The organism is Clostridiales bacterium FE2011 (genome assembly GCA_017569305.1).
Lineage (GTDB): Bacteria > Bacillota > Clostridia > Christensenellales > Aristaeellaceae > Aristaeella.
The window spans coordinates 980415-1038085 of record CP069418.1 but is presented as its reverse complement, the minus strand read 5'-3'; the positions used below and the strand labels follow the sequence as shown (position 1 = coordinate 1038085).

Annotated in this window: 49 protein-coding genes (1 of these 49 only partly in view); 36 read left to right on the top strand and 13 right to left on the bottom strand. The window is 55.8% G+C overall.

All coding sequences use genetic code 11. The features are described 5' to 3' along the window. Positions 1–90 precede the first annotated feature (90 nt). The 3 genes from JRC49_04900 to JRC49_04890 are packed head-to-tail and all read right to left on the bottom strand — an operon-like array spanning position 91 to position 1850. On the bottom strand, positions 91–426 hold the full coding sequence (locus tag JRC49_04900; protein ID QTE72161.1) for a cupin domain-containing protein: 336 nt from the start codon (positions 424–426) through the stop codon (positions 91–93). 23 nt (positions 427–449) lie between these two features. Beyond that, a complete protein-coding gene (locus tag JRC49_04895) occupies positions 450–986 on the bottom strand; it encodes a YcxB family protein (GenBank protein ID QTE72160.1) in 537 nt (178 codons plus the stop codon). Positions 987–989: 3 nt separating this feature from the next. Then, a complete protein-coding gene (locus tag JRC49_04890) occupies positions 990–1850 on the bottom strand; it encodes a helix-turn-helix domain-containing protein (protein ID QTE72159.1) in 861 nt (286 codons plus the stop codon). A gap of 205 nt (positions 1851–2055) precedes the next feature. Between JRC49_04890 and JRC49_04885 the strand changes: the two genes are divergently transcribed. From JRC49_04885 to JRC49_04825, 13 genes are all read left to right on the top strand, one after another. Next, a complete protein-coding gene (locus tag JRC49_04885) occupies positions 2056–3069 on the top strand; it encodes a TRAP transporter substrate-binding protein (protein QTE72158.1) in 1014 nt (337 codons plus the stop codon). Between the two features lie 125 nt (positions 3070–3194). Then, positions 3195–3743 carry a TRAP transporter small permease gene (locus JRC49_04880; GenBank protein QTE72157.1) on the top strand — a complete coding sequence of 183 codons (549 nt, stop codon included), beginning with the start codon at positions 3195–3197 and terminating at the stop codon, positions 3741–3743. Beyond that, positions 3743–5044 carry a TRAP transporter large permease gene (locus JRC49_04875; protein QTE72156.1) on the top strand — a complete coding sequence of 434 codons (1302 nt, stop codon included), beginning with the start codon at positions 3743–3745 and terminating at the stop codon, positions 5042–5044. The genes JRC49_04880 and JRC49_04875 overlap by 1 nt, the downstream gene beginning before the upstream one ends. Positions 5045–5105: 61 nt before the next feature. Beyond that, on the top strand, positions 5106–6320 hold the full coding sequence (locus tag JRC49_04870) for an MFS transporter (protein ID QTE72155.1): 1215 nt from the start codon (positions 5106–5108) through the stop codon (positions 6318–6320). Beyond that, positions 6317–7390, top strand: coding sequence for a mannonate dehydratase (uxuA, locus tag JRC49_04865; protein QTE72154.1), 1074 nt, complete (start codon positions 6317–6319; stop codon positions 7388–7390). The genes JRC49_04870 and uxuA overlap by 4 nt, the downstream gene beginning before the upstream one ends. Positions 7391–7442: 52 nt before the next feature. Beyond that, positions 7443–9056 (top strand): mannitol dehydrogenase family protein, encoded by a 1614-nt coding sequence (locus tag JRC49_04860; protein ID QTE72153.1) that lies wholly within the window; start codon positions 7443–7445, stop codon positions 9054–9056. 30 nt (positions 9057–9086) lie between these two features. Then, on the top strand, positions 9087–10577 hold the full coding sequence (locus JRC49_04855) for a tagaturonate reductase (GenBank protein ID QTE72152.1): 1491 nt from the start codon (positions 9087–9089) through the stop codon (positions 10575–10577). A gap of 91 nt (positions 10578–10668) precedes the next feature. Continuing rightward, positions 10669–12150: an altronate dehydratase gene (locus JRC49_04850; protein QTE72797.1), complete on the top strand. Its 1482-nt coding sequence runs from the start codon at positions 10669–10671 to the stop codon at positions 12148–12150. Between the two features lie 112 nt (positions 12151–12262). Beyond that, positions 12263–12901: a bifunctional 4-hydroxy-2-oxoglutarate aldolase/2-dehydro-3-deoxy-phosphogluconate aldolase gene (locus tag JRC49_04845; protein ID QTE72151.1), complete on the top strand. Its 639-nt coding sequence runs from the start codon at positions 12263–12265 to the stop codon at positions 12899–12901. Between the two features lie 5 nt (positions 12902–12906). Then, positions 12907–14004, top strand: coding sequence for a sugar kinase (locus tag JRC49_04840; protein QTE72150.1), 1098 nt, complete (start codon positions 12907–12909; stop codon positions 14002–14004). 74 nt (positions 14005–14078) lie between these two features. After that, entirely contained in the window at positions 14079–15491 is a 1413-nt protein-coding gene (gene uxaC, locus JRC49_04835) for a glucuronate isomerase (GenBank protein ID QTE72149.1), read from the top strand. Positions 15492–15663: 172 nt separating this feature from the next. Next, a complete protein-coding gene (locus JRC49_04830) occupies positions 15664–16350 on the top strand; it encodes a hypothetical protein (protein ID QTE72148.1) in 687 nt (228 codons plus the stop codon). Then, positions 16343–16708 carry a hypothetical protein gene (locus tag JRC49_04825; GenBank protein QTE72147.1) on the top strand — a complete coding sequence of 122 codons (366 nt, stop codon included), beginning with the start codon at positions 16343–16345 and terminating at the stop codon, positions 16706–16708. Before JRC49_04830 ends, JRC49_04825 begins: the two co-directional genes overlap by 8 nt. 158 nt (positions 16709–16866) lie before the next feature. Here the strand turns inward: JRC49_04825 and JRC49_04820 are convergent, their stop codons facing one another. Both JRC49_04820 and JRC49_04815 read right to left on the bottom strand, forming a co-directional pair. Then, a complete protein-coding gene (locus tag JRC49_04820; protein QTE72146.1) occupies positions 16867–17643 on the bottom strand; it encodes a carbohydrate-binding protein in 777 nt (258 codons plus the stop codon). A gap of 20 nt (positions 17644–17663) precedes the next feature. Further along, positions 17664–18710 (bottom strand): LacI family DNA-binding transcriptional regulator, encoded by a 1047-nt coding sequence (locus JRC49_04815; GenBank protein QTE72145.1) that lies wholly within the window; start codon positions 18708–18710, stop codon positions 17664–17666. A 264-nt stretch (positions 18711–18974) separates the two neighbouring features. Between JRC49_04815 and JRC49_04810 the strand changes: the two genes are divergently transcribed. The 12 genes from JRC49_04810 (at position 18975) to rhaD (ending at position 33818) form a co-directional block, all read left to right on the top strand. Next, a complete protein-coding gene (locus JRC49_04810; GenBank protein ID QTE72144.1) occupies positions 18975–20210 on the top strand; it encodes a sugar ABC transporter substrate-binding protein in 1236 nt (411 codons plus the stop codon). A gap of 86 nt (positions 20211–20296) precedes the next feature. Further along, a complete protein-coding gene (locus tag JRC49_04805) occupies positions 20297–21253 on the top strand; it encodes a sugar ABC transporter permease (protein QTE72143.1) in 957 nt (318 codons plus the stop codon). Between the two features lie 18 nt (positions 21254–21271). Continuing rightward, positions 21272–22138: a carbohydrate ABC transporter permease gene (locus JRC49_04800; protein QTE72142.1), complete on the top strand. Its 867-nt coding sequence runs from the start codon at positions 21272–21274 to the stop codon at positions 22136–22138. Positions 22139–22152: 14 nt separating this feature from the next. Then, positions 22153–23982, top strand: a complete 1830-nt coding sequence (locus JRC49_04795) for a heparinase II/III family protein (GenBank protein QTE72141.1) — start codon at positions 22153–22155, stop codon at positions 23980–23982. Further along, positions 23979–25781, top strand: coding sequence for a DUF2264 domain-containing protein (locus JRC49_04790; GenBank protein ID QTE72140.1), 1803 nt, complete (start codon positions 23979–23981; stop codon positions 25779–25781). The genes JRC49_04795 and JRC49_04790 overlap by 4 nt, the downstream gene beginning before the upstream one ends. Continuing rightward, positions 25765–26874, top strand: coding sequence for a glycoside hydrolase family 88 protein (locus JRC49_04785; GenBank protein ID QTE72139.1), 1110 nt, complete (start codon positions 25765–25767; stop codon positions 26872–26874). The genes JRC49_04790 and JRC49_04785 overlap by 17 nt, the downstream gene beginning before the upstream one ends. A 22-nt stretch (positions 26875–26896) precedes the next feature. Beyond that, on the top strand, positions 26897–28636 hold the full coding sequence (uidA, locus tag JRC49_04780; protein ID QTE72138.1) for a beta-glucuronidase: 1740 nt from the start codon (positions 26897–26899) through the stop codon (positions 28634–28636). 65 nt (positions 28637–28701) lie between these two features. Next, positions 28702–29544, top strand: coding sequence for a 5-dehydro-4-deoxy-D-glucuronate isomerase (gene kduI / locus JRC49_04775; protein ID QTE72137.1), 843 nt, complete (start codon positions 28702–28704; stop codon positions 29542–29544). A gap of 22 nt (positions 29545–29566) precedes the next feature. Beyond that, positions 29567–30358, top strand: coding sequence for a gluconate 5-dehydrogenase (locus JRC49_04770; protein ID QTE72796.1), 792 nt, complete (start codon positions 29567–29569; stop codon positions 30356–30358). A 114-nt stretch (positions 30359–30472) separates the two neighbouring features. After that, the gene (locus tag JRC49_04765; GenBank protein QTE72136.1) at positions 30473–31756 is read left to right on the top strand and encodes a rhamnulokinase; all 1284 of its coding nucleotides are present in this window, start codon (positions 30473–30475) and stop codon (positions 31754–31756) included. Beyond that, positions 31753–33009: an L-rhamnose isomerase gene (locus JRC49_04760; protein QTE72135.1), complete on the top strand. Its 1257-nt coding sequence runs from the start codon at positions 31753–31755 to the stop codon at positions 33007–33009. Before JRC49_04765 ends, JRC49_04760 begins: the two co-directional genes overlap by 4 nt. Further along, positions 33006–33818 (top strand): rhamnulose-1-phosphate aldolase, encoded by an 813-nt coding sequence (gene rhaD / locus JRC49_04755; GenBank protein QTE72134.1) that lies wholly within the window; start codon positions 33006–33008, stop codon positions 33816–33818. The genes JRC49_04760 and rhaD overlap by 4 nt, the downstream gene beginning before the upstream one ends. A gap of 10 nt (positions 33819–33828) precedes the next feature. Here the strand turns inward: rhaD and JRC49_04750 are convergent, their stop codons facing one another. Then, positions 33829–37074, bottom strand: a complete 3246-nt coding sequence (locus JRC49_04750; GenBank protein QTE72133.1) for a DUF5107 domain-containing protein — start codon at positions 37072–37074, stop codon at positions 33829–33831. Positions 37075–37278: 204 nt separating this feature from the next. Here JRC49_04750 and gnpA point away from each other — a divergent pair, with 204 nt between their 5' ends. Both gnpA and JRC49_04740 read left to right on the top strand, forming a co-directional pair. Beyond that, positions 37279–39432 (top strand): 1,3-beta-galactosyl-N-acetylhexosamine phosphorylase, encoded by a 2154-nt coding sequence (gene gnpA / locus JRC49_04745; GenBank protein QTE72132.1) that lies wholly within the window; start codon positions 37279–37281, stop codon positions 39430–39432. 72 nt (positions 39433–39504) lie between these two features. Beyond that, a complete protein-coding gene (locus tag JRC49_04740; GenBank protein QTE72131.1) occupies positions 39505–40491 on the top strand; it encodes an aldo/keto reductase in 987 nt (328 codons plus the stop codon). 97 nt (positions 40492–40588) lie between these two features. Here JRC49_04740 and JRC49_04735 read toward each other — a convergent pair whose 3' ends face one another. The 6 genes from JRC49_04735 to JRC49_04710 all read right to left on the bottom strand — a co-directional run bounded on the left by JRC49_04735 (position 40589) and on the right by JRC49_04710 (position 46814). Then, positions 40589–42205 (bottom strand): sugar ABC transporter substrate-binding protein, encoded by a 1617-nt coding sequence (locus tag JRC49_04735; GenBank protein QTE72130.1) that lies wholly within the window; start codon positions 42203–42205, stop codon positions 40589–40591. 173 nt (positions 42206–42378) lie between these two features. Beyond that, the gene (locus JRC49_04730) at positions 42379–43296 is read right to left on the bottom strand and encodes a carbohydrate ABC transporter permease (GenBank protein QTE72795.1); all 918 of its coding nucleotides are present in this window, start codon (positions 43294–43296) and stop codon (positions 42379–42381) included. A gap of 13 nt (positions 43297–43309) precedes the next feature. Then, a complete protein-coding gene (locus JRC49_04725; protein QTE72129.1) occupies positions 43310–44260 on the bottom strand; it encodes a sugar ABC transporter permease in 951 nt (316 codons plus the stop codon). Between the two features lie 217 nt (positions 44261–44477). After that, on the bottom strand, positions 44478–45425 hold the full coding sequence (locus JRC49_04720) for a helix-turn-helix transcriptional regulator (GenBank protein ID QTE72128.1): 948 nt from the start codon (positions 45423–45425) through the stop codon (positions 44478–44480). Between the two features lie 24 nt (positions 45426–45449). After that, positions 45450–45767 carry an L-rhamnose mutarotase gene (locus tag JRC49_04715; protein QTE72127.1) on the bottom strand — a complete coding sequence of 106 codons (318 nt, stop codon included), beginning with the start codon at positions 45765–45767 and terminating at the stop codon, positions 45450–45452. A gap of 21 nt (positions 45768–45788) precedes the next feature. After that, on the bottom strand, positions 45789–46814 hold the full coding sequence (locus JRC49_04710) for a LacI family DNA-binding transcriptional regulator (protein QTE72126.1): 1026 nt from the start codon (positions 46812–46814) through the stop codon (positions 45789–45791). 207 nt (positions 46815–47021) lie between these two features. Here JRC49_04710 and JRC49_04705 point away from each other — a divergent pair, with 207 nt between their 5' ends. The 9 genes from JRC49_04705 to JRC49_04665 all read left to right on the top strand — a co-directional run bounded on the left by JRC49_04705 (position 47022) and on the right by JRC49_04665 (position 55786). Further along, positions 47022–48083, top strand: coding sequence for a glycoside hydrolase family 88 protein (locus JRC49_04705; protein QTE72125.1), 1062 nt, complete (start codon positions 47022–47024; stop codon positions 48081–48083). Positions 48084–48104: 21 nt separating this feature from the next. Continuing rightward, on the top strand, positions 48105–49061 hold the full coding sequence (locus tag JRC49_04700) for a sugar ABC transporter permease (GenBank protein ID QTE72124.1): 957 nt from the start codon (positions 48105–48107) through the stop codon (positions 49059–49061). A 70-nt stretch (positions 49062–49131) separates the two neighbouring features. After that, positions 49132–50040: a carbohydrate ABC transporter permease gene (locus JRC49_04695; GenBank protein QTE72794.1), complete on the top strand. Its 909-nt coding sequence runs from the start codon at positions 49132–49134 to the stop codon at positions 50038–50040. A gap of 77 nt (positions 50041–50117) precedes the next feature. Further along, on the top strand, positions 50118–51626 hold the full coding sequence (locus tag JRC49_04690; GenBank protein ID QTE72123.1) for an extracellular solute-binding protein: 1509 nt from the start codon (positions 50118–50120) through the stop codon (positions 51624–51626). A 79-nt stretch (positions 51627–51705) separates the two neighbouring features. Continuing rightward, on the top strand, positions 51706–52506 hold the full coding sequence (locus tag JRC49_04685) for a polysaccharide deacetylase family protein (GenBank protein QTE72122.1): 801 nt from the start codon (positions 51706–51708) through the stop codon (positions 52504–52506). A 19-nt stretch (positions 52507–52525) separates the two neighbouring features. Further along, the gene (locus JRC49_04680) at positions 52526–53587 is read left to right on the top strand and encodes a hypothetical protein (GenBank protein ID QTE72121.1); all 1062 of its coding nucleotides are present in this window, start codon (positions 52526–52528) and stop codon (positions 53585–53587) included. A gap of 4 nt (positions 53588–53591) precedes the next feature. Further along, positions 53592–54248, top strand: a complete 657-nt coding sequence (locus tag JRC49_04675; GenBank protein ID QTE72120.1) for a rhamnogalacturonan acetylesterase — start codon at positions 53592–53594, stop codon at positions 54246–54248. Positions 54249–54269: 21 nt separating this feature from the next. Next, positions 54270–55109, top strand: coding sequence for a sugar phosphate isomerase/epimerase (locus JRC49_04670; protein QTE72119.1), 840 nt, complete (start codon positions 54270–54272; stop codon positions 55107–55109). Positions 55110–55123: 14 nt separating this feature from the next. Next, the gene (locus tag JRC49_04665; protein ID QTE72118.1) at positions 55124–55786 is read left to right on the top strand and encodes a rhamnogalacturonan acetylesterase; all 663 of its coding nucleotides are present in this window, start codon (positions 55124–55126) and stop codon (positions 55784–55786) included. On the opposite strand, the gene JRC49_04660 is transcribed toward JRC49_04665, so the two are convergent. Continuing rightward, a protein-coding gene (locus JRC49_04660) for a hypothetical protein (GenBank protein ID QTE72117.1) crosses the window boundary here: on the bottom strand, positions 55787–57671 show its 3' portion. Its footprint extends 794 nt past the window's final position; only the last 1885 of its 2679 coding nucleotides appear in the window; the start codon falls outside the window, past its right edge — the gene reads right to left on this strand; the stop codon is at positions 55787–55789.

The window sequence follows — 57671 nt, the reverse complement described above, 5'->3', positions numbered from 1 at the left end:
CCGATGCCTCCGGTTTCTTTGTTCGGGAGTATCATATATCGAAAATGATCGAAAGTCAACAATAAATTATCGCAACACGATAAAAACGAATCAGGCTTTCAGAAAATCATCCCGCTTGGGCGTGAATACATCCAGCAGCACACCTTTTTCCAGACAGACGGTTCCATGGATCAGTCCGGAAGGAACCACAATGGAATCTCCGGGATTCAGGACCACGGATTCATCCTCCACGCTGTAGCGGAAGGAGCCGGAAAGGACGTAGCTCAGCTGCGTATGGGGATGGGTATGCGGAGCTCCCTCCGAGCCGGTTTCGAAACTGACCTCCACGGCCATCAGCGGATCATCATATGCCAGGACGCTTCGTTCCACTCCGCCTCCCAGGGGATTCATTGTGATATCACTGCGATGCTGGACGATGCCTTTCATTTCCTTTTCACTCCTTTTTTGATTTATCCTTTGCATTTTTCCCTGCCCAGGTGATCACGGATGAACTCCCAGACGTCATAATCCGGAGCATCCGCCTGCTTTGACGGCAGGAGGAAAGCTTTGGCGGGCGTCACATACAGGTAGATGCAGCCTTTTTTCCGGAAAGCTTTGTATATGGAATCCCAGGAGACTTCCTGCGGCTCCTCCGCTTTCTGGTCGTTCACGATCCGGATACCTTCATCCCGCATGGTTACGGTGTAGACGGGCCGGGCGGGTTTCAGCTTTGCCCTGGCGGCCTGCATATTGACCTGGCTGAGGAAGGTGCCGATATAGACAAGGGGGAGTCCGATGCCGACAACCAGCAGTACGGCAGCGATCAGCCCGGACTGTTCCTTCCGGGTAAGGAGGGCGATGACAGCAAATGCAATCAGGATCAGGGAGAATACGGCGGGCCGGATCCATTTTTTCCGCAGGGCAAACATATCAAAACGCGCAAAGCGCTTGAAGGTTTTTTCATCCAGCTTTACCGCGACCGTAATATCCGTAAACTTCAGTTCCATTCTTTATTCCTCGCTTTCCTGTTCTGACTGCTGCCTGCGGCTGGCTTTGGAACGACCGACCAGATCACCGGGAGACATACCGTAATACTGACGAAACGCACGGAAAAAGGCGCTGTAATCCGAAAAACCGCTTGAGTATCCCGCATGCTGAATGCTGTAGCCCTGACGGATCAGTTCCCGGGCATTTTCCAGGCGCTTCCGGCGGATGTAGTCTCCAGGCGTCATGCCGATGATCCGCTTGAACTGACGGGTCATGGTGTTTTTATCCAGGAAGAAACGCTGCGCCAGATCACTGACGCTCAGGGATTCCCGGTAGTGGGCGTTGATGTATTCATGCACCTTCATGATTTCCCCGTACCGCGTTCCCGGATCCTCCTGCGGTTTTGTCCGCTGATTCAGCACACGGCTGATATGGATCAGCAGCTGGGAGAGGATCAGGTGGCACAGATACTGGCTGTCCGCGTCCGCACGGTTTTTTTCGTACAGCAGGGAATACAACAGGTTCAGAATGACGTGATAGGTCTTTTCCTCCGGTACGATGAGATGCTCGTCCTGGAGGTTGGAACCCATGGCGCCCAGGGTCTTGGGCAGGAAGATGGACAGGGAAGAGATGAACTCCGGATTGAGCCAGAGAACGATCCGTTCAATATCCCGGGGAGGCCCCTGCAGCTCCGGCCAGTGCGTTTCTCCCGGAGGAACAAGGATCAGGGTTCCGGGATGGAGTTCATACTGATTGTCTTCCACATGGTAAGTATAGCTGTCTGACAGCAGACAGTAAAGCTCGTAAAAATCATGCCGGTGCGGCGGCACACCAAAGGTGGCGGCATCGCAGTAATGATAAACCTCGATGTCGTTTCTGCTCATATCTTGCAATATATTGAAGGCGGAGATATAGGCACCATCCATGATTGCCACTTCTTTCAACAATGTTTCTACCAGCATTATACATAAAATGATGTTTTTTGCAATATAATGTGTATTTTCCACCATGTACAATATGGAGACAATATGATTAAATATTGCCATCAGAAGGATGAGATCATCCGAAATTGAATAAGGAGGCATTCCCATGAAGAAACTGCTTGGTATCCTGCTGGCCCTGGCTCTGCTGCTGGGCTGCACCGCCGCTTTTGCGGATCCGATTACCCTGACCTATGCTGAAGTGAACCCCGTTCCCGCTACTCTGGAAGAGAACGCTGAGAAGGGCTCTGTCGTCAGCGACGTGGCCTGGGCTTTCAAGACGAAGCTGGAAGAGCTTTCCGCCGGTGAAATCGTTGTTGATCTCCAGGGCGGCGGCGTTCTGGGCAGCGAAAAAGACGTCCTGGCCAACATCCTGGGCGGCGACACTTCCGCTGACATCGTCCGTATCTCCGCTTTCGCACTGAATCAGTATGGCGCAAAGAAGAGCGTGTTCCTGACCCTGCCCTACGTCTTCGGCAGCGAAGAGCACTACTGGAAGTTCGTTAAGAGCGACCTGGCCAAGGAAATGCTGGCTGAAGCCAAAGAAGTTGGTCAGCCCTGGACCGGCCTGGCCTATGGTGAAGAAGGCTATCGTCACTTCTTCTCCAAGGTTGACATCAAGACCATTGAAGACCTGAAGGGCCTGAAGATCCGCGTGTCTGACGACCCGATCATGACCGGCCTGCTGCAGGGCCTGGGCGCCGCTTTCACTCCCGTTTCCTTCGGTGAACTGTACAGCGCGCTTCAGACCGGTGTTGTGGACTGCGCTGAACAGCCCATCACCAACTACCTGTCCAACTCCTTCCAGGAAGTTGCTCCCTACATGCTCCGTGACGGCCACACCCTGGGCACCATCGAACTGATCGCTACCGATTCCTGCTTCGACAAGCTGAGCGATGAGCAGAAGGCTATGGTTCAGGAAGCTGCCGATTACGCGATGGCTGAATGCGAGAAGTCCGTTATGGCCCGTCAGGAAGATGCTTACAACAAGCTGATCGAAATGGGCTGCACTGTCAACGAAGTGGAAGACAAGAGCGTCTGGCAGGAAGCTACCAAGGCTGTTCTGGAAGCGAATATCGCTGGCATGGAAGAAATCTATGAAGCGATCATGGCGCTGCAGTAATGATCTGAAAAAGACGATTAAACAATGAACCCGTTGGGGGTGCAGGGCCCAACTCCTGCGCCCCCGATTCGTATTTTTGCTGAGAGACACTGTCCGTTCACACATGATACCAAGGAGGCTTCTGAATGCCAACCATTTTTAAGAAGCTGGAAAAGATCAAGCCCGTCTATGACTGGACTTACAAGATCATGCTGTTTATCTGCAAGCTTCTCCTGATCGGAGATATCATCATTACCTCTGTTACTGTAGCCGGCCGCTATTTCCCCTTCTTTACAGCTCCGCACTGGGGTGAAGAAATGGTCCTGACTCTGATGGTCTACATGGCGGTCCTTTCCGCTACGCTGGCAATCCGCAAGCGCAGCCACATCCGCATGACGGCTTTTGATAAGTACCTGCCAAAGAAAGTGCTGCTCACGCTGGACCTGCTGGCAGACATTGCGGTGATGGCGCTTGGCGTGGTACTGCTGATCGAAGGGCTGGATGTGATCAAACCCACCGGCAATATTGCAAGATTTGCCAAGTACTCCTCCCTGCCGAACCTGAGCCAGATCTGGATGTACCTGCCCGTGGCTGTAGCCGGTGTGAGTATGGTTATTTTTGAACTTGAACAGGTATTCCTGCATATAGAAGAATTCTTTGTGCCCCAGACTGAGAAGAAGGAGGTGCAGGCATAATGGATGCTGAAACCTTATCCACGATTATTCTGCTCGGCAGTTTCCTGCTGATGGTTTTCCTGCGCTTCCCCATTGCGTACTCTGTTGGTATTTCCACGGTACTGTGCCTGATTTCCATGGGCCAGAAACTGAGCGTCCTGCCCATGCAGATGGTGCGCGGCGTATGGTCCTTCAGCCTGATGGCTGTGCCGTTCTTTATCACAATGGGCGTGCTGATGGGCTCCGGAGGCATTTCGGAGAAGCTGATTGCGCTGGCCAACTCCATTGTCGGATGGATGCGCGGCGGCCTGGCAATGGTGAACATCGTTGCGTCCTACTTTTTCGGCGGCATTTCCGGATCTGCTTCCGCAGATACGGCATCCCTGGGCTCCATCCTGATCCCCATGATGGTGGATGAAGGCTATGACGTGGACTTTTCAACTGCTGTGACCATCACTTCCTCCTGCGAGGGACTGCTGGTTCCGCCCAGCCACAATATGGTTATTTACGCCACTACAGCCGGCGGTATCTCGGTCGGCGCGCTGTTTATGGCAGGCTATCTGCCCGGCGCCCTGCTGGCTATAGCCCTGATGGTGGGATCCTATATTATTTCTGTGAAGCGGAATTATCCCAAGGGGGAGAAATTCTCCATCAAAAACTTCGTCAAACAGCTGGGCAAGAGCATCTGGGCCCTGCTGGCGGTGCTGATCGTGGTTGTCGGCGTTGTGGGCGGCGTGTTTACCGCTACTGAATCCGCTGCTATCGCGGTCATCTACTCATTGTTTGTATCTGTGTTCATTTACAAGGGACTGACCTGGAAAGGCGTCTGGAAGAGCTTTGAGAGCTGTATCGATACGCTGGCCATTGTGCTAATCCTGATTGCCATGTCCGGCGCTTTCGGATACTGCCTGACCAACCTGCATGTTCCCGCAAAAGCTGCTGCGCTGATTACCGGCATTTCCAACAGCCCCATTATCACTGCACTGCTGCTGAACGTGATCCTGCTGGTACTGGGCATGATCATGGATATGGCGCCGATCATCCTGATTGCAACACCAATCCTGCTGCCTGTGGCTACGTCTATCGGCCTCAGCCCGATCCAGTTTGGTATCATGGTTGTGCTTAACTGCGGTATCGGCTTGCTGACTCCGCCGGTCGGAGCTGTGCTGTTTATCGGTTCCGCCGTGGCAAAACGTCCTATGGAAAAGGTGGTCCGGGCGACCATGCCGTTCTATCTCTGCATGGTTGCCGCGTTGATCCTGATTACCTTCATTCCGCAGATCAGCCTCTGGCTGCCGCAACTGTTCGGATACAGTGTGTGATCCGGAAACTGAATGATGAATGATCCCGGGCCTGAAAAGGCCCGGGATGTATTCAGGGAGTATGCCGATGTTTTCTTTCCTCCGCCGAATGGATCCTTCCCGCCGCCGGTTGCTGCTGACGTGCTTTTACGCGTTTTTCTGCAGCGGTATGGTTTCCCTGATGCTTGGATCTGCCATGCCGGATCTCAAACGCAGCTGGGGACTGTCAGATTCCTTCAGCGGGGTGCTGCTGTCCGCTCATTCGATCGGCAACATGGTTGCCGGATTTGTTTCGGGTATTGTGCCCTTCTGGCTGGGACGCCGCCGGTCCATTGCTCTTCTGGCCTCCCTGGCTTTCCTGGGGATGACCCTGATGGCCGTTACCGGTGCTCCGGGCCTTCTTTTCGCAGCTTTTGTACTTACGGGTGTTGGACGTGGCTCCGTTACGAATTTCAACAACCACACGGTGAACGTCCTGACTGACGGCAGCCCCGCGGCAGCCAATATTCTGCATGCGTGCTTTGCCGTTGGTGCCATTACCGCACCGATGGCCTTTCTTCTGCTGAGCCGCATTGCAGCCTGGCAGGCCGGACTCTTTTTTGTGGTGCTGTGCGGCGTGGCGGCAGTATTCCTGTTTTCCCGTTCGCAGGTGCCGGATGACCGTCCGGACAGGAAGCAGAAAGAGGCACGGACAATGGCGTTCCTGAAAGAGCCGGCTTTTCTGGTTTTCGCCGGAATGATGTTCTGCTATATCTGCAGCGAATATGCCATTAACGGATGGCTGGTTACCTACCTGCAGCATAAGCAGTCGCTCTTCACTGCCATGGGTGAGGGAGGCATTGCCGCTTACAGCCAGTCCATGGCGACCCTTCTGTGGGCGGTGATCCTGGCGGGACGGTTGACATGTGCCTGGCTTTCCCGGAAAGTATCCCAGAAGATCCTGATGTTTGTCGCGTCGATCGGAATGGCCGCCTGTTTCGCCGGAATGCTGTTGGCGTCAGCTGTTCCGGTGGTGACGGGGTGTATTGCGGGCATGGGATTCTGCATGGCCGGGATCTGCCCCATGATCTATTCCGACGCCGTGCACTATACCAACACCTATCCGCTGGCGACGGGAACCCTGCTGGCCTTTGGAGCGACAGGCGGTATCCTGATGCCTGCCTTGGTTGGATTCCTTGCGCAAAGCGGCGGATTTGAGATGAGCATGACCGCTATCCTGGTGTCGATTGTTCTTCTGACGGTGTTTTCCGCCGTCAATATCCGAATGAAAACAAGAAAGGGAGTATCCGAAACATGAAAATGACATTTCGCTGGTATGGAAGCCAGTCTGATCCGATTCCGCTGAAGTACATCAAACAGATTCCCGGCATGACTGGTCTGATGGGTCTGCTGGAGAAACCCGCCGGTGTGGACTGGCCGGAAGAAGAGTTTATTGCTCTGAAAAAGGAAGTAAACGAAGCGGGACTCGAGATCGAAGTCATTGAATCAGTGAATGTTCATGAGGACATCAAGACCGGCCTGGGACGGCGGGATGAGTATATCGCCAACTACATTTCCACGATCCGGATGCTGGCAAAACATGGTGTGAAAGTGATCATCTACAACTTCATGCCTGTTTTCGACTGGCTGCGTACGGACCTGGCCCGGGTGATTCCGGAAGATGGAAGCAACAGCCTGTATTTTGACGAGAAGGACCTGGGTGAGATGGGCCCGCTGGAAATCGTCCGCAGAACTGCTTCCGGAAGCAAAGGATTCTCCCTGCCCGGCTGGGAACCGGAACGGCTGGCCCTGCTGGAGACAACCCTGAAGCAGTATGAAGGGATGACTCCGGACGGACTGAGGAAGAACTTCAAGTATTTCCTGGATGCTGTGATTCCGGTGTGCGAGGAAGTGGGCGTGCGGATGGCCTGCCATCCGGATGATCCGGCCTGGCCGATCTTCGGACTGCCGCGGATTACCCACAGCCAGGAGGATTTCGACAAGATGGTGAAGCTGCATGACAGCCCCGCCAATACCCTGTGCCTGTGCACCGGTTCTCTCGGATCCAATCCTGACAACGATATTCCGGCAGCGATCCGTCACTTCGGAAAGATGGACCGCATCGGCGCCATGCATGTGCGCAACGTCAAATACCTGGGCTACCATCACTTCCGGGAAGCTTCCCATCTGTCCTCTACCGGCGACCTGGATGTGTATGAAATCATGAAAGCCATCCATGAGACCTGCCCGGATACCTACATCCGGCCGGACCACGGACGTATGATCTGGGATGAGCAGGGCCGCCCCGGCTACGGCCTGTATGACCGTGCCCTCGGTGTGGCCTACTTGAACGGCCTGTGGGAAGCAATAGAAAAGAATGAAAAATGAACAATGAAAAGTGAAGAATGATAATTGAAAGCAGAAGGAATGGAGAATTGATATGAGGGTAAGTCTGGAGAATCTGAAGGATCGGGCCGGCTGGGAGAAAGCCGGTGTGCGCCTGCCGGCGTTTGATATCAGCGCTATGAAGCAGAAGACGGAAGAGGCGCCTATGTGGGTGCACTTCGGCGCGGGAAACATTTTCCGGGCGTTCATTGCCGTGCTGCAGCAGCGGCTGCTGGATGCCGGTCTTTCAGACCGGGGTATTATCGCCGCGGATACCTTTGACGTGGACAACATCCGGATGATTTACGGCGGATATGATAACCTGACACTGAGCGTGACCCTGAACGCGGACGCGACCATCGACAAGGAAATCGTGGCATCCGTTTCGGAAGCGGTGGTTGCCCAGCCCGGGGAACAGGCGGATTATGCCCGGCTGCTGCGGGCCTTTGCCGCCCCTTCTCTCCAGATGATCAGCTTTACGATTACTGAAAAGGGCTATGCCCTGCGACAGATTGACGGAAACTACCAGAAGGTGGTGGAAGAAGACCTGAAGAACGGACCGGAAAAGGCCCGCCATGCCATGACGATTGTAACAGCGCTGCTGTATCACCGGTACCAGAACGGGAAGCTTCCGCTGGCAGTGGTGAGCATGGACAACTGCAGCCACAACGGGGAAAAACTGCAGAGCAGTATCCTGGAGGTGGCCAAGGCCTGGCAGGTGAACGGCTTTGTACCGAAGGACTTTGTGAAGTGGCTTTCGGACGAAAGCCAGGTATCCTTCCCCTGGAGCATGATCGACAAGATTACGCCCAGGCCTGCTCCTGAGGTTCAGCGGATGCTTGAGGAAGCAGGCATTGAAGCTGTGGCTCCGCTGGAAACGCCCCGGGGGACTTTTGTGGCGCCGTTTGTGAACGCGGAGAAAGCCCAGTACCTGGTGGTGGAAGACAAGTTCCCCAACGGCCGTCCGCCTCTGGAAAAAGCCGGTGTGTATTTTACAGACCGGGAGACAGTGAACAAGACGGAACGGATGAAGGTGACCACCTGCCTGAACCCGCTGCATACCGCCCTTGCGGTTTATGGCTGCCTGCTGGGCTATACCCTGATCCGGGAAGAGATGAAGGACGAGGACCTGGTGAAGCTGATCCGCCGGCTGGGATACCAGGAAGGACTGCCGGTTGTGACGGATCCGGGAATCCTCAGCCCCAAAGCTTTCATTGACGAAGTGGTGGAGGAACGGCTGCCCAATCCCTTCATGCCTGACGCCCCGCAGCGGATTGCGACAGACACCTCCCAGAAGGTGGGAATCCGCTTCGGTGAAACCATCAAGAGCTACCTGGCGGAGAACCGTTCCATGGATCAGCTGGTAGCCCTGCCGCTGGCAATTGCGGGCTGGCTCCGGTATCTGCTGGGTGTGGATGACGCAGGCAATGCCATGCCATTGTCCGGAGATCCGCTGCTGGAGGAGCTGCGGGCCATGCTGTCCGGAATCGAGCTCGGAAAGCCTGAAACCTGCGGCGACAAGCTGAAACCGATTCTGTCCAATCCCATGATTTTCGGCAGCGACCTGACCCGGTGCGAACTGGGAGAACGGATTACCGGATACTTCCTGGAAGAAATCCAGGGTCCCGGCGCTGTACGTGAAACCCTGAAGAAAACACTGACCGACTGACAATCTGATTTTATCCTGGAGGAAAAGAAGATGGCACAGTTGAATTATCAGGTGCTGAAAGAGTCCGGATACGACGGATTTGTGCTGGAACAGGCACCGGAAAAGGTGATGCAGTTCGGCGAGGGGAATTTCCTTCGCGCCTTTGTGGACAATTTCATCGATATCGCAAATGAGAAAGCCGGGTTTAACGGAAAAGTGGTGCTGGTTCAGCCCATCGCCCAGGGCCTGACGGAACTGATCAATCAGCAGGAAGGCCTGTATACCCTGTATCTCCGGGGCAGCGAAAAGGGCGAGAAGGTGGACCAGAAACGGGTCATCTCCGCGGTAAGCCGGTGCATCAATCCCTATGAGAACTGGGAGAAGGTGCTGGAAACGGCCCGGAGCGGGGAACTTGAGATCATCGTTTCAAACACCACGGAAGCGGGTATTGTCCACGATACGGAGAGTACCTTTGACCAGGTGCCGCCGGTTTCATTCCCGGCCAAGCTGACCAGGGTGTTGTATGAACGGTTTACCGCCGGGCGGAAGGGTATCATCATGCTCAGCTGTGAACTGATCGACAACAACGGAAAAGAGCTGCTCCGCTGCGTGAACCAGTATATTGACGACTGGAAGCTGAGCGAGGATTTCCGACGCTGGGTGAATGAGGAGAATATCTTCTGTTCCACGCTGGTGGACCGGATCGTTCCCGGGCGGATCCGCGATCCCAAAGAGGTGGAAAGCCTGAACGCAAAGAACGGATACGAGGATCCGCTGACGGACGTGGGTGAGGTTTTCGGAATCTGGGTGATTGAAGGACCGCAGGAACTGGAGGACCGACTCCCGTTCAGGAAGGCCGGTGTGCCGGTAATCGTGGTACCGGACGTGACTCCCTATAAGAAACGCAAGGTACGAATCCTGAACGGCGCCCATACCGGTTTCGTACCCGGAGCCTATCTGGCCGGGTTTGACATTGTACGGGACTGCATGCATGATGATACCGTGCGTGGATATATGAACCGGATGCTGTATGAGGAAGTGATTCCGACCCTGCCCCTGGACAAAAAGGACCTGGAAGAGTTTGCACAGGCTGTGCAGGACCGGTTCAACAATCCTTTTGTCAATCATGAGCTGATGAGCATCAGCCTGAATTCCACCAGCAAATGGCGGGCACGGAATATGCCGACATTCCTGGACTATGTAAAGGAAAAGGGAAGCCTGCCGATCTGCCTGACGACCAGTTTCGCAGCATATGCCGCGTTCTACTCCAACGACGTACAGGCGCTGACGGAGCAGGGCTTGATTTGCCGCCGGCCGAAGGGCAACGAGTACACAGTGAGCGACGACCGGTATGTGCTGGAGTTTTTCTACAGCCATCGGAACGATTCTCCGGAGGAACTGATCCATGCAGTCATGACCAACACGGAAATGTGGGGAATGGACCTGACCACGGTGGCAGGCTTCGAAGAAGCCGCGGGCAGGATCCTGAAAACGATCCGGGAAGAAGGCGCACTGAAAGCATTCGGGGAATGCCTGGAATAATGCACAATGTACAATGCATAATGCATAATGAAATTCAGAATTCAGGGCTGTTACTCCCTGATTTATGACGATGCTTTGCATGGAGAAAGACATGAACGAAATGGTGCGGATTACGCCCCGGGATATGGTGGCGGTGGCACTGAAACCGCTGAAAGCCGGCGAAACCGTTTCCTGGGGAACCGGTAAGCTCACCCTGAAGGATGACCTGCCGATGGGCCATAAAGCGGCCCTGCGGGATATCCGGAAAGGGGAGGCGGTCATCAAGTACGGTTATCCTATCGGAGAAGCCACAGAGGATATTCCGGCAGGTGGGCACGTACATGTCCATAACCTGCATACGCTGCTGTCCGGGGAAAAAGAATATGAGTGGCATCCCGTGTATCCCCGGCAAGAAAAAGAAGAGCCGGTTTCCTTCATGGGGTATCCCCGGAAGAACGGGAAACCGGGCATCCGGAATGAACTGTGGATCCTGCCGACAGTGGGCTGCGTAAATGACGTGGCGAAGGCGCTGGCCCGGGAGGCGCAGAAACTGGCCGGCGGCGCGGTGGAGGGCGTGTATGCCTTCTCCCATCCATACGGATGCAGTCAGCTGGGAGATGACCAGGACAATACACGGAAAGTGCTGGCGGCGCTGGCAACACATCCCAATGCCGGCGGCGTGCTGCTGTTGGGACTGGGCTGCGAAAACAGCGGGATTGAACAGATCAAACCTTTCATGAAGGATTATGATGAAAGCCGGATCCGCTTCCTGGTGAGCCAGGACTGTGAGGATGAGCAGGAAGCGGGCATGAAGCTGCTGGAAGAACTGGCGGAATGGATGCGCCGGGATGAGCGGGTTCCCTGTCCGGCAGATCAGCTGACGATCGGCCTCAAGTGCGGCGGATCGGACGGGCTGTCCGGTATCACAGCCAACCCGGCAATCGGCGTATTCAGCGACAGGCTGACCGCTATGGGCGGAGCCACGATCCTGACTGAAGTGCCGGAAATGTTTGGCGCTGAGACTATCCTGATGGACCGGTGCGAGAGCGAGGAACTGTTCCGGAAAACCGTGGGTCTGATCAATGATTTCAAGGCGTACTTTGAGAGCTATCATATGCCGGTATATGAGAATCCTTCTCCGGGCAACAAGGCCGGCGGTATCACTACCCTGGAGGACAAGGCGCTGGGCTGCACCCAGAAGAGCGGAAGCTCGCCGGTGAAAGGCGTGCTGGCTTACGGAGAACAGGCGGTAACGGCGGGCCTGAACCTGCTTTCTGCACCGGGAAACGACCTGGTGGCTTCCACCGCCCTGGCGGTTTCAGGGGCACAGATGGTGCTCTTTTCCACCGGCAGGGGAACGCCTTTCGGCTGCCCTGTGCCGACGCTGAAGATTGCATCCAATACTCCGTTGGCACAGAAGAAACGGAACTGGATCGACTTTGACGCGGGAAGGCTGCTGACAGGCATGACGCTGGAAGAACTGGGCGGAGAACTGCTGGACACCGTGATGCGGATTGCTTCCGGTGAAAAGACCAGGGGAGAAATCAACGGGTTCCATGACCTGGCGATCTTCAAACAGGGAATAACGCTTTGATTTGAAAATCCTCAGATTTTCAAATCAAAGCAATGAAGAATGAAGAATTGAGAAAGTAATTCCAGATTAATCATTCATTATACTGACGGATATGTTGAGGGGGAGAAATTCGATGACAGAAATGATGAAGAAACTGAAGGGAATCGGTATTGTGCCGGTTGTGGTGCTGGACAGTGCTGAAGATGCGCTGCCGCTGGCGGAACGGCTGATGGCCGGCGGACTGCCCTGCGCGGAAGTGACCTTCCGGACCGCAGCGGCGGAGGAATCCATCCGGAGAATGGCCAAAGCCTTCCCGGAAATGATTATCGGCGCGGGCACCGTGCTGACCACGGAACAGGCGGACCGGGCGATTGACGCAGGCGCTACGTTTATTGTCAGCCCCGGATTTAATCCGAAGGTTACGGAGCATGTGCTGAAAAAGGGTGTTCCGATGACTCCCGGCGTATGCACTCCTACGGAGATTGAAGCAGCGCTGCAGTTTGACCTGGACGTGCTGAAGTTCTTCCCGGCGGAACCGGCCGGCGGCCTGAAGATGATCAAGGCCCTGGCGGCACCGTATGTAGGCCTGAACTTTATGCCCACCGGCGGCATCAACGCGGAGAATGTGCGGGATTACCTGTCTTATGACCGGATTGTGGCCTGCGGCGGCAGCTGGATGGTCAGCGGCAAGCTGGTGAAAGCCGGACAGTTCGATGAGATTGAACGGCTGGTTCGTGAAGCGGCCGGCATTGTGAAAGAAATCAGGGGGTAATGAATATGAACCTTAATCTGAAACCTGCTGAAGAGTGCCGCTATGACGCGGTATCCCTGGGTGAAATCATGTTGCGCCTGGATCCCGGTGAGGGCCGGATCCGGACTGCCCGGGAGTTTAAAGCCTGGGAAGGCGGCGGTGAATACAATGTGGTCCGTGGCCTGCACAAGTGCTTTGGCCTGAAGACCGGTGTGATTACTGCATTTGCGGACAATGAAGTCGGCAAACTGCTCAGGGACCTGATTGAACAGGGCGGCGTGGATACAGACCTGATCTGCTGGAAAAAGACGGACGGTATCGGCCGCGTCTGCCGGAACGGCCTGAACTTCACAGAGCGCGGATTCGGTATCCGGGGCGCGGTGGGGTGTTCTGACCGTGCCAACACAGCCATTTCCAAAGCTACTCCCGAAGACTTTGACTTCGACTATATCTTCGGCAAGCTGGGCGTCCGGTGGCTGCATACGGGCGGCATCTACGCGGCACTGTCCGAACAGAGCTGTGAGACCGTTATCGCCGCGTGCAAGACTGCGAAGAAATACGGCACCCTGATCTCCTATGACCTGAATTACCGGCCTTCCATGTGGTCCGCTATCGGTGGCCTGGAAAAAGCCCGGGAGGTTAACCGGGAAGTTGCCAAATATGTGGACGTGATGATCGGCAATGAAGAAGACTTTACCGCCTGCCTGGGATTCGAAATCGAGGGGAACGACGCAAACCTGAAGGAACTGAACCTGGACGGGTATTACAAGATGATCGCGGAAGCGGCGAAGCAGTACCCCAACTTCAAAGCCATCGCCACCACGCTGCGCACTGTCAAAACCGCTACGGTAAACGACTGGAAGGCGATCTGCTGGGCGGATGGAAACGTCTATATGTCAAAGGCTTTTGACAACCTGGAAATCCTGGATCGCGTGGGCGGCGGTGATTCCTTCGCCTCCGGCCTGATCTACGGCCTGATGACCACCGGTGATCCTGAACTGGCTGTCAATTACGGCGCGGCTCACGGCGCGCTGGCGATGACCACCCCCGGCGACACCAGCATGGCCAGCAAGGAAGAGGTTGAATCCATTATCAAAAACGGCAGCGCAAGGGTTAAAAGATAACGAACAATTAACAATGAATAATGAACAATGAACAATTATGAATGGTGTGCGTATGTGCAGGAAAGGAAATGTGAATGAAAGCGTTTCTGGACAAGGAGTTTTTGCTGAATACGGAAGCGGCGAAGAAGCTGTATCATGAAGCGGCGGAGAAACAGCCGATTATTGACTATCACTGCCATCTGAACCCCAGGGAGATCTGGGAGGACGTCCGTTATGAAAACATTACCCAGGTATGGCTGGGCGGAGACCACTACAAGTGGCGCCTGATGCGCTCCGCGGGTGTGCCGGAGAAGTACGTCACCGGTGACGCCTCTGACCGGGAAAAGTTTGACAAGTACGCGGAAGTACTGGGAAAGTCGATCGGCAATCCCCTGTATCACTGGAGCCACCTGGAGCTGCGCCGTTTCTTCGGCTATGAGGGTATCCTGAACAAGGACACTGCGGGGGAAGTCTGGGAACTGGCCAACGCGAAACTGCAGAGCGAAGGCTATTCCGCCCGGGGCCTGATCATGATGAGCAATGTGGATACAATCTGCACGACGGATGATCCGGCAGATACGCTGGAGTGGCATGAGAAGCTGGCGGCGGACAAAACCTTCCCGGTGACGGTACTGCCGGCCTGGCGTCCGGACAAGGCCATGAACCTGGAAAAGACAACCTGGCCGGAATACATTGCGCAGCTGGAAAAGGCAGCCGGTATGAAGATCGCATCCTTTGCCGACCTGAAGAATGCCCTGCACAAACGGCTGGATTTCTTTGCTGCCCACGGGTGCAAACTGAGCGACCATGGACTGAATTACGTCATGTACGCACCTGCGGACGAGGCGGAGGTTGAAAAGATCTTCCGGGAGCGGGTGGAAGGAAAACTGCCGGACGCTGAGGCGGAAGCCAAATTCAAGTGCGCCTTTATGATGGCCATGGCGGCTGAATACCGTGAACGGGGATGGGTGATGCAGCTGCACTACGGCTGCCGCCGGGATAACAACCCGGTGACCTTCCGCACAATGGGACCGGATACCGGTTTTGACTGTGTGGATAATACCGCCCCCAGTACCCAGACGGCTGCTTTCCTCGGCGCACTGGAGGATAAGGGCAAGCTGCCGAAAACGATCCTTTACAGCCTGAACACCAATGACAACGCGGCGATCGATACCATCCTGGGCTGCTTCCAGAACGATGAGGCCGTAGGCAAGATCCAGCACGGTTCCGCCTGGTGGTTCAACGATCACTTTGACGGGATGGTCGAACAGCTGAAGAGCCTGGCTTCCCTGGGATACCTGGCCGGATTTGTGGGTATGCTGACGGACAGCCGGAGCTTCCTGAGTTATCCCCGGCATGAATATTTCCGCCGGATTCTTTGCCGGGTCTTCGGAGAATGGGTGGAGGCAGGCTTCTATCCGGAAGATTATGACACCCTGAAGGAGATCGTGGCGGATATCAGCTACCGCAACGCAAAGCAGTACTTCGGCTTTGAAAGCAAGAAATAATCATTCCCTTCGGAAGAGAATGAAGCCCCCGGAATTATGGCGATTCCGGGGGTTTCTTCTTTGCTCCGGGAAGCCCGAAATTTGCTTTTTCCGCAGACAGTATCATATAATTATGCTGTAAGACAGCTCAATTGCAGGACGTGACAATCTATGAACCGAGGGGGAAACGAACATGAAACGAATCCTTGCGGTATTGCTGGCAGCGGTTATGCTGTGCGGGATAACAGCCCTGGCGAGCGAGCCGGACGGCTATGTGGCGACAGGCGGATGGATTATTGACCAGCAGACGTATTCCGGTACGTGGCAGCAGGCCTATCTGCAGATCCTGAACAATCATTCCGCGGCAATACATGCTTACCAGAACCGGACGATTGAATACTACCTCAGCGATGTTGTGATACAGGTGCCCTGTAAGCCGGTTTCCCTGGCGGATATCACCGGGGACGGCATTCCTGAACTGATTTTCATGGAAAAGGCGAACGAGGAACGGGGCGATCTGTACATCTATTCCACAAACGGTGCAGTCGTCAGGTGCGTGCTTTACGTGCCGGGTATTACCCGTATCGGATATGACGACGCGGGAATGAACTTTGATGTCTACCTGTCCTCAGCAAACGGCGGAACACTGGTGCTTGAATATGATGAGTTTGAATGGCCCTGGACCCTGCAGCTGACGCGGAACGCCTTCGGACAGTATACACTGCTGAATTACCTGCGGGCGGAATACGATAATTCCAACGAGGATAATGACAGGTTCTGGCAAAACGGCGGACTGATCAGCTACAATGATTACGAAAACATGCTTCAGACGCTGCGCAGCGGCAGGACAATGACCCTGTCCACCTATAACAATGGATGACGTCAGCCGCTATGGTTTTTCCCTGGACTGGGAGGGAGCAGCTTCCATCCTGAGCGGCAGCACGGTCACGGCAGCGCCGCAGGGCGGCCCCAAAGCAGACGGCGTGATGGGGCTGACCATTGATAAGCTGGCGACCCGTAAAGGCCCCGGGACGCAGTATGACGGCGGCGGTACCTACAGCGTGAAGAATCAGTGGATTAAGGTGCTGGCCAAGGCCTGGGACAGCCGGAATAATATCTGGTGGGTGAAGTGCGAGATTCCGTATCACGGGGAAATCCGGGTGCTGTGGACCGGGTGGAAGCGGTTTGATCATACGACGATAACGTTAGACGATTTGATGGAAGAGGTATGGGAATAAGATTTCCAAACCTCTTCCACAATGAAGAATGAAGAATGAAAAATGTAGAATGTTGGAGAAAACTGCTTCCATAAGGAAGCAGTTTTTTTGAATGAAGTGAAAAGTGATGAGTGAAGAGTGATCAGTGAAGAGTGAAGAGTGTTGCGACAGTCCGAAGTTTACAGGTCGTGACCGTAAACTTCGAACTGTCGCAAAGCAGGAAAAGCAGACGGGTCGTTGCTTTTGATGAGGCGCTCAAGGCGGAGCCAGCGAACGGTGCGTCCGCCCAGGTCGATCCACTGGCGGTCACCGGTTTTTTCCAGGGGGAAGGAAATGTCACTTCCATCTGACAGGACGACATGGCCGGCAGTCCAGTATGCGTCATGGGGGAAATCTGCCCGGAGGGTCAGTGCCATCTTTTCAGCGATGACCGGACGGCCCAGATCCAGCAGGCACCAGGCATCCTCCCGGGCACCGATGCCCCAGCTCTGGAAAGGCCATTCGCCGTGGAATGTATTCAGGCGAAGACCGTCAATCACATTGCGGGCACAGAAGCAGGCTTCATTTCGGGTCTCCACGTTGGCGGTGCAGTGGGGAAAGAAATCTGTATCGCCGCGCAGGTCGGCAGGGTTGCAGGCGACGTTCCGGATCCGGCAGAGCGTGTTGGCAGAGACTGCTGACGCAGTGATGATGTGGCGGGGAGACTCAAAGAGCCCCGGCGCATAGGCCAGACGGTGCTCTCCGCAGGGAACGGGCCAGGTCATCTTTTCATCCGGCAGATAAACCTCCCCGGAGGGCAGCGCCTGATCCATCTGAATCCTGAGATGCCGGCCGCCGGATATGCGGATGACATCCCCGGGCTGGTAGACCCGATCCACGGAAAGGAAAGCTTCCTCCGGATGCTCCGAGGAAGCAAGGACTGTGCCGTCAGCGGCCTGAACAAGAATCGTAATCATTACTGTTTATTCCTCCGGGATTACAGTTTGCGGAAACCCAGCTGCGCGCCGCAGCTTTCGCGGACGACGAGGGTGGCTTCCCGGACCATGGCAAAGGAACGGGAAGAGGATTCCCGGGCCAGCAGCAGCTCCCGTATGGCACTGCGGGCCATTTCCTCCGGGTGAAGATCCACCGAGGTCAGGGAAGGATCTGTATAGGCACAGAAGAACTGATTGTCGCAGCCGATGATTGCCATGTCATCGGGGAGCTTCAGCCCCATTTTCTTCAGCTGTTTCATAACACCGAGGGCTACCAGATCATTGAAGGTCACGATGGCGCTGGGCCAGCGGCTGCGATCCAGGCCGGAAAGCATCCGGAGAACGGCACGTTCACCACTTTCCATATCATAACCGGCGTCCACGTGGTAGGCGGGATCATCCGGCAGATCCATCAGCCGAAGCTGCTCCAGGAAGCCGACGCCCCGGCGGGAGGTATCCCGGCTGTGCATGGAGCCGCCGAGGAAGGCGATGCGCCGGTGCCCCAGGGTGTGGAGATGACGGATGGGAAGCCGGGAACAATTGACCAGGTCGCTCTGGATGCAGATGCATTCCAGCGAAACATCATCCGGGCAGATGGTGGCAACCGGCATATACTTGCCGAGCCGCTCCAGCGCGACGTTCAGGTCATCCCGGTCAGCCGACCAGATGCTTCCCGCGAACAGCACGCCGTCCATACGGCAGCGGATCAGTTCGTTAACAATCTCGGGTGAGATGGCCTGGTTTTCCATGGTCTGGAAGAGACGGACGCTGCATCCGTTCTTTTCCGCTTCCCAATAGGCGGCATCGAAAATCCGGTTGAAATACAGGTTGGACACGACGGGGAGGACCAGGGCCAGGGTGCGGGTGCGCCCGCCTTCCAGGTTCTGTGCGGAAAGGCTGGGGGTATAGTCATGAGCGTCAATGATCTGCTGGACCTTTACCCGGGTGGCCTCGCTGACGTGAGGGTCATGCCGGAAGACACGCGTGACCGTGGCGGTGGAGACTCCGGCCTCCCGGGCAATATCGTAAATGGTCACTTTTTTGCTCATCATTCTCACCTGTTTCTGATCTTTGTCAGCATGATACCATGACGGAATCTGAAAAGCAAGAAAAATGTTACCGATAACATATATTTTGTATCAGAAAAAACGATCAATTATGGGAAATAACACTTGACAATAAGGGATAAAAACCATAATATTTAGACAAAGACAGGGAAACGGAAAGGTAAACGGCATAGAGAACAGGATTTCGTATGCTCCAGGTCGTGAAACCGATAACATTCCCTAACAATGATTGAGGAGGAACCTATCATGAAGAAAATGCTGTCAGTACTGCTTGCCGTGATGCTGATGATGTCGCTGCTGGCCGTACCCGCCCTGGCCGAGGACCAGGTGCTGACCGTGGTGACATGGGATGCCACCACAACCCCTTACCTGATTGCCCAGAAGGATGCTTTTGAAGCCTCCCATCCCGGCGTCACCATCGAGTATGTGGACGTCGCTTCCCAGGATTACGCTGTGAAGGCGACCACCATGCTCGAAGGCGGAGACACGAGCGACATTTTCATGATCAAGGAAATTGACAACCTGATCAACTGGCAGGCTCAGGGCTTCGCAGCTCCGCTGGATACGAACGGATATGATATGTCCGGATTCGTAGGCACTGAAGTAAACTATGCCGTGGACGGTGTGCAGTATGCCATTCCGTTCCGCAGCGACTTCTGGGTGCTGTTCTACAACAAGGATCTGTTCGACGCTGCCGGTGTGGAACTGCCCACCAATGACATGACCTGGGATCAGTACGCTGAGCTGGCCAAGAAGATGACCGACAAGGATAAGGGCATCTACGGAACCCATTATCACACCTGGCTGTCCGCCGTGGTGAACTGGGCTGTGTGCGACGGCGTGAATACACTGGCTGACAAAAACTATGACGACCTGCTTTACTTCTACAAGCTGTATCAGGATCTGGAAGATTCCGGCGCCTGCATGAGCTATGCGGATCTGAAGGCCGCCGGCCTGCACTACTCCGCTGCTTTTGCCAACGGCAACATCGCCATGCTGCCCATGGGCTACTGGTACGTGTCCACGCTGATTGGCTACAACAAGGACGGCACCTGCAACTTCAACTGGGGCATCACCGCTGTTCCGCACGCTGAGGGCGTGGCCGCAGGTTCTTCCTTCGGCAACCTGACCGGTGCGATGATCAACGCCAAGTCCGAGAAGAAGGATCTGGCCTGGGAGTACATCTCCTGGCTGGGCGGCGTGGAAGGCGCCAAGGCTACGGCTTCCGTCGGTGCCCGTCCCGCGTGGGTTTCCGAAGAAGTGGCCGCCAGCATGTCTTCTGTGGAAGGCTTCCCGGCTGACGAGACCAGCAAGGGCGCCCTGCTGCCCGCCGCTGTGGCAATGGAATGGCCGGTGGCTGAAAAGGTCGCTGACATCAAGACGATCGTGAATGAAGAACACAGCATGATCATGGCTCGTGAAATCACCCCCGAAGAGGGTATCGAAGAGATGAACGAGCGGGTGGCTGAACTGTTCGAATAATCCCTGATCAGGATATAACCCCCAGGCAGGGAAGGCTGCTTGCCTTCCCTGCTTTTTTCAGAACACGGGAAAGGAAACGATGACACATGAGCCAGTCGGAAGTAAGAAAAGTCCGGTACAGGATGGGCAAGCTGGAAAGAAAGAATACGCTGGTGGCATATTCTTTCCTGGCGCCTAACTTTATCGGGTTTGCGGTCTTTACACTGGTGCCGGTGATCTGCGCCATTGCCCTGTCACTGTTTGAGTGGAACGGCGGAGACATCTCCAAGCTGAAGTTTGTCGGACTGGACAACTACGCGACGATCTTTGCCACGAAAAAGGTGGCGGAGAAAGGCCTTGCTTACTTTTTTAACCGGGCGGACCTGGGCATCGCATTGAAAAACACGGTGTATTATACGGTGGTTACCGTACCGCTGACGATTATATGCGCACTGGCGCTGGCGCTGCTGCTGAACAAAATCAGGGGCGCGGTGTTCTTCCGGACCGTTTTCTTCTTTCCCTATGTTTCCTCGATGGTGGCGATCTGCGTCTGCTGGTCCTTCATGCTGATGAAGGACGGCCCGGTGAACCAGATCATCATGGCACTGGGAATCAACTTCAACAAAGGCTGGACGGCGGACAGCACGATGGCCATCTGGTCCATCATCCTGGTAAGCGTATGGCGGAACATGGGATACTACATGGTTCTTTACCTGGCCGCCTTGCAGGGGATTCCCCGTGAACTGATGGAAGCGGCTACAGTGGACGGCGCAAATAAGTGGCAGCAGTTCTGGCATGTGACACTGCCGCAGCTGAAACCCACCACCTTCTTTGTTTCCGTGATGATGGTGATTTCCTGCTTCAAAATCTACGACGTGGTGGCTATCATGACGGACGGAGGTCCCGGCCGGGCAACCAAGATGCTGGTGACCTACATCTATGACGAGGCCTTCATCAAGGTACGGTACGGCCAGGCCAGCGCCATTTCCATGGTGCTGCTTGTGATCGTGCTGCTTGTGACGATTATCCAGTTCGGCTCCGAGAAGAAGTTCTCGAATGACTGAGAAAGGAGGAGATGAATCATGGAAACGGCTGTTCACAGCAGGGAAATCCGGAAGGATAACCAGACACTGCATAAGATTCTGAGAAGCATCATCTGGATTCTGCTGATCCTGCTGACTGCCTTCACGCTGATTCCCTTTGTGTGGATGATCTCCTCCTCGCTGAAGCTGGACAGGGAAGTATTTGCTTTCCCGCTGCGCTGGATTCCGGAGACCTTTCACTGGGAGAACTACTCCCTGATCTGGCAGAAGGTGCCGCTGGTAACTTATTTTAAAAATACCGCGTTTATCGCGATTGTGGTCACGCTGCTCCAGACGCTGACCTCCTCCTTCGCGGCTTATGCATTCGCGAAACTGAATTTCCGCGGGAGAGACGTGCTTTTCCTTTGCTATATCGGCACGATCGCGGTGCCTTGGCAGGCCTACATGCTGCCCCAGTTCATCATGATGCGGTCCATCGGATTGTATGATACGCTGTGGGCCATGGTTGTGCTGCAGGCGTTCTCGGCGTTCGGCGTGTTCCTGATGCGGCAGTTCTACCGTTCAATTCCCACTGAGCTTTGCGAGGCGGCGAGGCTGGACGGACTGAGCGAATACGGTATCTGGGCGCGCATTATGCTGCCGCTTTCCAAGGCGGCCATCGCGACACTGGTGATCTTCACGTTTGTAAACACCTGGAACGATTATATGGGCCCGATGATTTACCTGACCCGGGATATCAACAAGACGGTGCAGGTGGGCCTGCGGCGCTTTATCCAGGAAAACTCCAGCGATTATCACCTGATCATGGCGGCGTCACTCTGTTCGCTGCTGCCGGTATCGGTGGTATTCCTGTGCCTGCAGCGGTATTTCATTGAAGGGATCGCCACCTCAGGACTGAAGGGCTGATCCGGGAGGCTAAAATGCTGACAGCTTTCTTACGGGAGCATCCGATGCGCGAACTGCTGAAGGGCGGAACGCGCAGGCTGTATCCGCCGGCTGAAGACCGTAAGGCCTGGGACGGAATCCCGGCGGGATACAGGAGGGAAATCCGGAAAATGGCGGAGGATTACGCGAAGACGGATTATCCGCTCCGCACTGTGTCAGGGTTCCTGGCTTTTGTCCGGATCGGTGACCGGCAGGCGGATGAAAAGCCGTATTTTACCCGCCGTCGGAAACTCTGTGCCGCCGTGATGAACTGCTGCGCCTTTCCGGATGCGGAAATGGATGACGTTCTGAACGGAATCTGGCTTCTGTGCGAGGAAAGCAGCTGGGTGATCAGCGCGCATAACGTTAACCCGATTCCGGGAGCACCAAAGGCAGCGGAATATCCGCTGCCGGACGTCCGGAAACCCTATATTGATCTGTTCAGCGCTCAGACCGGTATGATCCTGGCACTGACAACGTCGCTGCTGGGAAAACGGCTGGACGCTGTTTCACAGATGATTCGGAAACGGATCACAGAGGAGATCCGGAGGCGGATCCTGCGTCCGTTTATGAAGACGGATGATTTCTGGTGGATGGGAGTCCGGCGGAAGGATCTGAACAACTGGACGCCGTGGATTCTGTCCAACATTATGGTGTGCGCTGTGCTGGATCCTATGCCAGCAGGAAACCTGTCGACATTACTGACCCGTGCGTGCGGGATGCTGGACCGCTATATCGCGATCCTGCCGGAGGACGGCGGATGCGATGAGGGAGCAGGTTACTGGAACATGGCCGGCGGCGCGTTGCTGGACTGCCTGACGCTGCTGGAAACTGTTACGGGAGGCCGGATGACCTTCCGGGAGAATGAAAAGATCCGGAATATCCTGCGGTTCCCGTTGACGATGGAGATGGGGAACGGCTGGTTTGCCAATTTTGCGGACTGCGACGCCCGTCCCTTTATCAGCGGGGAACGGATGGAAACAGCAGGACGGATGCTGAAGGATCCGGCGCTCACCGTACTGGGAACGCGGATGCGGGGGACCATTGCGGATCAGCTGAACGACGTACCGCACCTGACCCGGGCACTTGACCTGATTTTCCATGTACCAGCCGATGAAACAGACCTGAGTGCCGATAAACCGGAGGATGCGTATCTGCCGGATCTGCAGGTGCGACTGGTCCGCCGGGACAGATGGACGCTTGCCTGCAAGGGCGGACACAACGGAGAAAGCCACAACCATAATGATATCGGCTCCTTTATCCTTTTCCTGGACGGAGAACCGGAGGTAGTGGACGCAGGCAATATGGTCTATACCGCAAAGACGTTCTCGGAAGAACGCTATACGCTGTGGAACGTCCGGGCGGAATGGCATAACCTGCCGGTGATCGGCGGGCATGAACAGCGGGAGGGCGCAGAGCATACGGCCCGGAATGTGAGCATGACGCCGGACGGCATGGAAATGAACCTGGAAGCCGCTTATGACGAAAAAGCAGGTATCCGGGAACTGAAACGCAGCTTCACGCTGACAAAGGGCGGCCTGAAGCTGACAGATGCAGGAAGCCTTCGAAAAGGACAGGAGATTACCTGGATCTTCCTGCTGCGCAGGAAGCCGGTATGGGAAAACGGACAGGTCAGGGCGGGGAACCTGATCATCCGCTGCCCGGAGGGACTGGAATATACAGCAGAAGAAAAACCGGTGACAGATCCGCGGATGGCCCGCAGCTGGCCGGGAAGCCTCTGGCGGATCAGACTGAAGAGCGAAAAGCTGGAACGATTCCGGATGACATTTGAGTTTGCAGCAGCGGACCGGGAGGCGTCGAAATGAACGGAACAAACGATTCCCTGCGTACACGGCGGGAACTGGTGCAGGCGGCAACGGCAATCCTGCAGCCCCTGACATCCTGCATGACGCCGGGAAAGGCCCGGATTTACGTCGGCAACGGATCCGCCCATTATGCCGAAGACGTGGCCGGAATGGAATGTTGGAGCAGGGCACTGTGGGCACTGGTTCCGATGCTGATGGGGAAGTGCCCTGAAGCGGAGGCCCTCTGGCCGCTGTGGCAGGAAGGCATGATCCACGGAACGGATCCGGGACATGAGGAGTACTGGGGGACTATCCGTGACTATGACCAGCGGATGGTGGAAATGGCTGTCATCGGATGTGGCCTGTGCTTTGTGCCTGAATATTTCTGGAATCCGCTGAATGAAAGCCAGCGGCAGCATCTGTATGACTGGCTGAATCAGATCAACCTGTATGACATGCCGAAAAACAACTGGCGGTTCTTCCGGATCCTGGTGAACATCGGCTTCCTGAAAAACGGAATGCCGGTGGATGAAGACCGGATGCGGGAAGATATGGATCTCATGGAAAGTCACTATACCGCCGACGGCTGGTATTTTGACTATCCGACCAAACGGGATTATTACACGCTGTGGGGTTTTCATTTCTACAGCCTGCTGTATGCAGCGGTGATGGACAGGGAAGACCCGGAAAGATGTGTCCGGATCCGGGAAAGGGCGGCGCTGATTGCACCGAGATTCGCCTGCTGGTTTGACCGGGAGGGAAGGGGCCTGCCTTACGGAAGAAGCCTGACCTACCGCTTCTGCCAGAGCTCCTTCTGGGCAGCGGCGGCTTTTGCCGGGGTGGAATGCCGTACGCCGGACATCGGACAGATGAAGCATCTGCTGCTGAACAACCTGCGGTTCTGGCTGAACCGGCCGATCTTTGACCGGGGCGGCGCCCTGACTGTGGGATACGGTTACCCCAACCTGTGTGCGGCGGAAGGATACAACGCGCAGGGATCTCCCTACTGGGCGCTGAAAACCTTCTGGATCCTGGCACTGCCGGAGGAACATGCCTTCTGGCAGGCAGAAGAGAAAGAGTACCTGCCGCCGGAGCGCTTCCTGGATGAACAGGTACGGCTGCTGCTGACACGCGATCCGGAAAACCGGCAGGTGGTGGCGTATACAGCGGGCAATCATGCCTGGGAGCATATGCACGAGGACGAGAAATACGAAAAGTTTGCGTATTCGTCCCAGTTCGCTTTCTCCGTGGCAAAAGAGGAATCCGCGCTGAACCGGGGCGCCTATGACAGCATGCTGGCGGTGCGCGCCGAAGGCCGGGACTTATGGCATGTGCGCAGCGGCTGCGAAAAATACCGGCTGGCGGAAGACCGGATTTCATTCACCTGGAGCCCGATGAACGGGGTGACGATTGACACGGTGATTGTCCCGGCCGGCATGTGGCATGTGAGGAGACATGTCATCCGTACAGACGTTACCCTGGAAGCGGCGGAAGGAGCATTTTCCGTGCCCCGGGACTGGGCGGGGGCAAGGCCCTGTGACCGGATCAGCACAACTACAAATGCAGGCGAAGGATATGCCGCGGCTGCGGGTGAACGGGGAACAAGCATGATCTATGGCCTGGAAGGCTATGCGAAGGGGGAAGTCATCGTGACCGAACCCAATACAAACCTGATGGAACCGCGGTGTGTGCTGCCGACGCTGCACAGCCGGCTGGAACCGGGTGAACATAAACTTCTGTGCGCGGTGTACGCTGATGCCGGGAGCAATCTGCCGGACGGAATACCCGAGGAGGTAAAAAAACTTGCTGGAACGCTATGAAGAAGCACTGAGCCGGATCGCCGGAAAATACAGGAAAACCGCGGAAGCGGCAGCAGAGGCCGGGATTATTCCTTACCAGAGCGCGGGCGGGAAATGGATCACCAGTCCCTATGACGGGAACAGCTGGTGGACCGGAGGATTCTGGCCGGGCCTGATGTGGCAACTGTGGGTGCTGACAGGAGACAGTTTCTTCCGGCAAGAGGCACGCCGGGCTGAAAAACTGCTGACGGAGGAGTTCCGTTCCTTCCGGCTGCTGAACCATGACGTTGGTTTTATGTACCTGCTGTCCTGCGGAGCGGACGCCAAGCTGACAGGGGACGCACAGGCGGAGACAGATACACTGCATGCAGCCTCCCTGCTGATGGGACGGTTTAATCCTGCGGGATTCATCCGGGCATGGAACGAGCCGGAACGGACGGGATATGCCATTATTGACTGTATGATGAACCTGAACCTGCTGTATCGTGCCAGCCGGGATACGGATGATCCGCGGTTCAGGCTGACGGCAAAAATCCACGCCGACACAACCCTGCGGGAATTCCTGCGGGAGGACGGATCGGTAAGCCATATTATTGAGTTTGATCCGGAAAGCGGAAAGCGGATCCGGGAACACGCGGGGCAGGGCTGCGCACTGGGAAGCCAGTGGAGCCGGGGACAGGCCTGGGGCCTGTACGGATTTGCGCTGGCCGGGCGGCATCTGAAGGATGTGAAGTACACAGAGGCGGCGAGGAAAATCGCCGGAAACTTCACAGCACATATCCGGGAGGACGGCCTGACAGACTGCGACTTCTGCCAGCCGGCGGAGGAGGAACGGATTGACAATATTGCCGGGGCGATCGCGGCCTGCGGCCTGCAGGAACTGGCGTCGCTGACCGGTGAAGACACCTGGAACCAGCATGCGGAACGGCTGATTGACGGAATGCTGGAACACTGTGCGGATTGGGGAAATGAACACTGCGGCATTCTCACCCGCTGCACGGCAAGCTACCATGACGACGGAGCCGGACGGCATACCAATATAACCTACGGAGATTATTTCCTGGTGGAAGCACTGATGAAGTTCTGCGGCAAGGATCCGGAACTGTGGAGCTGAGACAGGAAGGACGGAGAAAAAGATGAGTACACTATATCCGCAGAATAACGCGTCCAGAATGACGATAGACCTGGGCGGCGTATGGGATTTCCGCTTTCAGGGCGATGAAAGCTGGCAGCCGATCGCGGTGCCTGCTTCCTACAATGACCAGAGCCCGGATCCCCGGTTCCGGAACCGGGCGGGGATCACGGAATACCGCCGGAAGATTACCCTGCCGGCGGCCTGGAAGGGAATGCGGGTCTGCCTGCGTTTTGACGCGGCGGCACATAATGCCCGGATTTTGCTGAACGGGAAGGAAATCGGTTTTCACAGGGGCGGATTCCTGCCCTTTGAGGTGGAACTGAACGGCCTGATGAGACCCGGTGAAACGGCAGAACTGACGGTGGAGACGGACAACCGGATCAATCATGATACCCTGCCGATCGGTACGGAGGGAGAAACCGCCTTCTTTGGTTCAGACAACCCCGGAATACCGGCGGTGGAAGCCGGCAAGAGGATGCAGCAGGAACGCGGGATCAACCGTCCGGCTTTTGACTTCTTCAACTATACGGGTATCCAGCGGCCGGTACGGCTTGTTGCGACACCCCGGAAGTATATCCGGGATATTACCCTGGTGCCCTCCCTGAACGGGGCGGTGCGTTTCAGCGTGGAAACGGCGGGCACAGATGCGCCTGTCCATGTGGAAATCCTGGACGCGGAAGGCATATCCGTTGCAAGGTGCGACGGATGGGAGGGGATCCTGCAGATTCCGGAACCCCGCCTGTGGGAACCCTGGCCGGGCACACCCTACCTGTATACCGCCAGGATTACCTATGGGGACGACCTGTATGAGCAGCCCTTCGGCATCCGGGAGGTCAAGGTGGAAGGCACGCGCTTCCTGATCAACGGGAAACCTTTCCGCTTCCACGGACCGTGCAAGCATGAGGACAGCCCTTTCCACGGCCGGGGAACGGATCCATGCCTGAACGTGACGGATATCAACCTTTACCACTGGCTGAATGCCAACTGCTTCCGTACCAGCCACTATCCCTACGCGGAGGAAATGTACCAGCTGTGCGACCGGGAAGGTATTGTCATCGTGGATGAAACGCCAGCGGTAGGCATGTGGGCCAGTGAACAGTATGGATGGAACCTGGCGGACTACCATCTACAGGTACTGAAGGACATGATCGCGCGGGACAAGAACCATCCCTGCGTGGTGATGTGGAGCCTGGGCAATGAACCGGACACGGACAGCCAGCCTGAAAAAGCATATGAATACTGGCATCCCCTGTATGAAGCTGCCCACCGGCTGGACCCGCAGGACAGACCGGTTACGGTGGTTGGATGCCAGAACCGGTATGACCGGGATAAAGTCATTTGTTCCATGGACGTTGTGTTGATCAACCGGTATTACGGGTGGTATAATTTGTCCGGTGATCTTGAGGCAGCAAAATACGCGTTCCGGACGGAGCTGGAATGGTGGGAAACACAGCATAAACCGGTCATTCTCTCCGAGTATGGAGCGGATACAATCGCCGGCCTGCACGGCGCGGTGGCGGAGATGTTCACGGAAGAGTACCAGGTGGCGTTCTATGAGGCAATGAGCGAGTGCCTGGATGAACGGGATTTCGTGATCGGCGAGATGCCCTGGAACTTCGCGGACTTTGCCACCTGCCAGGGCCCCATGCGCGTGGGCGGAAACCGGAAGGGGCTGTTTACCCGGGACCGCAGGCCCAAGATGGCGGCTCACTGGTTCAGGGAAAGATGGAAAAATCTCTGACAGGCCGACGGGATCAGAATCAAACAGAATGATTATTCCACAGGAATAGTATGGAGGAAAAGAAAATGGATATTCGGTACAGCTGCAACCAGAAAGACTTTAAGCGTTATACCACAGAGGAAGTCCGGAAGGAGTTCCTGATCGAGAAGCTGTTTGAAGCGGATCAGGTTACGGCGGTTTACAGCCACGTGGACCGGATGGTGACGCTAGGCGTGATGCCGGTGAATGAGAAGGTTTCCATCGACAAGGGCATTGATATCTGGCACAACTTCGGCACGGAATACTTCCTGGAACGCCGGGAGTGCGGCATGTTCAACGTGGGCGGCGCCGGACGGGTGATCGCGGACGGAAAACTGTACGTGCTGGGTTACAAAGACTGCCTGTACCTGACCCGGGGAGCGAAGGAAGTGTACTTTGAGAGCGCGGATCCGGCGCAGCCCGCCAAGTTCTATATCGTTTCCGCTCCGGCTCACTGCAGTTATGAAAACAAGCTGATCAAGATCGCTGACGCCGCAAAGAAACCCTGCGGCGACGCGGCGACCAGCAACAAACGGGTGATTAATCAGTTCATCCATCCCTCCGTACTGAAAACCTGCCAGCTGAGCATGGGCATGACCGTGCTGGAAACCGGCAGCGTCTGGAACACAATGCCGGCCCATACCCATGAACGCCGGATGGAAGTGTATTTCTACTTTGAAGTGCCGAAGGACAACGTGGTCTTCCACATGATGGGCGAAGGACAGGAAACCCGGCATATCGTGATGCAGAATGAACAGGCGGTCATTTCTCCCTCCTGGTCCATTCACGCGGGCGCGGGAACCAGCAACTATACGTTTATCTGGGCTATGGGCGGTGAGAACCAGGCCTTTGACGACATGGACAATATTCCGACCACGGAACTGAAATAAAGAGGAGAACAGTCAGATGGATATGAACAGTTTCAGCCTGAAAGGCAAAATTGCCTGGATTACGGGCGCCAGCTACGGCATCGGATTTGCCATCGCGGAGGCTTATGCCGCGGCGGGGGCAACCATTGTGTTCAATGATATCAACCAGGAACTGGTGGACAAGGGCCTGAAGTCCTATGCCGAGAAGGGCATTGACGCCAAGGGCTACGTCTGCGACGTGACCAATGAGGAAGCGGTCCGGGCCCTGGTGAAGCAGATTGAAACGGAAATCGGCGTGATCGATATCCTGGTGAACAACGCCGGCATCATCCGCCGGATCCCCATGATTGAGATGAGCGCGGAAGAATTCCGGAAAGTCATCGACGTGGACCTGAACGCTCCGTTCATCTGCGCCAAGGCGGTGATTCCGTCCATGATCTCCAAGGGACACGGTAAAATCATCAACATCTGCAGCATGATGAGCGAACTGGGACGGGAAACCGTTTCCGCCTACGCTGCAGCCAAGGGCGGCCTGAAGATGCTGACCCGGAATATCTGCTCTGAATACGGCGAGCATAACATCCAGTGCAACGGCATCGGACCTGGCTATATCGCCACGCCCCAGACAGCTCCGCTGCGGGAAAAGCAGCCGGACGGCAGCCGCCATCCCTTTGATCAGTTTATCATCGCCAAGACGCCGGCGGCCCGCTGGGGAACGCCCGAGGACCTGCAGGGTCCCGCGGTATTCCTGGCTTCCGACGCGAGCAATTTCGTGAACGGCCATATCCTGTATGTGGATGGCGGAATCCTGGCGTACATCGGAAAACAGCCCTGAGAAGACAATCTGAAAACCGCCCGGAGGCCTTCCGGGCGTTTTCACTATGGGTGAACCGCGGGCGGGAAATGACAGCCTGCGGAACAGACTGACAGACGGAAGGAACACAGCCCTATGAAAAAATATCTGGCCATCGACATCGGCGCGTCTTCCGGACGGCATATTGTCGGCTGGAAGGAAGACGGAGAGCTGAAAACCGAGGAAGTTTACCGCTTTCCGAACGGTGCCGTGGAACAGGACGGACATCTGACCTGGGATATTGACGCCCTGGAGAAACACGTCCGGACCGGCATCGACGAAGCGATGAAGATTTATCCGGAAATCGGGAGCCTTTCAGTTGATACCTGGGGTGTGGATTATGTGCTGATGAAGGGCGGCGAACCTGTTTTGCCCTGTTACGCCTACCGGGACAGCCGGACGGAAACGGCTATTCCCAAAGTCCATGAGCAGATGAGCTTTTCGGACCTTTACCGGCGTACGGGGATCCAGTTCCAGCCTTTCAATACCATTTACCAGCTTTACGCAGACAAGCTGGCAGGACGGCTGGATGAAGCCGACAGCTTCCTGATGATTCCGGAGTACCTGATGTACAGGCTCAGCGGCGCGGAGAGCCATGAGTATACCAATGCGACCACCGGCGGCATGGTCAGCGCGGAAACCGGTGAATACGATCCGGAGATTATCCGGACCCTGGACCTGCCCGGGCGGTTTTTCAGGCCCCTGCAGCGGCCGGGCAGCGTGATCGGTGAATACAGGGGAATCAAGGTGATGCTGTGTGCCACCCATGATACAGGCAGCGCGGTGGAGGGAATCCCCATGGAGGGGAATGAACTCTATATTTCTTCCGGCACCTGGTCCCTGCTGGGAGTCAAAACGCCGAAGCCGCTGACGGACGCAGGAAGTGAAGCTGCCAACTACTCCAATGAAGGCGGCGTAGGCTATAACCGGTACCAGAAAAACATCATGGGTATGTGGCTGGCGAACAGGCTGCGCAGCGAACTGTGCCCGGAAAAACCGTGGGATGAAATCACGGCGGAAGCAGAAGAGAAACACTTCGATCACCTGGTGGATGTGAACGATCCGGTTTTCCTTGCCCCGGAGAGCATGAAAGCAGCGTTTGATTCCAAACTGCCCCATCCCCCGAAATGTACGGCAGGATATTTCCGGTGCGCATACCGGTCCCTGGCGGACGGATACCGCAGGGCGATCGAGGAAATAGAACAGAATACAGGCAACCGGTACCGGAGGCTGTACATTGTGGGCGGCGGGGCCAAGAACAAATACCTGAACCGGCTGACGGAAGAAGCCACCGGCAAGCAAGTGACCGCACTGCCTATCGAGGCGACGGCGCTGGGGAACATCATGATCCAGATCAAAAACGGAGGAGAAAAAGCATGAGCTACGAAGAAGCAAAAAAGCGCTATGCGGCTATCGGCGTTGATGCCGGCGCAGCCATTGAAAAACTGAAAAAAGTGCCCGTGTCGCTGCATTGCTGGCAGGGAGACGACGTACGGGGCTTTGATACTGATCCGAGCAAGCCGCTGACGGGCGGCATCCAGACCACAGGGAACTATCCGGGTCGGGCCGGTACACCGGAGGAGCTGATGGCGGACCTGGACAAGGTGCTGAGCCTGATTCCCGGCACGCCGAAGATGAACCTGCATGCCAGCTACGCGATCTTTGAAAACGGCGAATGGGCGGACCGGGATAAGCTGGAGCCGAAACATTTCAGAAAATGGGTGGAGTTCTGCAAGGAACGCGGCCTGGGCTGTGACTTTAATCCCACCTTCTTCTCCCATCCGATGTGTGATCCACTGACACTGTCCAGCCCGAATGAAGAAACCAGGAAGTTCTGGATTGAGCACGGCAAAGCCTGCATCCGTATCAGCAGTTACCTGGCGGAAGAACTGGGCAAGCCTTGCGTGATGAATATCTGGACCGGCGACGGGTTCAAGGATATTCCCGCCGACCGGATGGGACCGCGGGTACGCTACCGTGAATCCATTGACGAAATCCTGAAGGAGCCCTATGACTTCAAAAAAGTAAAGCCCTGCATTGAAAGCAAGGTTTTCGGCATCGGCGTGGAAGCTTATACGGCAGGCAGCGCGGAATTCGCCCTTTCCTACGCGGCAATGAATATGGACAAGTGCATTCCGCTGATGGACAACGGTCACTATCACCCCACGGAAGTGGTCAGCGACAAGATTCCTGCCCTGCTGGCCTTCTTCCCGGAAATTGCGCTGCATGTAACCCGGCCGATCCGCTGGGACAGCGACCATGTGGTGCTGTTTGACGATGAAACAAAGGAAATCGCCCGGGAGATCGTCCGCTGCGGCGGGCTGGACGGCCGGGTGAATATTGCCCTCGACTACTTTGACGCAAGCATCAACCGGATTTCCGCCTGGGTGACGGGATACCGGAACCTGCAGAAGGCGCTCCTGTATGCCCTGCTGCAGCCCAATGATGAAATGAAGTCCCTGCAGGATGCGGGAGAGTTCAGCAAGCTGATGGTGATGCAGGAAGAACTGAAAACCATGCCCTTCGGCGAGATCTGGGACGAGTACTGCCGGAGCTGCGGCAAGCCGGCTGACGGTGAATGGTTCCCGCAGATTGAGGAATATGAGAAGAAAGTACTGGTGAGGCGGAAATGAAAAATATCCTGGAAGCGCCCTTTATGGTGGAAATGATCCGCACGACGACCAACATGTATAACCAGGGCTGGGACGAACGCAACGGCGGGAATATCAGCCTGATGCTGGATGCGGCGGAAATCGCCGGATACCTGGATACGGGAAAGGCGCTGCGCACAATCCCGACTGGCTTCACCGCTCCGGAACTGGACGGGAAGTGTTTCCTGGTGACGGGAACCGGCAAGTACTTCAAGAATGTGCAGTATGCCCCGGAAGTCAATCTCGGCATTGTCCGGCTGAAGGAGCAGGGACAGCAGGCTGACCTGCTGTGGGGCTATGCGGACGGCGGGCAGTTTACCAGCGAGTTTCCGGCCCATATGATGAGCCATGTGGCACGGCTGAAGGTTAACCCGGAAAACAGGGTGGTGATGCACTGCCATCCCGCGAACCTGCTGGCGATGACCTACGTCCATGACCTGGACGAGAAGCAGTTTACCCGGACCCTGTGGCAGATGTGCACCGAGTGTGTGGTGGTTTTCCCGGACGGGGTGAATGTGCTGCCCTGGATGCTGTGCGGCACAAACGAGATCGGCGAAGCAACGGCAGAAAAAATGAAGACCGCAAGGCTGGTGGTCTGGAGCCAGCACGGTATTTACGGCGCGGGCAAAGACCTGGATGAGACCTTCGGCCTGATCGAAACCGCGGAAAAAGCCGCGGAAATCTATATGAAGATCGCCCATCTTCCGAGAATCAACACGATTACGGATGAGCAGATGCATTTGCTGGAGAAGCGTTTCAACATCAAAGCAAGGGAAGGCTACCTGGACTAAACGGGGAGGATCAGAGTCCTGTTTCCTGCAGGCCTTTGAGGCCCAGGGCTATCATACGGCGGCAGTAATCGTCGCTGCGCTTCTGGATATCATCCTGGAAAACTTCCAGCTCCGGCATGGATACAGCAAAGAAATCATAACCCGTCTTATCAAACATATGGCGTTCGCCGAAAATGATCAGCTGGTGGAAAGACCGTTTGGCGCTTTCCACCTTTCCTAATGCGTGGAAAGCCAGCCCCTGATAATAGATATAGTCAGAGGGCTGATCATTGTAATAACGGACGGGCTCAGGAATCTGGGAACCCGCGGAAGCTTCCGTAAAGCATTGCGCTGCCCTGGAGTCATTGCCCAGCAGCCTGTAAGCGCAGCCCATGAGGTAATAGGCCTGGTTGTCCGGAACGTTTTCCAGCTTGCCTTCTCCGAGATTGGCAGGATAGGAAAGGGTCCGGGACGCATATTCAATGGCGGCTTCCGCCCGGCCTTCCGCCAGGGCTTTGCCGGCCAGGGCGAAGAGGGCGGCTTTATATTCATCCGCCACCTTGCCTTCTCCGCCTTCCCATACATGGAAAGTATAATTCATCAGCAGGTCCAGGGCTTTTTCATGCTGCCCGTCCGCATTCAGCAGGCTGACATAGGCGAGCATCAGGGCATACCGGCCTGGAAGCAGATCCCGGTTCGCCTCCAGGATGGCCAGCCGCTGTTTTACAGGGCAGTCCAGGCGCTTCAGCAGCTGATCCTGCTCCAGCAGGAAACGGCTGTTACCGGGCTCAAGGCGGACGGCTTTCGCGATTTCCCCGGCGGCCAGGGAACGGTCACCGTGGTTGTAATACGCAATGGACAGGTTCCGGTGGGCCGGAGCCAGATCAGGCTGTTCCTTCACCGCAGCCTGCCAGTGGGAGACAGCCGCGTCATACTGCTTCCTGTCATAGAAGAACTCACCCAGGTAATAGTGGGCCTTCGGGGCGGAGGGCAGGATAGAAACGGCGTATTCCAGGACCGGAAGTTCCTCCGGCTTGTTGGGGAAGCAGAAATCCGTCGGCAGGCTTTCCGCCTTCAGGGCCTGCGCGGCAGCGGCTTCCGTGTGGTTCATACGGCCTTCCGCATATGCGAGGGCATAATACTTCAGCGGGGTTTCAGCAGGGCTGGCGGCAAGCACTGCCGCGGCGTCTTCCCAGCAGCCGAAACGCATGAACTCATAGGCAGTATTCAGGGATTCCTCCGGACGGCCGCCGGCAGCCCGGTCAAAGGCAGGCTGTCCGGCGCTCCGGTACAGCAGGGGCAGATACAGCGGATCAATGGCCAGGCTTTCCTCCAGGAAACGCCTGTATTCCGGCGTATCTCCGCTGAGCTTCCAAAGGGCGGAGGCTTTCAGGCTGCGGGTTTTCATATCGTGCCAGCCGCGGATCAGGCTTTCATCCGCAAAGTGCAGCGCTTCTGCAACCCGTCCTTCCCGGAGACTGAGACAGCCCAGGTGAAAATAGGCGGGGCCTGCGGTTTCAGCACTCCAGACAGCTTTGTAGAAGGCATCGAAGGCTTCCTGCGTCCTGCCCAGCATTTCCAGGGCGAGGCCCAGGTTATAGTATGCTTCCCCGGCGTAGGGATTGGGGTTCCGCCAGGTTTGTTTTCGGACGGCGGCTTCAAAATACGGAACGCTTTCACGGATCCGGGCGTTCCGCAGCAGGTACAGGCCGTAGGCATTGTTCAGCCGGATATCGGTGGGATCACGGCGCAGGCCTTCCAGGTAATAATCCGCTGGCAGGAAGGTGGCATGACGGTACTGCTCCAGATGCTGTCCTGCCAGGAACAGCTCCTCCAGGGACTGGATTTCTTCCGGCTGTTTCAGCGCTTCGGCAGGTTCGGGTATGGGCCGGTTTTCCTTCACATATTCCCTGTATTCACACAGTTTTTTTCCATCCGCGTCGGAAACCGCCACCTCGTAGTCCTGCAGGTCTTCCACTGTTTCAACAACGGCTTTGAGAGGCGACAGATTTGCTTTCCTTCGACAGATTTCCCGTCCAGCGGAACGGATCACGATTTCGGCATCCGGGAAGGAGCCGGTTGCATATACTTTGATACGGGCGGCGGCAGCTTTCCGGCGAAGGGCGTCATTTGCTGCCTTGCCATACGCAAAGGGATCCGGATCCAGGACTTTTCCGTCCGCGTTAATATAGTCAACGCCCAGCACCACATCCCGGGTTGCATTGCTGACCCGGCCTACGGTTTTGTAGGGCATGAAATACTGGGTGAAATTCTTTTCCTCATGAGGCTTCAGCCAGGCAAAGTCCGGCTGGTTGTCACAGTATACGCCGGTCATCAGCTCAATATAGGGACCGTCTTCATCCGTCAGGTTCCGATCCCAGGTTTTGCCGAAGTTGCCGCAGCCCCAGGTCCATTGCTTTTTCCCGGGACTGATATGGTGATCGGCTACGTGAAGCAGGCCGGCATCCCGGCTTTCATCAAAGTTGCCGACAAAGTCAAAATCCGAATGAGCGGCCATATAGGACGTGGGAACCCGGATGTTTTTATAGCGTGAAATATCCACGCCTGCGGAATAATCCGCCTTATAGTATTCGCCGGTGGCAATGGGGAAGGTGGAGACTGCACGCTTCCCGTGATCCATGACCGCGTTTACGTCCGGCGGGAAGACGGAGAAGGTATGATCGTTTACAGAGACGGCGGGGTTTGCCCACCAGAGAAAGGTCTGCGGATAGTCGGTCGGGTTGAAGAGCCGGCCGCTGATTTCAATATAAGCTTTCCCGGGATACAGGGTAATGACGGCGTTGCTTTTTGTGCCGTTGATCCGGTCTGTTTCACCAAGGATGACAGAGGCGGAGCCGTCCGGGTTTTCCGAAAGGATATAGTCCACAGGCATAAACGTGGAGGGACGGTGATGCTGGGGCCAGTTGAATTCAATGCCGCCGGAAATCCACGGCCCGGTCAGGCCGACGAGGGCGGGCTTGATCACGCGGTTATAATAGACGAAATCATACTGATTGGTTTTGTCCAGTGCCCGCTGGATCCGTCCGCCCAGTTCCGGCAGGATCATGACATACAGGTATTCGTTTTCCAGGATTACAGCCTGGTACTGCACGTCCTCCGGGGTTTCACTGATCTTTTCGCAGATGGGCAGCGGATATACCTTGCCGGTGGAACCCTGATAAGCCCGCTTTTCGATGAAAAGCGGGTTCTTTTCCAGATCGCCGATTCGATAGGTCGGAATGGTTACCGTCTGTTCATATACCTGTGCTTTATTCATGGTTTTCCCTCTCGCAGCATTGCCAAGGATCTTTTTTTCAATGATAACAGACCGGAAAGAGGCGTGTCAAAGCTGGAAGAGGTTTATGGGCGAAACTGCAATACAATCAGTAAAAAATGCGCGGAATCGGCTGTTTCTGTCTGGTAAAATACAGTAAAGAGAACTGTCCCTGACGACTGACGGACAAAGAACAGGAGAATCACAATGAAGGATTACGCTGCCGGCGGTTTCACGCTTCCCGGTGAAGCAGGCTATGAGCAACTAACCCTGGAGATGGCAAAAAAGTGGGGCGCGGACGTGATCCGCGATTCCGACGGAACAAAGCTGTCTCCGGAGATCACGGAAGCGGGATACCGGATCTATTCCACAATCTGTATTATCCGGGAACACAATGAGTTTGCCCGTTCCCATCCGGATGCGCAGCAGCAGACCTTCCTGTTTTCCGAACCGCAGACAGCTCTGTCTGAAACACTGGTCATCCACCCGCTGGACGGGTATTTTGACGAGCAGTTCGAAATCAATGATTCGGCGGAAGCGATGGCATACTGGCAGGTCTGGGACCGGACGGAAAACAGGATTCTCTCTGATAAAGAATGGGAATATGCGGACGGCCGGGTGACGGTGAACCACTGCACCCTGTACCACCGATATTCCGTCTCCTTCCTGGCGTGGCGGATCTGGGAAGAGATCAACATGTACAACCACACAACCAACCACTGGCAGAGTGAACACCTGCGCCAGCTGGATCCCCGGCATCCGGAAGCGTGGAAATACCTGCAGGACTGGCTCCGGAACTGGTGTGAGCATAATCCGGATACAAACGTAGTCCGGCTGACCTCCCTGTTCTACAACTTCGTCTGGATTTTCGGAAGCGATATGCGCCGCCGTACCCGTTTTGTCGATTGGGCAAGCTATGATTTTACGGTGAGCCCGGCTGCCCTGAAGGCCTTTGAACAGGAATACGGATACGCGCTGACCGCTGAGGACTTCATCAATAAAGGCAGGCTCCAGGCAACGCACCGGCCGCCGACTGCCCGCAAACGGGATTATATGGATTTTACCCAGCGCTTTGTGGCGGAAAAGGCCAGGGCACTGGTGGATATCATCCACTCCTTCGGCAAGGAAGCATACGTTTTTTATGATGACAGCTGGGTCGGCATGGAACCGAACGGCCCGTACTTTGCTTCCGTCGGGTTTGACGGGCTGATCAAATGCGTGTTTTCCGGCTTTGAATGCCGGCTGTGTGCCGGGGCAGAAGTGCCGGTGCATGAACTGCGGTTCCATCCGTACCTTTTCCCGGTGGGACTGGGCGGACTGCCTACTTTCTCGGAAGGCGGACATCCGGAAGAGGATGCGGAGGCATACTGGCTGCACGTGCGCAGGGCGCTGGCCAGGCAGTGCGTGGACCGGATCGGCCTGGGCGGCTACCTGCACTTAACCATCGGCCAGGAAGCCTTTAACGATACCATTGAAGGAATGGCGAAAGATTTCCGGAAACTGAAGGACCTGCACAGCCAGGGAGCGCCCGTAGAACTGCCGGTGACGGTTGCCGTACTGCATGCATGGGGCGCGCTGCGCTCCTGGACGCTTTCCGGACATTTCCATGAAACAGACTGGAATCCCCTGATTCACATCAACGAAGCGCTGGCAGGACTGCCGGTCCGGGTGAAGTTCATCCATTTTGAAGATGTGAAAAACGGCGCACTGAAGGATACGGACGTGCTGATTAATGCCGGAAAAGCAGGAGACGCCTGGAGCGGCGGAGAGGCCTGGAAATCCCCGGAAGTGGTCAGCGAAGTGACCCGTTTTGTGGCGGAGGGCGGCTGTCTGATCGGCGTCGGCGAACCTTCCGCAACGGAAGGGGGAGACTCCCGCTTCGCACTGGCACATGTGCTGGGCGTGGACCGGGATGACGGCGCTTATGCCTGCCATGCCCCGTGGGAGTTTACAGAAGAAGGGGCGCCCTTCTTTACCGCGAGGGAATGCGTCGGGAAGACGGAAGGAATCCGGCTGACCGGTCCGGATACGCGGGTGCTGCTTGCCTGCGGAAATACCCCGGTGCTGACCCTTCATTCCTTCGGGAAAGGGCAGGCTGTGTACATGGGCGGGTTTGCCTACACGCCGGAAGCGGCCCGCATGCTGCTGGAGATGCTGCTGTTCCTGACAGGAACAGACGGAAGTACAGCCGGCCTGACGGACCAACCGCTGGCGGAATGCGCCTGGTATCCGGAATCAGGGACGCTGGTGGTGATGAACAACAGCAGCGAGCCGCTGGATGTGAACGTGACGATGCCATCCGGTATGACTCAGGTACATATTGATGCCGGGGAAATGCGCTTTGTTTGTGTAAAAGAATGATGAAGAACACACCGGTTTTATCCGGAAAAGATGACAGACAGAGACGTGTGAGAGTTGAGGAGGTGGTGGCAAATGTATCAGGCCAGTGAAAAAAGATACGATAAAATGATATACAACCGCTGTGGAAAGAGCGGACTCCTGCTGAGCGCTATGTCTTTGGGTATGTGGCATAACTTCGGGTCTTCAGCGGAATATGCCAATATGGCTGATATGGTGACAACCGCTTTTGATCTGGGTATCACACATTTTGACCTTGCCAACAATTATGGACCGGCTCCCGGAGCGGCTGAGGAGAATATTGGCAGAATACTGCATAAGGAGCTGTCCGCTTATCGGGATGAATTAATTATCTCCACTAAAGCCGGTTATATCATGTGGCCGGGACCCTACGGGGACCACGGGTCCAGAAAATATATGATAGCTTCACTGGATCAAAGCCTGCATCGAATGGGGTTGGAATACGTGGACATTTTCTACCATCACAGGCCTGATCCGGATACTCCCATGGAGGAAACGGCTGCTGCATTGGATTATATCGTCCGAAGTGGGAAAGCATTGTATGTCGGCGTGTCCAATTACACACCGGAACAGACCCAAAAAATGGCGTCTTTGATGCGCTCTCTGGGTACACCGCTGACAGTTCATCAACCACGGTATAACATGCTTGACAGGGAGTTTTATGAAGAACTGGAACCAATACTGGAACAGGAAGGAATAGGTTCTGTATGCTTTTGTCCGCTGGCACAGGGACTTCTGACAGATAAGTATCTTCATGGTATCCCATCAGATTCCCGTGCTGCATCGGCTTCTCCTTTTCTCAGCGAGAGTCGTATTACTGAGCAGCTTCTTGCAAAGGTTCATGCTTTGTCTGAGATAGCCCTTAACAGGGGACAGACACTGGCTCAGATGGCGACTGTCTGGGATTTACGAAACTCCCTGACTTCTGTTATTCTCGGTGCGTCGCGTGCGTCTCAGATTATGGAAAATGTGAACGCACTGCAGAAAAGAGATTTTACGAAAGATGAGCTGGAGGAGATTGACCGTATTCTCAAATCCTGAATGAAGAGCAGATCTGTTTTATATATGCCGATAACAAATTCCATAATAAAGCCGGAGCCATCAGGCTCCGGCTTTATGTGTTGAGTAAAGATCAGAATTACTTGTGTTCCTTGTTGAGCAGGTGGGTGGAATTGCCCGCTTCGTACGCGGCGGCACGTTCTTCGGTCACTTCACGGTAACCGGCGTCCATGTACTCGGCAGCAAACTGATCATACAGGGCGTCGAACTCTTCGGGAGCGCACATGGTCAGCTTGTCGCGGAGTTCCTTGTACTTCTCAACCAGGACGGTCTGGTATTCAGCTTCCGCTTCCATGGAAACGGAGAACAGCGCGTTGGCGATGGCCCAGCCGTTGTCACGGATGGCAACCTTGGCGTTGTACCAGGCAATCACGTCTTCGGTGAAGTCCTGCTTCAGGTCGTGAGGCATGTTGTTGCTGATCACGTCTTCGATGGTACCGGCCTGGCGGGCTTCAATGGTGATGCACCAGTAGTCCTTGTTGTTGTTGAAGCCCAGCTTGTATTCACCGTCATAGTCGCTGACGCTGACGGGCAGGTTGTTCTCATCGTACTTGTAGGTTTCGCCTTCAACGCCCCACTGGAAATTGAAGAGGTTGCCTTCCTGGGTCAGCCATTCCATGTACATCCAGGCAGCCTTCAGCTGGTCAGCGGTGGCATCCTTGGAGAAACCGATCATCATGCCGAAGGGGTTGTCGGTGCGGTAGCCGGGGTTGGTGCCGGTGGCTTCGTCGATTTCCGCGGAAACGGGAGCGATGGCCAGCTCGGCATCGGGATTCGCTTCATAGAAGGCGGTCAGCCAGTCCATGTTGGCGGAGATGTATCCGGCGTAGGAATAGGTCTTGCCGTTGATGAAGTTGGTCTTTTCATCCTCGGTTCCGGTCAGGTAGTATTCCGGATCGGTGATGCCGGCATTGTACTTGTAGTTTTCATTCTTCAGGAAGAGCTTGTTGGGTTCCCAGCCCAGGGAAGGAATGTTGTAGTCGCCGTACATGGCCCATTCTTTTTCATCCAGGGGCCAGGTGCGCCAGGCGTAGTTCTGGTCGGAACCGACGCCGGTCACCATGGAACCGCCGGCGGGATGCTCGGCAATGCCTGCTTCCTTGATCTTCAGCATGGCGGCATTGTAATCAGAGACTGTTACCGGCACATGATCGTAGCCGATCTGATCCAGCCAGTCTTTCCGGACGAAGGTCTGGAAGGTGTAGGAAGTGTCATAGTAGGGACGGTAGGCGGCAACGAAATAGGTTTCGCCGTTGATCTGGGTGTAGGTCAGCTGGTTGTTGGTCACCATCCGCTGATAGTAGGTGGGGGCAACAGCCGCGAAATCGTCCATGCTGAAGGTGGTCAGGTATCCGTCAGCAGCCCACTGGGTGACTTTCGGATAGTCATATTCCATCAGGACGGTGGGCAGCTCATTGGCGGCTGCCAGCATGGAATACTTGGTCATAACGTCGGAACGGGGGATAGCAACGTAGTTCACGGTGACGTTGTACTTGTCGCCGAAGTTTTCCTGGATCCACTTGGTCCAGTAGTTGCTTTCCACGTTCGGCACGCCGGCCTGTCCGCGGTCATACACCGGAATCGTGATGGACACGTTCTCGGCAAAGGGTTCCCAATCGGCAGTTTCCGCTGCGGCCATGGGGAGGAGTGACAGCATCAGGACGGCTGCCAGCACCAGCGCAAGGATTTTCTTCATAAAGGTATCCTCCTTTTTTTATTCTCAGAGCAAATCGCATGCTCCGAAATCCGACTAACAGATTATTGGACTTCTGTCCGCAACCAATCGTCGCGACTGCCTGCCAGGCAGCTCGCTCGTTTCGGTTGAATTCATCTCTTTCGAAATTTCCGTTACTGACGGTCGAAAGAGATTCATCCCTTGACTGCTCCGACCATAACACCCTTTACGAAATACTTCTGCAGGAAAGGATAGATACAGATGATCGGCAGGGTTGTGAACATGATACAGGCGGCCTGGAGCACTTCCGGGGTGCTGGTGACTTCGATGGCCTCGGAAAGGGTGGCAGTCTGGGCTTCGGTAGCGGATGAAACCAGCTGATACAGCTTGTATTGGATCATCTTCAGGCCTTCCTTGGTGATGTAGTACTTGTTATCCGCATAAGCGTTCCACCGGCCCACCGCGTAGAACAGGGACAGGGTCGCAATGATGGGCAGCGACAGCGGAAGCACCACCTGGAACAGGATCTGGAAATTGTTCGCGCCATCCAGGAAGGCGGCTTCCTCCAGGCTGTCCGGGATGCTGGACTGGAAGTAGTTCTTCATGATCAGCATATTATAGGCGGAATAAATCAGCGGCAGGATCAGCACCCACATGGTGTTGAGCATCTTCAGATCCCGGTACAGCAGGTAGGTGGGGATCAGTCCGGCGTTGAAATACATGGGGATCATCAGGATGACGGTGAAGAAAGCCCGGCCCTTCAGCCGCCTGCGGGAAAGGGGATAGGCGGCGCAGGTGCAGGTGATCATCCCCAGAATTGTGAAAATGATGACCACGCCGACGCTGTACAGGAAGGAATGTACCAGGGTGCCGTCCTGGAAAATGGACCGATAAGCGTCAAAGTTCAGCCCTTTGGGCCATAGCACAACGGACTTCTGCATGACTGCCGTGTTGCTGGAAACGGATTTGGCAGCCAGGTGGATAAAGGGCAGGATACAGGTGAGGCACAGGATCACCAGGATGACGATAATCAGGACATCCACGAAGTTGAATTTGCGGATCGCGTGGGAACCGTCATTGATTGTATCGAAATCTTTTTCTTTTCCGACCATCATTCCCACCTCCTTACAGCAGACCGTCTTCGCCCATGAGTTTGGCGAAACGGTCGCTGATCAGCACCAGCATCAGGCCAACGAGACTCTGGAAGAGACCCACCGCAGTGGCCATGCTGAACTTGGAATTGGCAAGGCCTTTTTCATAAATATAGATGGCCAGCTGATACTGGTAATCCCGCACCTGAGAGTTGGCGAAGACATCCAGCCGTTCAAAGTTGCTGCCCATGATTTTACCCAGGTTCATGATCAGCAGCACGACAATGGTGCTCCTGATGCCCGGGAGCGTGATGTGCCAGATCCGCTGCATACGGTTGGCGCCGTCAATCATGGCGGCTTCATACAGCTCTCCGGAAATGCCGGTGATGGCTGCCAGGTAGATGATGGTTCCCCAGCCCATGCCCTGCCATACACCGATCAGCAGGTACGTCGACGCCCAATGGTTCAGCTCGGTGAGGAAGGGAATGCCGCTGTTGATCCATCCCCATTTCATCATCAGTACATTAACGATACCGGTAGTGGGTTTAAAAAGCTGGTAGGCGACGGAGCCGATGATGACCCAGGAAAGGAAATGGGGAAGGTAAAGCACGGTCTGTGTGACCTTTTTAAAACGGGGAAAACGGAGTTCATTCAGCATCAGGGCCAGCACGATGGGCATCGGGAAACTGACGGCCAGGTCCAGGATATTGAAGATGATGGAGTTTTTCAGCGCCCGAAGGAAATCCTTATCCCGGAAAACCTTTGCGAAGGTTTCCAGCCCGACCCATTTGCTGCCGTCATAACCCTTGGCAGGCTTATAGTCGTAGAAAACCATGCGCAGACCCGGATAGGCACCGTAATTGAACAGAATGACCAGCGTGACCGGAATCAGCAGCAACAGATACAGATGCCAGTCCCTTTGCAGGGCTTTTTTCCAGGAAGTCCTTTCCCTGAGGGAAGGAGCTTTCACCTTTTTCGCATCCATACCTTGTTTCTCCCTTAAAACGTTTCGGTTTGCATGATTTCGTAAAAACGATTTGTATGTTTATGTGCATTCTTATTTAATTCAATTATAGGAGGAGCAGATGGCTATTTCCACTCTGTTTCCTGTTAAAACTATGCAAAAACGACCATAAACCCCGGCCGCCTGTTCGGGGGGCGCCGGGGCATAAAATCATTGTTCAGCTGTACAAATAAAGGACTTACGTCATTTCCTGCGGGAGATCCTCCGCCTCCGTCCAGCCGGTAAAAGTGAGCAGGGACGGCTGAAGGCTGTCACCGGAAGCTTTCCGCCAGGCCCTGGGTGTACTGCCCAGCGCCTGGGCAAAATGCCGATTATAGCTGCTCAGGGAGTTATAGCCGACCTTGTCGGCAATCTCCGTAACAGAAAGGGCGGAGGAACGCAGAAGTGTACAGCTTTTCAGAATGCGGGTCTGATGCAGGAAGGACAGGGGAGAGGTACCGATCTGCTCCCGGAAAAGCCGCCGGAAATGGGTGGGGCTCAAATGACACAGGCTGCTCAGGACTTCCTGCGGGAAATCCAGCATGTAGTTTTCATGAATATAATCCAGGGCGGGGGAGATTACCGACATATGCGGATCCCGTACGCTGCTTTTGTTCTCCTGACTGTACACCCGGAGCATCCCGATGAGCAATGCGGTGCACAGGCTCCGGACACAGGTGTGGTATCCCGGCGCTTTACGCTGCATTTCATCGATGATTTCCTCAACCTGGGACTGAATCCAGGGATGATCTTTCGAGTGCAGCAGCAGGCGGCAGTCAGAGAGGAAATGTCCGGCGTCCTTCAGGCCGCTGTGCTGCCGGAGAACGGAAGGTCCCAGCAGGGTGTCCGCATCCAGGAACAGGTAGCTCCACCGGCTGGCCTCCTCCGGATCGGACCAGGTTGTGTGGGGGACATTCCTCGCTATACAGGTGACATCCCCGGCGGTAAAGTGAACCTGCTGATCCCCGAAAACCATGGTGCCGCCGGAAGAATGGCACAGGCCGATTTCCAGGCAGTTATGGATATGCAGATGTTTTCCGGGCACAGGACTGATATGCCACCGATCCCCGGTCAGTACGAGAATGGGGAAATCCGGAGGCAGTTCATAGTTCCGGTATTCAAGGATCATGCGCTTTGGACGTGCCATGCAGTGTTTCCTCCGCCTTTGGCGTTATTCCATCATAAACATCATCCGGAGCTTGGGCTGGGCACCGGTTTCCGGATCCATGACCAGATCCAGCACGTCTTCCATATAGTCGTTCCACTTGTCGACAATGGGGCTTCCGGCCTGGGTTTTCTCCGCGAAAGCGATTCCTTTCTCGCACTCGTAATAACCGAAGACATCCCGGCCGTCACTCCAGATGGAATAGTTCCGGATGCCGGCCTCTTTCAGGAGTGCGAGCATCTCCGGCCAGATTTCATCATGGCGGCGCTTGTATTCCTCCTGCATACCGGGTTTGATACGACCTTTCCAGGCAAAACGTTCCATCTTCCTTTTCCTCCTGTAAGCTTATGGTTTAAGCCGGGCGCAGGATGCGCGCTCCACCAGTTCCCAGTCCGCGGTTTCCTGTTTGTTTTCGCCGCTGATCAGCAGCTGGACAGCCCGGGCACCGGTGCGCTGCTGATATGTGTTGATACTGGTCAGCGGCGGATACAGATAGGGCGCGCAGAACAGGTTGTCGCAGCCGATCACAGACAGCTGATCCGGAATGGAAAGACCGCGGTCACGCGCGGCGGCCATGCATCCCATGGCGACCAGGTCATTCAGGGCAATGACGGCGGTGGGCCAGTATTCCGGTTTCAGGGAATCCAGCATCTGGTTCAGTGCGGCGCTGCCGGCTTCGGTTGTTCCTTTGCAATAGATCCGATAGGAAGCGGTATAGGGCAGGCGGGCATCCTTCAGCCCGTTCTCATATCCCACGTCCCGGCGCAGGGGATCCCGGTCTTCCTCAACACCGCCGATAAAGGCGATGCGCTCGTGGCCAAGGCCGGTCAGATACCGGACGACCTCCTGCATCATGGCGGCGGAGTTATTGGTAACGGCAGGGAAATCATAGGAGGGAGGCACACAGCCGATCAGGACCACCGGCATATACTGGCGCAGGTCATGCAGGGCGGAAAGCACCTGCACGTCATGATCGGGCGGCAGATACTCAACACAGACGATCAATCCGTCCAGACGGCGTTCCGCCAGCATGGCGGCGGGATTGTATTCCCGGGTATCCAGACTGGACCAGGGAAAGAGGCTCATGGTATAGCCGAGCTTCCGGGCTTCCTCCTGGGCACCGGTAAAGATCATGGCGTAGTGGGGATTCAGCAGTTTAGGCAGGATAATTCCCAAGGAATGGGTGGTTTTGCTGGTCAGTCCCCTGGCAATGGAACTGGGCCGGTAATTCCGGCGGTCAATGACATCCTGGACCTTTTTCCGGGTGGCTTCGGACACGTTTGCCTCCCCGCGCAGAACGCGGGAGACCGTGGCGATGGAAACTCCGGCTTCCGACGCAATGTCATAGATCGTGACGCTTTCGCTGCTCATCGTATTCCCCCATACCTGATAGTCAGATTTATATGATTATAACACTTCATCGCTTATGTAAGCGCTAACATTATAACTAATATTTTCCATCTAATCAAGGTATAAATATCTATTTTGGCCATTTTTAAACATGATATTGACATTTGCAAAGGATATCTTTATACTGTAAGCGCTATCATAAACAAGAAAACAAGCAGGTGATCATACATGGGTGAAACGTATCGACAGACAGCTGACCGGGTTCTGGGCATGCTGCAGCGGGCAGACGGGAACGATCCTTCCCGCGGACATCTGACGATGAACAACTGGGAGTGGCCGACGGGTGTCGCCCTCTACGGCATCTATAAAACTTATCAGCAGAGCGGGGATCGTACCGTGCTGGACTACCTGACCGGCTGGTACGACGATATGCTTTCCCGGGAAGAGAAGCCGCACCGCAATGTGAATACGGTGGCGCCGGTGCTGACGCTGACCTGCCTGTATGATGAAACGAAGAACGAAAAGTATCTTCCTGAAATTGAAAGCTGGCTGGATTGGGTGCTGAATGAAATGCCCCGCACGGAATACGGCGGACTGCAGCACTGCACGGTATGGAACAAGCATTACCAGCAGCTCTGGTGCGACACCCTTTTCATGGTCTGTCTCTTCCTGGCAAAGGCCGGCGTAGTGCTGAACCGGCCGGAACTGATTGAGGAAGCGGAATATCAGTTCCTGATCCATATCCGGTATTTGCAGGACAAGGTGAACGGCCTGTTCTACCACGGATGGACGTTTGACCGGCGGCACAACTTTGCCGAAGCCTTCTGGGCCAGGGGGAATGCCTGGTTCACCGTATCTGCTATTGAGCTGTACGACATTACGAAGCGGGACAACGCGGCCATGAGGCTGATCCGTTCCGCCTGGCTGGATCAGGTGCTGGCGCTGTGGAAGTACCAGCGGGTGAACGGACTGTTCACGACGCTGATTGACGTGGAGGAAACCTACTGCGAAACCAGCGCCACCGCAGCGATTGCCTACGGCGTGCTGAAAGGCATCCGGCTGGGCTGGCTGCCGGAGGAACCCTACCAGCAGATGGGAATGCTCTCCGCAAACGCCGTGCTGGGCCAGATTGATGAAACCGGCGCTGTGCAGGGCGTTTCCGGCGGCACCGGCATGGGGCATAACCTGCAGCATTACAAGGACATTATTGTAACCCCGACGGCCTACGGACAGGGGCTGACCTTCCTGATGCTGACGGAGCTGATGATCCGGAACACACAGCCCGAATAAAGCGAGAAAGTGGAGAAACACATGACAACGAAAGCGATAGAGCGCCGTGCGATACACGGAACGGGAAAGCAATACTGGCGCAGGCTCGGCAATGAAGTCCGGCGGGACAAGTGGCTGTATTTTCTGCTGCTGCCCGGCCTGATCTATTTCATTGTGTTCAAGTATCTCCCCATGTTCGGGATCGTGATTGCCTTTGAAAACTACGTCCCGTTCTCCGGCGTGCTGGGAAGCGAATGGGTCGGCCTCAAGTGGTTCAACAGCTTCTTCCGGTTTCCGGCATGGCTGACCTACCTGAAGAATACGCTGATCCTTTCCCTGATGAACATTGTGTTCTTCTTCCCGGCACCGATTATCCTGGCACTGCTGCTCAATGAAATGCGCAAACTGCGGTACAAGAAACTGCTGCAGACATTCCTGTATGTGCCGCATTTCATTTCCATCGTGATTGTCGTATCCATCACCTTCGTGATGTTCGGACCTTCCGGAATTGTGTACAAGGCAACCCAGAACCTGCTGGGACACGCCATCAACTACATGGGATCGCCGGATACCTTCCGCTGGATGATTATCGGCCAGACGATCTGGAAGGAAACCGGGTGGGGCACCATCATTTTCCTGGCAGCCCTGACCAATGTGGATACCCAGCTGTACGAGGCGGCCATGGTGGACGGCGCCGGACGGCTCCGCCGCCTGTGGCACATCACCCTGCCGGCTATCCGTTCCACCATCGTGCTGATGCTGATCCTGCGGATGGGCAGCATGCTGGATACCGGTTACGACCACCTGATCCTGATGGCAAACCCGCTGAACCGTTCCGCCAGCCAGACGCTGGACGTGTTCGTCTACCAGCAGGGTATCCAGCAGGGACAGTTCAGCTATGCTTCCGCCATCGGCCTGATGAAGTCCATCGTGAGTGTGACACTCGTGCTTGGCTCCAACAAGATTGCCCACCTGCTCGGCGAGCAGGGGCTGTACTGAGGAGGGAACCGGCATGAAGAAAAAGCAGATGCCCGAAAGCATCATCATCAACGGCAAGGACATCACGAAGATGAAGATCTCCAGCGGTCCGGTCGGCCAGAATGCCACGCTGGGCAGCAGGATCTTCGACGTGATGAACTACCTGATTGTTACCCTGATTGCCCTGACGACGCTGTTCCCCTTCATTTACATTATCAGCGCGTCCTTTGCCACGGAATATGAAATCACAACCCGGCCGATGTTCATCATCCCGCAGGATGTGACCCTGAACGCTTACAAGTTTATCTTCTCCTCGAACAAAATCCTGCAAGGTTTCCGCAATTCGATTTTCATCACCGTCTGCGGTACGGCCATCAACCTGTTTTTCACGGTGACCATGGCCTATGCCCTGTCCAAGAAGCGGCTGCGCGGACGGAACTTCTTCCTGAATATGGTCATCATCTCCATGTTCTTTTCCGGCGGCATGATCCCGGGCTATATCATCATCGCCAACGTCCTGAACCTGAAGAATACCTTCTGGGCCGTACTGCTGCCCGGGGCGATCTCCTCCTATAACCTGATGATTGTCAAGAATTTCTTCCAGGGGATTCCCCAGGAACTGGAGGAGTCTGCGGCCATCGACGGCAGCACCGATATCGGAATCCTGTGGAAGATTGTACTTCCGCTTTCCCTGCCCGTGCTGGCTACCTTCGGCCTGTTCTATGCCGTGGGTCACTGGAACGCCTATTTCGGTGCCATGATCTATATGACCGGCGCCAAGGAAAAGTGGCCGCTGCAGGTGCTGCTGCGGGAACTGATCATCCTGGCCAACGGCTCCGCAGGCGATATCACCAACATGGATCCGGAATTCATCCAGCCCCCGGAACAGTCCGTCAAGATGGCGGTTATTGTGGTTTCCACCGTGCCGATCATGTGCGTCTATCCCTTCCTGCAGAAGTATTTCGTGAAGGGCGTTATGGTCGGCGCACTAAAAGGATGAACCTCTTTCCAAAGGTTGTCCGCAGCGCTGGGTAACGCTGCTGAATGATATCAATTATTTATAAGGAGGAAATACCCATGAAGAAACTGGTCTCTGTTCTCCTGGCGCTGCTGCTTGCCCTCGGCATGATGAGCTTCGCCTCTGCGGATGAACCCCTTGTGGTTACCGTGCTGCTGCCCGAATTCACGATGGACGTGGATTTTGTGGCGGAGAATAACCCCATCCTGGACGCGATTGAGGAAGCAACCGGCGTTCGCCTCCAGATCACCTGGGCTCCGAACGAAAACTATGGTGATATCCTGAATACCACCATGGCGGACAAGGATCTGCCGATGCTGATTGCCGCGACCGACGCGCGCAGCCCGCTGATCATGAACTCCGCCCGCGCAGGCGCTTTCTGGGATCTGACCGATTACGTCTCCGACGCGGAAAACTATCCGAACCTGGCCCTTGGTGACAGCCAGATCTACAACAACATCTCCGTGGACGGCCGCGTATACGGCATCTATCGTACCCGCAACTATCCCCGCGGCGGTGCCTACTACCGCTCCGATATCGCCAAGGAAGTCGGCTTCGACAAGGAAGTCAAGACCCTGGACGACCTGACCGAGCTGGCTGAAGCGCTGGCCAAGTACAGCGATGACACCTATGCCCTGAATATCTGCTCCTATACCGCCGGCACGATCAGCTTCATCACCGTGGCTTACGGCGCTCCCAACAACTGGGGTGTTGACGAGAACGGCAACATCTATCCCGCACATCTGTCTCCCGCTTACCTGGAAGGCCTGAACTGGCTGCGCCATCTGTATGAAATCGGCGGCATCGACCCCAACTTCGCACAGATCTCCACCAACGACTGGAACGACATCGAGCGCACCAACAAGGCGTTCATGCGGTTTGACTGCCTGGACAATGCCTACCGTCAGCAGGAATGGTTCGAAAACAATGTGGAAGGCGTTACCGAAACGATCTTCGCACAGGTCGGACCGCTGGCCAAGGCTGACGGCTCCATCACCATCTGGCCCCAGAACCCCGGCTTCTCCGGTGAAATCCTGGTGACCAAGTCCGTTAAGGCGGAAGACATGGAAAAGGTCATGAAGTTCCTTGACTGGTGCAACAGCGACGCCGGTATCTCCATGCTGAACCTGGGCGTTGAAAATGTGACCTACTGGATGGGTGATGACGGATACCGCATTGATATTTCCAAGCTGCCCGAAGAAGAGTACAATGAAAAGAGCAACGCGGGCAAACAGTTCCTGCATGACCTGAACCAGCTGAACATGGGCGTCTCCTACCACGCGGTGGAACCCGCCATGAAGCTGAGCGAGTCCCGTCAGCGCTTTGCTGACCTGAACGTGGAACTGGCTCCCTACGCGGTGCTGGATCCCTGCTATCCGCTGGTCAGCCAGACCAACATCGACTACGGCGCCCAGCTGAGCCCCATCATCTCTGACGCGGCTGTGCAGTACATTGCCGGCATCATTGATGAAGCCGGACTCCGCGCTGCATGGGCAGACTGGGCCGCACAGGGCGGAGACGCCATGACCCAGGAGTACAACGAAGCTTATCACGCTGCTCAGCAGTAAGCTCTGAAACGCATTCCGGGGCTGCCGCAGATGCGGCAGCCCCTCCCTTCATGAGAAGGAACATCACAGGAGGCAGACGATGAACCGGATTTATTGCTGCTTTCCCGGCGGAAAGCATAAAGCCCTGACCCTGAGCTATGACGACGGACGCACGCAGGACCGCCGCCTGGTGGACATTTTCAACCGGAACGGGATCAAAGGAACTTTCCATCTGAACAGCGGGTTGTTTGACAGGGGAGACAGGGTCCTGCCGGAAGAGATTTCCACCCTGTACGCAGGACATGAAGTAGCCTGCCATACCGTGACCCATCCCACCATTGCCCGCTGCCCCCTGCCGGAAGTGGCGCAGGAGGTGCTGGCAGACCGTAAATTCCTGGAGAAACAGACAGGATATCCTGTACGGGGCCTCAGTTATCCGAACGGTTCCGTGACCCGGGATATCGAGAAACTTCTCCCATCCCTGGGAATCCGCTATTCCCGGGTGGTGGGCTCTTCGGACAGCTTTGCGCTGCCGGAAAACCCCTACCGCTGGCAGGCGACCTGCCACCACAATCACAGGCTGCTGGAGCTTGGAGAACAGTTCCTGGACCTATACAAAAAGCAGTATCTGTACCTGATGTACGTCTGGGGACACAGCTATGAATTTGACGATAAAGACAACTGGGACCTGATGGAAGAATTCTGCGCCATGATGGGCGGGAAGGCTGATATCTGGTACTGTACCAATATAGAGTTCATGGACTGCATGGACGATTTCGCCCGCCTGCAGTTTGCGGCGGACAACAGCTTCGTTTTCAATCCCAATGCACGGGATTGCTGGATTGCGGTCAATGACGGGATGATTGTATGCGTTCCCGCCGGCAAGACCGTAACGCTATAACACAGGAGGACCTGAAAATATGGAAATCTATCGCGATCCGGTTACGGGCTATGAAATCCGGCGCTACGCCAACGGCCCTGAAAGAAATGCCAAACTGTACTTCACCTGCGAGAATTTCTCCGTGGATGACAAATACTTCTTCTTCATGAAGCAGCAGCTGGAAGGAAAGACCGACGGCGGATGCTACCGGGCCAATGTGGAAACCGGTGAAATCGACCGGGTGACGGATTACTCCTTCCGGGGCTTTGCCACGGACCGGGAAAAGAATATCGGCTACACCTGCAAAAACGAGACGGAAGTGTATGCCGTGGATCTGGCCACCAATGAAATGACGAAGATCGGCGATCTGCCGAAGGGCGGCCAGATTACGGGCCACCTGACGGCATCCGCTTCAGGCCGGATCGCCTGCAGCTATCACCTGGCGAACAAGTATTACGGCCTGGTGATCATGGATCCCGGAAAGGAAGCGGAAGTGGTCTACCAGAGCGATTACCGCCTGGGCCACGCACAGATCTGCCCGTCGGATGAGAACCTGATCTTCTATATCCACGAGACTGAAGGGGACGCCTTCCAGCGTACCTGGATGTTTGACGTGAAGGAACGGTATGTGCGTCCCTACTACGTGGAGCATCCCAGCGAGTGGATCACCCATGAGGTGTGGTCTTCCGACGGTACGGAAATGGCGCTGATGAAGCTGGATCCAGCCGGATTTGTGGACGGCAGCAAGGGAGAATTCCATACCGGCAACATCATCATCGGCGATAAGGACGGACGGCATTTTGACATCGCTGCGCAAAGCATGCAGATCCTCCATCCCTGTATCAGCCGGGATCACAAGTGGCTGTGCGCCGACCGGATCAGCTACCTGGGCACCACGGTCCAGGAGGGTGTGGTTCTCTTTGAGCGGGCCACCGGCAAATCGAAGTTCATTGCTTTCACCGGCAGCTGCAAGACCGGTGCGGATCACCAGCATCCTTCCTTCAACCGCAGGGGAGACCAGATCCTCTTCTCCAATCCCGATGAGAACGGAGTGGGACAGGTCTGCGTGATTGACCTGAAACAGGTCTGGCAGGATTGGTAAGCCTATGGCTGCAATCTATATCATCGGCGACTCCACGGTGGAGGATAACAAACCGCCGTTCCGCGGCTGGGGATGGGCACTGCCGAAATATGTGAAGGAAGGCGTGGAGGTACGAAACCATGCGCTTTCCGGCTGCAGCACCCGCAGCTTCCGGGCGGAAGGCCTCTGGGATCCGGTGGAGAAAGGACTGTCCGCAGGGGATCTCCTGCTGATCCAGTTCGGCCATAACGATGAAAAGGATGACGAGCGCCATACAGATCCGGATACCACCTATCCGGAAAACCTGTGGCGTTACTGCGAAGCCGCGATGGAACGCGGCGCGTATCCCGTGCTGCTGACGCCGGTTTCCCGCCGGTTCTTTGTAGGCGGCGGCGCCATGCTGTATACCCACGGGGAATATCCCCGGGCAGTACGGAAGCTGGCGGAAGAAAAGAATATTCCCCTGATTGACCTGAAGAAGGACAGCCGGGAACTGTATCTCTCCCTTGGGGAGGAGAAAACAGCGGAGCTCTTTGTACGCCTTGCACCCGGGGAGAACCCGGACTTCCCGGACGGACACGACGATAAAACCCATTTCAACGCATACGGCGCGGAGGAAATCTGCCGCCTGGTTGTGAACGGCATGCGGCGCATCCCTGCCTGTGTTCCGTTCCTGAAATAACCGCGACAGCCGGAGGTATTCATGAATATCGGAATTCGTCTTCACGATACGGAACCCGGAAGCTTAAAGGAGCGCCTGGCGTTTGCACGGGCGCAGGGCTTTTCCTGCGCGCATGTGGCACTGAGCAAGGTGCTGGACGATTTCGCCATGGAAGACGCACCGGAGAAACTGACGGATGAATATGCGCTTCGCGTCCGGAAGGAATTTGATGAATCTGGCCTGGAATGCGCAGTGCTGGGCTGCTACCTGAACCTGGCGGATCCGAATCCGGAACGCAGGGCACAGACTCAGGAAATCTACAAAGCACACCTGCGCTTCGCGGCAAAGATCGGCGCCCGGGTTGTGGGCACAGAGACCTATGCCAACCCTGAATCAGCTTTTTCAGATCCGGCACCGCAGAGCGAGGAAGCTTTCCGGCTGCAGCTGGACAGCCTGAAACCTGTTGTCCGCTGCGCGGAGGAATGCGGGGCGGTGCTGGCGGTGGAACCGGTCTGGTGCCATATCATTTCCACCCCGGAACGAGCGGCACGCATGCTGGAAGAGCTGCCCTCCGAAAACCTGCAGATTATCCTGGATGCAGTGAACCTGATTGCACCGGAAGAGGCGGACCGGGCGGAGGACATCATCCGCAATGCCATCTCCATGCTGGGAGACCGGGTGCGGATCCTGCATATGAAGGATTATGTGATTACTCCGCAAGGCGAAATGGACGCCTGCGCCTGCGGCCTGGGCTCCATGCGGTATGAACAGCTGCTGACCTTTGCGGCAGCGCGTGGCCTGCCCATGACGCTGGAAAACACCGTGCCTGAAAATGCGGAAGAAGCAAGGCTTTACCTGGAACGGGCTGCCGGAAAACTGTGAGCGGGGAAGAAAACATGCAAATTTTTATCTGCGGCGATTCCACCGCCGCCTCCTATCGAGCCGGGGAAACCAGGATGGTTGGCTGGGGGCAGTTGCTGGGGGATTTTCTTCCCGGGGTTTCCGTTGTGAATCTGGCGATGGCCGGGCGGAGCACGAAAACCTTCCTGGCTGAAAACAGGCTGCAGCCGGCGGAAAAAGCATGCCCCGGCGACCTGATCCTGATTCAGTTTGCCCATAATGATGAGAATGAAAAAAAGCCGGAGCGCTATGCGGCACCCTGGACGGAGTATACGGAGAATCTTCGCTTTTTTATCCGCTTTGCGAGGGAAAGGAACGCAGTACCGATCCTGCTGACATCCATCTGCATGCGGATCTGGCAGGACGGGAAACTGCAGCCGACCCATGGGGAATACCCGGCGGCCATGCGGTCTGTGGCGGAAGAAATGCAGGTTCCGCTGATCGACCTGTACTCGGAAAGTTTCCGGATCGTCGAAGCAATGGGAGAAGAGGGGAGCAAAGCCCTGTTTATGCATTTCTCTCCCGGTGAGGATCCTGCTTATCCGGAAGGGCTGCAGGACAACGCGCATACGCAGCGGGCCGGCGCGGAGCGCTTTGCTGCCGCCGCGGCCCGGGAACTGAAGACCCTGGGATATATTTTACCGGCAGAAAAGGAATAATTAACGGAAGGGAAGAAACTCCGCCGCTGTTTCAAGGCTGAGTTCTTCTTCTGGCTGGAACAGATCTGAAGCCATATAGTCATATATGGCTTTTTGTAATGCCCTGACGTTCGGTGACTGCTCCTGCTGGTGCAGGCCCAGGGAGGAAACCATCAGGCGTCCGCTGCCGCAGCGGCATTCAAACAGCTGGGCCATCGGGCGGAGCAGGGCGCAGGAATCCATTTCCGTGATAATGGCTTTCATCCTCCGGGGAAGGAGAAGAGCCCGCTGGCACGCCATGGGATGCCATTGCCAGGTACTCCAGCTTTCTGTGGGGAAAGCCCGGAACAAGGGGTGATCCTTATCGATGAGCTGCCCCATGCATCCGGACTGGGTGGGGAAGGTGCAGACCGACCAGAAATCCGGGGTGAACTGTGCCTGGACAGAGCAGGGGAGCGCTTCCGCCGTACTGTCTGGCGCAAGGTATACTTTTCCGCCGGAGGCAAGCACCTGCCGGGCGGCTTCATCCAGTACGCGGCATTCCAGGACATCCGCCGGGCAAACCGGCTTTTCATCCGGATAGACCCAGAGCGGATAAGTGTTGCTGCTTCCGCAGTACTGCAGGGACAGGGTCAGCTGTACGGCTTCATCCTGACGGGGCAGACGGAGGGTGATTTCAGCTGTTCCGGACAGGGAACCGGCCGGAACACGGATGGATTCTGTTCCGCCGGAAAGAGCAGTCCCTTCTCCGGAAAGAACCCAGGTACAGGGACCATCCAGATCCGTTTTGCCATAGTTGGCGATCCGCACGGGGACGGAGATCTCCTCACCGGCGGTGAAAACATACCGGGGCAGCAGCGCCAGGGGCAGTACATCCCGGAAGAACGCAGCGAACCGTGTGGGATCTGCAAAAGGATACGGCTTGGGCTGCAGGTGTGTATTCATCATGCCTACCAGCGCGGTGCCCTGACCCGGGAAATCCTGCAGGCTCAGCAGGGAGATGCCGCTGAAATCTTCCGTGCGCAGGGCGGCTTCCACTTCCGCCCGGTAGCACTGCAGCGCGTTTTCGCCTGTGGCACTGACCATGCGGGGCCAGATCTTTTCCAGTCCGGCAGAACGCATTTTCTGTTCCATCCGCCTCAGGTTGCCGGGAACGGTCACGCCGCGGTAATCCCGGATTTCACTGAAGTCCGGAAGTACTTCGTACTGCCCGACCTCGAAGGAGAAGACAGGGTGGGCTGAATTTGCACGGAGCCTTGTCATTACAGCAGAATAATCGATGCAGGCGTTCGGGTTAGCCTGGTTCAGCCAGCCCTGGAAGTTTGCGGAGGCGGCGCGGAGCATTTGCCCCCGGTCATCGCTGGAAGTATAGAAATCATCCGACGGATTCGGCCCTTTTGCACCATAGAAAGCGTTGGATCCGGAAGTATACAGTCTTGTCGGATCCATTTCCCGAAGCTCCCGCAGCAGGCAGTCGATATACGGACGGAATTCGTCACGGAAATGCAGTTCGTTGCCAAAGCTGAGCATAACAAAGGACGGGTGGTTTGCCAGATGGCGGAGGATCTGCCTGGCTTCGGCTGCGTAATAGCTTTGGGCTTCCTCTGTGGCGAAGGCATCCTTTGGATCCCAGTGGGAAAGCTCGGGCTGCATCAGCATGCCCAGCTTGTCCGCGGCAGTAAAGGCGGCTTCCGGCGGACAATGGCTGTGAAAGCGTACGCAGTTCACGCCATATGACCGGTATTTTTCCAGAATGGCCGTCCACGTGTCCACATCTGTCGGGATGTATCCTGTTTCGGGATAGGCGGCACAGTTTGTTTCGCCGCGGAGGAAGATACGCCTTCCGTTCAGGGTCAGGTGACCGTCACGGGCAGCGAAATTGCGCACACCGAAAGATACGGTCCGG

Excerpts from the sequence above, each read along its gene's own strand:
- JRC49_04790 (QTE72140.1), top strand. The coding sequence starts at position 23,979 with ATGAACGGAACAAACGATTCCCTGCGTACACGGCGGGAACTGGTGCAG.
- JRC49_04685 (QTE72122.1), top strand. The coding sequence starts at position 51,706 with ATGAACCGGATTTATTGCTGCTTTCCCGGCGGAAAGCATAAAGCCCTG.
- JRC49_04795 (QTE72141.1), top strand. The coding sequence starts at position 22,153 with ATGCTGACAGCTTTCTTACGGGAGCATCCGATGCGCGAACTGCTGAAG.
- JRC49_04720 (QTE72128.1), bottom strand. The coding sequence starts at position 45,425 with ATGGCACGTCCAAAGCGCATGATCCTTGAATACCGGAACTATGAACTG.
- JRC49_04670 (QTE72119.1), top strand. The coding sequence starts at position 54,270 with ATGAATATCGGAATTCGTCTTCACGATACGGAACCCGGAAGCTTAAAG.
- JRC49_04735 (QTE72130.1), bottom strand. The coding sequence starts at position 42,205 with ATGAAGAAAATCCTTGCGCTGGTGCTGGCAGCCGTCCTGATGCTGTCA.
- uxuA (QTE72154.1), top strand. The coding sequence starts at position 6,317 with ATGAAAATGACATTTCGCTGGTATGGAAGCCAGTCTGATCCGATTCCG.
- JRC49_04810 (QTE72144.1), top strand. The coding sequence starts at position 18,975 with ATGAAGAAAATGCTGTCAGTACTGCTTGCCGTGATGCTGATGATGTCG.
- JRC49_04870 (QTE72155.1), top strand. The coding sequence starts at position 5,106 with ATGCCGATGTTTTCTTTCCTCCGCCGAATGGATCCTTCCCGCCGCCGG.
- JRC49_04680 (QTE72121.1), top strand. The coding sequence starts at position 52,526 with ATGGAAATCTATCGCGATCCGGTTACGGGCTATGAAATCCGGCGCTAC.
- JRC49_04845 (QTE72151.1), top strand. The coding sequence starts at position 12,263 with ATGACAGAAATGATGAAGAAACTGAAGGGAATCGGTATTGTGCCGGTT.
- JRC49_04740 (QTE72131.1), top strand. The coding sequence starts at position 39,505 with ATGTATCAGGCCAGTGAAAAAAGATACGATAAAATGATATACAACCGC.
- uidA (QTE72138.1), top strand. The coding sequence starts at position 26,897 with ATGAGTACACTATATCCGCAGAATAACGCGTCCAGAATGACGATAGAC.
- JRC49_04705 (QTE72125.1), top strand. The coding sequence starts at position 47,022 with ATGGGTGAAACGTATCGACAGACAGCTGACCGGGTTCTGGGCATGCTG.
- JRC49_04800 (QTE72142.1), top strand. The coding sequence starts at position 21,272 with ATGGAAACGGCTGTTCACAGCAGGGAAATCCGGAAGGATAACCAGACA.
- JRC49_04765 (QTE72136.1), top strand. The coding sequence starts at position 30,473 with ATGAAAAAATATCTGGCCATCGACATCGGCGCGTCTTCCGGACGGCAT.
- JRC49_04840 (QTE72150.1), top strand. The coding sequence starts at position 12,907 with ATGAACCTTAATCTGAAACCTGCTGAAGAGTGCCGCTATGACGCGGTA.
- JRC49_04730 (QTE72795.1), bottom strand. The coding sequence starts at position 43,296 with ATGGTCGGAAAAGAAAAAGATTTCGATACAATCAATGACGGTTCCCAC.
- JRC49_04900 (QTE72161.1), bottom strand. The coding sequence starts at position 426 with ATGAAAGGCATCGTCCAGCATCGCAGTGATATCACAATGAATCCCCTG.
- rhaD (QTE72134.1), top strand. The coding sequence starts at position 33,006 with ATGAAAAATATCCTGGAAGCGCCCTTTATGGTGGAAATGATCCGCACG.
- JRC49_04855 (QTE72152.1), top strand. The coding sequence starts at position 9,087 with ATGGCACAGTTGAATTATCAGGTGCTGAAAGAGTCCGGATACGACGGA.
- JRC49_04760 (QTE72135.1), top strand. The coding sequence starts at position 31,753 with ATGAGCTACGAAGAAGCAAAAAAGCGCTATGCGGCTATCGGCGTTGAT.
- JRC49_04815 (QTE72145.1), bottom strand. The coding sequence starts at position 18,710 with ATGAGCAAAAAAGTGACCATTTACGATATTGCCCGGGAGGCCGGAGTC.
- JRC49_04895 (QTE72160.1), bottom strand. The coding sequence starts at position 986 with ATGGAACTGAAGTTTACGGATATTACGGTCGCGGTAAAGCTGGATGAA.
- JRC49_04770 (QTE72796.1), top strand. The coding sequence starts at position 29,567 with ATGAACAGTTTCAGCCTGAAAGGCAAAATTGCCTGGATTACGGGCGCC.
- JRC49_04830 (QTE72148.1), top strand. The coding sequence starts at position 15,664 with ATGAAACGAATCCTTGCGGTATTGCTGGCAGCGGTTATGCTGTGCGGG.
- JRC49_04825 (QTE72147.1), top strand. The coding sequence starts at position 16,343 with ATGGATGACGTCAGCCGCTATGGTTTTTCCCTGGACTGGGAGGGAGCA.
- JRC49_04850 (QTE72797.1), top strand. The coding sequence starts at position 10,669 with ATGAACGAAATGGTGCGGATTACGCCCCGGGATATGGTGGCGGTGGCA.
- JRC49_04695 (QTE72794.1), top strand. The coding sequence starts at position 49,132 with ATGAAGATCTCCAGCGGTCCGGTCGGCCAGAATGCCACGCTGGGCAGC.
- JRC49_04675 (QTE72120.1), top strand. The coding sequence starts at position 53,592 with ATGGCTGCAATCTATATCATCGGCGACTCCACGGTGGAGGATAACAAA.
- JRC49_04715 (QTE72127.1), bottom strand. The coding sequence starts at position 45,767 with ATGGAACGTTTTGCCTGGAAAGGTCGTATCAAACCCGGTATGCAGGAG.
- JRC49_04890 (QTE72159.1), bottom strand. The coding sequence starts at position 1,850 with ATGAGCAGAAACGACATCGAGGTTTATCATTACTGCGATGCCGCCACC.
- JRC49_04725 (QTE72129.1), bottom strand. The coding sequence starts at position 44,260 with ATGGATGCGAAAAAGGTGAAAGCTCCTTCCCTCAGGGAAAGGACTTCC.
- uxaC (QTE72149.1), top strand. The coding sequence starts at position 14,079 with ATGAAAGCGTTTCTGGACAAGGAGTTTTTGCTGAATACGGAAGCGGCG.
- JRC49_04805 (QTE72143.1), top strand. The coding sequence starts at position 20,297 with ATGAGCCAGTCGGAAGTAAGAAAAGTCCGGTACAGGATGGGCAAGCTG.
- JRC49_04820 (QTE72146.1), bottom strand. The coding sequence starts at position 17,643 with ATGATTACGATTCTTGTTCAGGCCGCTGACGGCACAGTCCTTGCTTCC.
- JRC49_04690 (QTE72123.1), top strand. The coding sequence starts at position 50,118 with ATGAAGAAACTGGTCTCTGTTCTCCTGGCGCTGCTGCTTGCCCTCGGC.
- JRC49_04880 (QTE72157.1), top strand. The coding sequence starts at position 3,195 with ATGCCAACCATTTTTAAGAAGCTGGAAAAGATCAAGCCCGTCTATGAC.
- JRC49_04710 (QTE72126.1), bottom strand. The coding sequence starts at position 46,814 with ATGAGCAGCGAAAGCGTCACGATCTATGACATTGCGTCGGAAGCCGGA.
- JRC49_04665 (QTE72118.1), top strand. The coding sequence starts at position 55,124 with ATGCAAATTTTTATCTGCGGCGATTCCACCGCCGCCTCCTATCGAGCC.
- gnpA (QTE72132.1), top strand. The coding sequence starts at position 37,279 with ATGAAGGATTACGCTGCCGGCGGTTTCACGCTTCCCGGTGAAGCAGGC.
- JRC49_04885 (QTE72158.1), top strand. The coding sequence starts at position 2,056 with ATGAAGAAACTGCTTGGTATCCTGCTGGCCCTGGCTCTGCTGCTGGGC.
- JRC49_04700 (QTE72124.1), top strand. The coding sequence starts at position 48,105 with ATGACAACGAAAGCGATAGAGCGCCGTGCGATACACGGAACGGGAAAG.
- JRC49_04750 (QTE72133.1), bottom strand. The coding sequence starts at position 37,074 with ATGAATAAAGCACAGGTATATGAACAGACGGTAACCATTCCGACCTAT.
- JRC49_04875 (QTE72156.1), top strand. The coding sequence starts at position 3,743 with ATGGATGCTGAAACCTTATCCACGATTATTCTGCTCGGCAGTTTCCTG.
- kduI (QTE72137.1), top strand. The coding sequence starts at position 28,702 with ATGGATATTCGGTACAGCTGCAACCAGAAAGACTTTAAGCGTTATACC.
- JRC49_04860 (QTE72153.1), top strand. The coding sequence starts at position 7,443 with ATGAGGGTAAGTCTGGAGAATCTGAAGGATCGGGCCGGCTGGGAGAAA.